Consider the following 42,691-nt stretch of genomic DNA (forward strand, 5'->3'; position numbering starts at 1 on the left):
TTGGCGACTCAGAAGGGGTTCGAACCCTCGACCTCCGGCGTGACAGGCCGGCACTCTAACCAGCTGAGCTACTGAGCCATATATAATTTAAATTTTATTTTGGTGGGCACAACAGGGTTCGAACCTGTGACCCCCTGCTTGTAAGGCAGGTGCTCTCCCAGCTGAGCTATGCGCCCATAAAATGGTGGTGGAAGAAGGATTCGAACCTTCGAAGTCGACTGACAACAGATTTACAGTCTGCCCCCTTTGGCCACTCGGGAACTCCACCTAATATTTATTTAAATTCTTGCCTGTAGACCGTTTCGGTCAACCGACAATAGTTAGTATATAGGGTAGACGTATATATTTCAAATGACAAATCAGCCCATTTATAGAGATTATATTTATTATTCTATGTTTTTCTCCTAAATACTTCTTTTTTTAGCAATAACCATTTTTGTTAAACTAAACTATACTCTCAAGAAAATCAATATTAATATAAGGCGATAAAATAGCTTTCACGTCCTTGTAATCTTCTGTTGTAAGCCTGCGCTTAATAACCTTTAAAGCTTCTACACTTCCTTCTTTTTCACCTTTGTTAATTAAACTTTCTTTTATTCTTTCAACATCAACAGCTGACATTTTATTAGCTACTGATAATAATTTAGTTTTCTCCTTAAAAGTTAATCTATCTATTATCTCTTCTTTTTTTACGTTAAATATAGTTACATTGTTTGAAACAACTTCTTTTTGCTCATCTTTATTTTCTTCCTCTGTTTCTGTTTCAACCTTTGGCTTTTCTTCAGCCTTACTATTATGTTCTTTATTATCTATATTATTTTCTTTAACTTCACTTTTACTTTCATTGCTCTTTTTATTTAAATCTGTTTTATTATCCGTATTATTATTACTATTATTTTCAACCTTATTTTCTTCTTTTTTATTTTTCTCTTCATTTAATACTATGCTTTTTTCTGATGTATTCGAATTATAGCTCTCAGGCTCCCAAAATACAATAAAGTAGAATGCAGTTGACATTGTTATAGCTAGAAAACTAGTTATAAATAATTTTTTCATTTAATTACACCTCCTATATAAGAATAATCTCCACCATTTAAGATTTTTATTCAACTAATTCTATTTATTCTTATATGGACATATATATATATTACTGGAGGTGCTTATATGGAAATCAAAATTCATCATACATCCCCGCTGGCTTATTACAGCATATCTCAAGCTATTAAAGATTGCTTTTCTAAAGAAACTATAATAATTTGTATTGGTACTGATAAATGTATTGGCGATTGTTTAGGTCCATTAGTTGGAAGTATATTAATCGACAGCTCTTTCCCACTACCTGTATACGGTTCAATTGACGCACCTATTCATGCATTGAATATAGATAAAAAATTATCTGAAATAACAAAGGCTCACCCAAGTGCATACATAATAGGCATAGATGCCTGCCTTGGTCAAGAATCATCTATAGGCGAAATTCATATTAGAAATTTTGCAATTCGTCCTGGAAAAGGTGTAGGAAAATCACTTCCAGATGTAGGTAGTAAATCGATTGTTGGTATAATAGATTCAAATGAAAATGCTGATTTATTTTATACTCGCTCTATAAGACTTTCATTAGTTTTAGCTATGGCTAAAGTTATATCCAAAGGTATAATACATGGTTATTATGAATGTTCTAACCCTATGGGGCCTTCTATAAAATCAAATTAAACCCAGAGTACTACCTATACTCTGGGTTTAATTATTATTCAACTAATATTATTTCTCTACTATTAATATCTTTATCTAACTTATCAATATATCCTAAAACAGAGCCTGTACCTTCTGCAACTGCTTCAACTGAGTTTTCTGCTACATTAACTCTTACACCTGTTTCAAATTCTATTAATTTATCTAATCCAGTAAGTAATGCTCCTCCTCCAGTCATCAGAATTCCTTTTTCTATAATGTCTGATGATAACTCTGGTGGTGTTTTCTCAAGTACAATCTTTACAGCTTCAACTATTAGGTTAACTGTCTCTTTAAGAGCTTCTCTTATTTCCTCAGCGCTTATAACAATTTCATCCGGCAATCCAGTAACTAAATTTCTTCCTTTAATGCGGCTTATTTTATTTTCACCATCATCAAATGCTGAACCTATATCTACTTTTATTTGCTCTGCTGTTTTCTCACCAATCATTATTTTATGTTTTAATCTTACATGCCTAATTATAGCCTCATCGAATTTATCTCCGGCAACTTTAATTGACTTTCTAGCAACTATACCACCTAGTGAAATTATTGCAATATCACATGTACCGCCACCAATATCAACAATCATACTTCCGTCAGGTTTTGTTATATCAAGTCCTGCTCCGATTGCTGCTGCTAATGGTTCTTCGATAAGATGTACAGTTTTTGCTCCTGAACTTCTAGCTGCATCTGTTACAGCCCTTTTTTCAACTTCAGTTGCTTGTGATGGTACACATATCATTATCTTTTTTGCTTTCATTCTTTTTTTATCAATTGCTTTACTTATAAATGCTTTAAGCATTTTTTCTGTTACGTTGTAATCTGATATTACTCCGTCTCTTAGCGGTCTTACTGCAATTATATGACCTGGTGTTCTACCTATCATTTTCCTTGCTTCTTCCCCTACAGCTAATACCTTTCCAGTGTTTGTATTAATTGCAACAACTGAAGGCTCCTTTAATACAATTCCCTTACCTTTAACGTATACAAGTACTGTAGCTGTTCCTAAATCTACCCCTAAATCAGATCCTGATTTCCAAAACCACATTCCAATTCCACTCCTAATTTAAAATATTCATCTTGAAATTTTTACAAATTTTTATATAACTATATGTTAAATTATATATGGATTATGGATTTTATTCAACTTTTTTCTAAATTTGCTAAAGTTTATGGATTATTCTGCTGATTTATATTTCATTTTTGTTGCTTTTCCGCCTCTTATATGACGTTCTGCTTTATTAAGTTCTAATATATTATGAGTTTGTTCAGCTATAACAGGGTTTATCTTTGGAAGTCTTTCTGTCATATCTTTATGAATCGTACTTTTGCTAACACCAAAAACTTTTGCAGTTTTTCTTATTGTAGCCTTTGAATCAATAATATATTGTGCTACTTCTAAAACTCTCTCTTCAATGTAGTCTTTCAAAATGCTACCTCCTTAATCAATAATATTTATTTATAATCACGATTTTTTATTTTTAGTTAACCAGCTAAAATAGCTGGTTAACTAACATACTTTATTTCTTATAATTGAAATACTTTACTGGATCTACTTCTGTGTTATCTTTTGAGTAAACTTTTATGTGTAAAAAATCATCTTTTACACACATTTTTAATGTGCTTGATGTATTTCCTGTCTTTCCTATTTCTTGTCCTTTAGTAACCTTGTCACCTTTTTTAACTTTTGTTTCATTAGCAAGGTTTGAGTAAGATGTTTTTATTCCATTTGAATGTTTAATAACAACTGTAACTCCATAAGTAACATCATTTTCAATAACATCATCTACAATTCCAACCTCTGCTGATTTTACTGATGTACCTATTGGACATCCTATTGATATACCACCGTATCCAAAACTTGAATCTCCCTTTTCACCATCTTTAACTTGCTTTCCATCTTTAAATACATAAGGTTCCTTATGTCCCTTTAGAAGTTTACCTTCTGCTGGTTTTGAAAAATTCATCTTGTTATCACTTGCAACAGGCTTAGTTGTAGTTTGATCTTTCTTGTTTTCAACTCTTTCTGAATTTTCCATAACATTCTCAACATTCTTATCTGTTTTATCCTCAACATTTAAAGTAATTTCCTTATCACCAGAAGTTTTAGCTTCATTACTTTGCTTACTTCCACTATTTTTAATTGCCATAGCCCCTACAACAGTGAATATGCATAAGCCTGCGAATAATGCTACATAAAACCCTTCCTTCTTTAAAAAGTTCTTTGTGCTAGTCATCATTTGTTTAGATTTTTGTTTAAATCCGTTTGTTTTTTTGTTCATAATTAACACCTCCTTTAGTTATTTTGTCCCTTTTATGAAAAATAATACATTTTTTAAAAATTTTTCTTATTATTCATCAAAAAAGGTGATATTTGATTATTTACCAAATATCACCTTTTTAAACTATATTTTTTTATTTATTTATAAATTATTTTTTTAACTTCTACACCACTATAATAATGCTTAAGTATATCATCACACTTCTTGCCTTCTTTTGCCATAACATTAGCTCCCCACTGGCTCATTCCAACACCATGACCATTTCCCTTACATATAATTTTCACTTTATCTTTTGAATATTCTATATTAAAATTTGCAGATCTTAAATCAAATAACTTTCTAAAATCAGTTCCTTTTATAGTTTCTTCTCCAATTTTAATTTCCTTAACCGCTCCGCCTTCAGTTCTTGATTTTATACTAATTTTTGATTTTATGTTTGATTCTTTTAAATCAGCTTTTTTATAAGATGCATTTATAGTATTAACAAAGTCTTTATTTTTAAATTCTTTTTCTGTTTCAAATACATTAGATATTTCTTCTCCAGGACTTTCAGTTGATTTTAAATAAGGCACAGAATTTGAAAAAACATCCTCAGAATTTTCTGTTTTTCCTGAACTTGTTGAAAAAAATTGTGGATATTTTATAATTTCTCCATTATAACAAATTGCTATTTGCTTAGTTTCCTCAACTGCCTTCTTTATTTTATTGTAATTATCATTTTTTTCATCCTTTGACCACTTTGACATTCTCTCATCTTTATTCATGTATGCCTGACAATGTACACTATCGCATATTTCAGCATCTTTTGATAAATCACAATTTTTCTCTCTTTTACTATAATAAAAAGTTCTTGCTGCAACAGCTTGTGCTTTTAAAGCCTCTTCTTCAAAATTTGCTGGCATTTCACTAGATACAACTCCTATTATATATTCTTCTACATTCATCTCTTCAACTTTTTTAGTAGCTGTCCTATATACTTTAACCTTGTCCCTACCTTTTACAATTACATCTTTATTGTTTCCTTCTTCTATAGTGCTTGGGGCTATAAAATCATTTATAGAAGCTCCCATAAGCATAAATGGTACTATTATCATGAATATAAGTATAACACCTGTAGTAAGGCCTATTCTCTTTATGTTCTCTCTTATTTCACGCTCTTTCAAAAAAACACCCCCAAACTTACATACAATTATTTATATGTTTAAACTATCTAAATATACTTACCGTTAAAATTTTATGTAAAGAAAATTTTTCTACAAAAAATAGAAGGTATAAATACCTTCTATTCACTAATTCTATATATATCTGCACCTAAGCTTCTAAATTTTTCTTCTATATTTAAATATCCTCTATCTATATGATAGATATCTCCAATTTCTGTTTCACCTTCAGCTACAAGTCCTGCTAATATCATTGCAGCTCCTGCTCTTAAGTCAGTTGCTTTAACATCACATCCTGTTAGCTTAGATGTTCCTTCAACCATAGCTGTCCTTCCATCTATCTTAATTTTAGCACCCATCCTTACAAGCTCTGCTACATGCATAAATCTATTTTCGAATACAGTTTCAGTTATTACACTAGCACCAGGTATCATAGATAGCAATGCCATCATTTGAGGTTGCATATCTGTTGGGAATCCTGGATAAGGCAATGTTTTTATATCAACTGGTCTTTTATCAAATCTACCATCTACTATTATTCCATTTTCCTCTTCTGTTAAAACAATTCCACATTCTTTTAATTTCTCTATTAATGGCCTTAAATGATCTTCATTTACTTCATTTATTTTTATCATGCTGTTTGTTATAGCTGCTGCAACCATAAAAGTACCAGCTTCTATTCTATCATAAATAGGTTTATATCTAATACCAGTTAAATGGTCAACACCTTCTATTGTGATTTTACCAAGTCCTGCACCTTGAATATTAGCTCCCATTTTATTTAAAAAGTTTGCTAAATCCCAAATTTCAGGTTCTTCTGCAGCATTTTCTATTATTGTTGTACCGCTAGCTAAAACGGCTGCCATCATTATATTCTCCGTTGCTCCAACTGAAGGGAAATCTAAGTATATTCTATTCCCTATTAGTTTTTTTGCTTTTGCTTCTACAAATCCATGTCCTTGTATTATTTCTGCACCTAATGCTTTAAGCCCTTTTAAATGCAAATCTATAGGTCTACTTCCTATATTACATCCTCCAGGCATTGATAGCTTACAATAACCAAATCTTGCAAGCATTGGTCCAATAATTAAAAATGATGCTCTCATTTTTCTAACAAGTTCACTTGTTGCGTCAAAACATTCCACATTTTTAGTATTTATTTTAAGCTCACTGCTTATTTTTGAATAATTAATATCAACCTTTAACTCCTCAAGCAAATTTAAAATTACTTGAACATCTTCTAACATAGGAGTATTTTCTATTATTATCTCATTTGGAGATAGTATTGTTGCCGCTATTATTGGTAATACCGAATTTTTTGCTGAACTTACAGTTACTTCTCCTTGCAGTTTCTTAACCCCTTTTACTACTATTTTTTCCATATTTTCCTCCATAATAAATTGTTAGTATGTTGTAAATATTATAGGAGTTCCAATAATAACATATACACCAGTATCATACTCCATAACCCCATAACTAATTTTACTTTTATCTTTCAATTTTGTATTTCCAACATATCCATTGTGTACTTTAGTAAATCCATCCTTAATTTCAATTTCATCTAAACTATGGACAGAATTTATTCTTCCCTTATAGTACTCAAAATATCTTATTGAATTCGTATTTTGGGTTTGCAATTTCTGCAAATTCTCTTTCATATAAACAGTATCAAAATTTTTATTATCATTTAAAGCTACTGCTTCGACAAATACCACTCCATCTTCACACCATAGATTTATTTCTATTTTAGTATCTCCAACTATGTAAAAATGGTTTTTATCTTCTGTCTCTTCGATTATATTATCCTTATTATAAAGTTTTTTTATTCTGTTTATTTCTTCATCTAAACTACTTTTTATATTATATTGAGCTTTTACACCATTTTCTCTAAACTCAGTTAATTTTATTATTTCACTTTCAATGCCTCTATAGCTATTATGATTAATTGAACCTACATCTACTACTGACGACAAATTAAGAGTGAAAGCAATAAAGTATAATACTACACTTTTAAACCCCATATTAACCACCTTGCCTTTCTCCTAAATTATTGTCCACTTTAATTAAATTTATACATATTACTTCTATACTTATAATATATAAATTTAATATTTTTTTGTGATAGATTGTCATAAATTCGCTTTAATGCACATAAAAAAATCCCATTAAGTATTAAAACTTAATGGGATTCTTACGTGGGTTATACGTAATCTATTTGTTTTTTAATTGTAATCTTGTTAATGCTCTAGCTAAAGCTGCTTCTGCTCTTTTAGAATCATAATTTTCATCTTTTAAGCGCTTTTCAGCTCTTTCTTTAGCAGCAGCTGCTCTTTCAATATCAATTTCATCTTGAAGTTCTGAAGAGTTACAACAAAAGTTTAATTTGTTTTCTTTAAAACCAATTATTCCTTTAGAAGTAAAGAATTTAACCTTTTCTCCATTAGCTTTAACTACTTCACTAACACATGGAACTGTATTTATAACTATCGCAGCGTGGTTTGCAAGTATTTCGATCTTTCCATCTTCAGTTTGTGTGATGATACTTATCGCATCTTCATCTATTTTAACGCTATCAGCTGTCATGATCTTTAATTTAAAGGTATTTGCCATATTGCATCATCCCCTTATGCTAAAGTTTTAGCTTTTTCTAAAGCGTCTTCTATAGTTCCTACAAACAAGAAAGCTGATTCTGGTACATCATCATGTTTACCTTCTATTATTTCACTGAAACCTTTTATAGTTTCTTCTATAGTAACATATCTACCCTTCATTCCTGTAAATTGCTCTGCAACAGTGAATGGTTGTGATAAGAAGTTTTGTACCTTTCTTGCTCTACCAACTGTTAATTTATCCTCATCAGATAATTCATCAACACCTAGTATTGATATAATATCTTGAAGTTCTTTATATCTTTCTAATATGAACTTAACTTTTGATGCAACCTTATAATGCTCTTCTCCAACTATTCTTGGATCAAGTATTCTTGAAGTTGAATCTAATGGGTCAACAGCAGGATATATTCCACGCTCAGATACTGCTCTTGATAGAACTGTTGTTGCATCTAAGTGAGAGAATGTTGTCGCTGGTGCTGGGTCAGTTAAGTCATCTGCTGGAACATATACAGCTTGAACAGATGTAATTGATCCGTGTGTTGTTGATGTGATTCTTTCTTGAAGAGCACCCATTTCAGTTGCTAGTGTTGGTTGGTAACCAACAGCTGAAGGTATTCTTCCTAAAAGAGCTGAAACTTCTGATCCAGCTTGAGAGAATCTAAATATGTTATCTATAAATAATAAAACATCTTGACCTTGATCTCTGAAATATTCTGCCATTGTAAGTCCAGTAAGTGCAACTCTCATTCTAGCACCAGGTGGCTCATTCATTTGACCGAATACTAAGGCAGTCTTATTAATAACTCCTGATTCTTTCATTTCATAGTAAAGATCATTACCTTCTCTTGATCTTTCACCAACACCTGTGAATACTGATAATCCACCATGTTCTTTTGCTATGTTGTTTATAAGTTCTTGGATAAGTACTGTCTTACCAACTCCAGCACCCCCAAATAGACCTATCTTACCACCCTTTTGATAAGGAGCGATAAGGTCAACAACCTTTATTCCAGTTTCAAACATTTCAGGTTCAACTGATTGTTCTGCAAAAGTTGGAGCAGCTCTATGTATTGGATAGAATTCCTTGCTATCAACTTCTCCAGCTATTTCTTTATCAACTGGTTTTCCTAAAACGTTAAATAATCTTCCTAGAACGCATTCTCCTACAGGTACTGATATTGGATGTCCTGTATCAACTGCATCTATTCCTCTTCTTAATCCTTCTGTCGCTTCCATAGCTATTGTTCTTACTATATCATCACCAACATGTTGTTCTACTTCAGTTATTAGTACTTCATCACCCATGTCTATTTCAATAGCATTATAAATATTTGGAAGTGACTCAGTATCAAACTTTATATCAACTACTGGTCCAACAACTTGAACTACTTTTCCTATATTGTTAGGCATTACTGATACCTCCTCGCTATTTTTGAGCTGCTGCTCCACCTACTATTTCTGCAATTTCTTGAGTAATAGCACTTTGTCTAATTCTGTTATATTTAGTCTTTAAAGCATCTAATAAATCATCTGCATTTTTTGTAGCACCGTTCATTGCAGACATTCTTGAAGATTCTTCACTAGTTTTAGCATTTAAAATGCAATTTACTAATTTTGATTGTAGATAAAAATCAAAAGTTGCCTCTACTGCGGACTCTCCTTCTGGCTCTATAATAAATCCACTCTCTTCTTTTACATCATCAAATTCTAATGGTAACATCCTGTCTATCTTTACAACTTGAGATACTGGAGAACTGAAGTAAGTATAAACAACGTTTATTTCCCCAACTTCATTTGAATTATATAATCTTAATGCGTGATTATATATTGTCATTACTTCTCTAACGTCAGCTGTTTCTTTTATATCAACATATTCAGCTACTGTATTAAATCCATATCTCTTCATATATGATGAGCATTTCTTACCTACACACATAACTAAACTATCTGATTTATCTAAACCAACGTGATTTTTTAATGATAATGCAACACTAACATTATATCCTCCACATAATCCAGAATCTGATGCTATAACTATATATAATTTCTTCTTTGAGTGACCACCTTTGAAGTATATTCCATCTTTGATGACATCCATTGATGAATATGCATCTTTAGCAATACCTTCTGTAGCTTCAAAGAACTTATTATTTTCATTCAGCTCCATTCTGACTCTTCTTAACTTAGAAGTGGCAACAAGTCCCATGGCTTTAGTAATTTTTTTAGTGTTTTGTACTGACTTAATTCTTCTTTTTATCTCTATAAGTCCAGCTCCTGCCATACCTCCACCTCCTAAAAGATTGCATAGCTTTTAAAAGCTATGCTTGATTTAAGAATATTTTCTTGAACTCTATAATAGCAGTTTCAAGTGATGATTTTATTTCATCATCTAAAACTTTCTTTTCAATAATTTTTCTTCCAACTTCTCTATATTGAGTATCCATGTATTCTAAGAATTCTTTTTCGAACTTTCTTATATCTTCAACCTTAATATCTGATAAATAATCATTAATAGCAACATATAATATTGTAACTTGATCCTCTACTGCCATTGGTGAGTATTGATCTTGCTTTAAGATTTCAATTAATCTCTTACCTTTTTCAAGTCTTCTAGCTGTATCTTGATCTAGGTCTGATCCGAATTGAGCGAATGAAGCTAGTTCTCTATATTGGGCAAGCTCTAATCTTAATGTACCTGAAACTTGTTTCATAGCTTTAATTTGAGCGTTACCCCCAACTCTTGATACTGATATACCTGGGTTAACCGCTGGTCTTTGTCCTGAGTAGAATAATTCTGCTTCTAAGAATATTTGACCATCTGTTATAGATATAACGTTTGTTGGAATGTATGCAGTTACGTCTCCTGCTAGTGTTTCTATAATTGGAAGTGCTGTTAAAGAACCTCCTCCATTTTTCTCTGAAAGCTTCGCAGCTCTTTCAAGAAGTCTTGAATGGATATAGAAAACATCTCCAGGATAAGCTTCTCTGCCTGGTGGTCTCTTAAGTAGTAATGACATTGTTCTGTAAGCAACCGCGTGCTTAGATAAGTCATCATATATAACTAATACATCTTTTCCTTGATGCATGAAATGTTCACCGATTGAACATCCTACATAAGGTGCTAAATATTGAAGTGGTGCTGATTCTGATGCTGTAGCAGCAACAACTATTGTATAGTCCATTGCACCGAATTCTGTTAATGTATTAACTATATGCGCTACTGTTGATTGTTTTTGACCGATTGCAACATATATACAAATTACATCTTTGTCTTTTTGATTGATTATTGTATCTATTGTAATGGCTGTTTTACCTATTTGTCTGTCACCAATGATAAGTTCTCTTTGTCCCTTACCTATTGGAATCATTGAGTCAATCGCTTTAATTCCTGTTTGTAATGGTTCATTAACTGAGCTTCTATCTAGGATACTAGGCGCTTGAACTTCTATTGGTCTATACGCTTCTGGTTTTATTGGTCCTTTTCCATCAATAGGATTTCCAAGTCCGTTAACAACTCTTCCTATTAATTCATTTCCAACTCCAACTTCAACGATTTTTCCAGTTCTCTTAACTATATCGCCTTCCTTGATTCCTTCTTCTGAACCAAGTAAAACACATCCTACATTATCTTGCTCAAGGTTTAATGCCATACCATAAACATCGTTTGGGAATTGTAGTAATTCACCTTCCATACAATCATCTAAACCATATACTCTAGCAATACCATCACCTATTTGTATGATTGTACCTGAATCGACAGTTTTGATTTGTTTATCATATTTTTCAATTTCACTCTTGATTATAGAAGTAATTTCTTCTGGTTTGATATTCATGGTTTCACCTCTATTCCCTCTTAAGCATTAAGGCTTTCATTTCGTCTAGCTTTGATTTTATTGATCCATCAATAACATCATTGCCAACTCTTACATAAAGTCCACCTATTATACTCTTATCTATTTCATGCTCTATAATTACAGTTTTATTATACATCTTCTCTAACTTATTCTTAAGCTCTGTACTTTGTTCATCTGTCATATCAATAACACTCTTTACATGTGCAATTACAACATTATTTCTTTCTAAATGAATTTGTTCGAACTGATTAAGTTTTTCTCTTAAGTATAAAATTCTTCTCTTCTCTATAAGTATTAATAAGAATGATAATAATTCTTCATCAATCTTACCTTTAAATACATCTATAAAGATTTTTTTCTTTTGTTTTGTGCTTATTTGTGGGTATTCAATAACAGCTTTAAGTTCTTCGTTATTGTCGATAATATCACAAATTTCTCTTAAGTCTTGAAGATACTCATCTACTTTGTTTTTTTCTTCAGCTACTTTGTATAAAGCCAGGGCATACCTACGATCTAAATATTCGTACATAATTACATACCTACCTTGCTTATATACTCATCGATAAGTTCCTTATGCTTCTTCATATCTATTGATTCTCCAAGAGCCTTTTCTGAAATAATCATTGCAAGATCAACAACTTGAGTCTTTATATCATCCTCAGCTTTGTTTCTTTCTCTGTCTATTTCGACCTTAGATTTTTCAACGATAATACTTGCTTCTTTTCTAGCATCTTCAACTATCTCTTTATAAATACCATCAGCCTTTACTTTGTATTGACTAACGATAGTCTTACCTTCTTCTCTAGCTGATTTTATTTCTCTTTGATTTTGAAGCTTTAAGACTCTTGCTTTTTCTAAATCTTCGTCAGCTTTATTTATTGTATCTTCTATAAGATTTTTTCTATCTTTTAAAATGTTATTTACCTTATCGAAAGCAAAATGTTTAACAACCCAAAATAATATTAGTAAGTTAACTAATGTAACTATCATTTGTGGGATGTCTATATTCATATTTATTTCCAAATTTAAAGCCTCCCTTCCAGGCTTACTAAAACCCTACTTTTTTTCATAGTAATTTTTATAATTAGCTTATTCCAACAAATAATAAAATGAATGAAATTAATAGTCCATATATTGCTGTTGTTTCTGCTAAGGCACAACCGATAAAGTATGTTGACATAAGTTTACTACTTGCTTCTGGTTGTCTTGCTATACTCTTTAATAGGCTTGATGTAGCGTTACCTATACCAACTCCTGCTCCTAATGCTGCGATAACCGCAAGTCCTGCTCCTACTGCACGCATTCCTACTATAAATTCTGCTCCAGTCATAAATAATTCCTCCTTAAACTCTTGTAAGTTTTTTCTGTTTTTTCTCTCTGACTAATTTTTTTTGATTACTCTTCTGCTGTCATCTTAATATAAATCATTGTTAAGATTGTAAAGATGAATGTTTGAAGTAATCCATCGAATAAATCGAAGTATGCCATAAATGGCACTGGGATAGCAAATTGAGCAAACCATGTAAAATTACCTAATGCTTTTAGAAGTAATTCTATAATTACAGTTGCAACTGTTATATTACCGAAAAGTCTGAAACTTAATGTTACTGGTAACATTATTCTTTCTAGTATGTTAATTGGTAATAAAGCAGCACTTGGGCTTGCATAACCCTTTAAGTATCCGATTCCGCCATTCTTTATAATTGAATTTATTTGTACCATAAAGAATGTTGTTAAGGATAGTACTAATGCAACACTGTAGTTTGCAGTTGGTGGTGTGAATCCTAAAAGGTCTGTTACGTTCATAAAGAATAAGAATAATGCTAATGAACCTATATATGCTGAGAATCCTGTATACTGATCTCCCATAGTAGTTCTTACCCAATTACTTATACCTTCAACGAAGATTTCAATAATTGATTGACTCTTTTTCTTAGGTACAACAGATAGGTTTTTAGTTAATAATAATATTACTATAGTAATTAGAATTATTATTCCCCATTGTTGCAAAGCAATAGAACCAACATCCTTAATTAATGCTTCCACTCAATCACTTCCTTTCTTCATATTTAATTGCCATAAAGAGAGAAATGAAGTTAGACATGTATCCTACGATATAAGATATTACGTTATATTGGTTTTGCAATAATAACAATCCCACTAATGCGATTAATATTATTCTCATTACAAAACTAACCATAATCAATATACCTTTCAATCCATTTTCACTTCTAACAACTTTTTCAGTAACTGCTCCACTTATTAAAAAATTTAAAATGCTAACTACTGATCCTAATACGAAAGGTAAACAATAATTTACATTTATAAAATATGAAATTATAAGTCCAGCAGTAAGGATAACTCCACTACTTTTAAAAGTCTGTTTTAGTATTCCGTTTAAATCTCCAACCATAATTTACCCCCTTGGCAATTATCTTAATTATAGTTTATAAGTTTTCCTCTCCAAAACTTCAAATTTAAGCAAATATACTCAATTAAGTTTTTTATGTATAAATATTAACTACATACATTGTTTTACTGCTAGTAGCTTTGTTTTTATGCTATTCTTACATTTAACGAATTAATTTGAGATTATTTATTCACTTGCAAGAATATTCTGAATATTATCTTTTTCAAATTGTATTTTTAAATTTCTCTGTATTTATGGCCTTTTTTATTGAGTTTATCGCTTTTTCTTAAATTTAATATTTTTTTTATTTATATGTAATGCTTTCAAAATTATGTTATTTTACTAAGTTTGAATTTGTAAAAATTCATTTATTCAAAGCATTATCATATTGTTAATATTGTTTACTTTTTATTCATTTTTATGTTGTGCTTTTTTTAAAAATTCTTATCATTTTTTAAATTTCGTAGTAATTCTCATATTTTTTTAAATGTTTACATAACTTTTCTAATGAATGCATCATTAAAATAATTTTATGATGCATATAAATTGTATGGATTTTTATTGATTATTATACATTAAAAATATTACAAAACTTATTTGATTATCAAAATACTCGTCTTTTATTTTTATTTATTAAATAATTACTATGTTTCCATTTTATTATATCAAAGTTATATATTTATTTTATAATAACATTTTGTAAAATATAGAATTGTATTGATTTTATCTTTAGACTTTTTATAAACTTAATTCATAAATATTATAGCGATATCCTAAACTTTAATATAAAAAAAAGATATACTTCATACGAAGTATATCTTTTTATATTTAAAATTATAATTTTTCTACTATAAGAGCAGTTCCCATTCCGCCACCTATGCAAAGTGTTGCTAAACCAGTTTTAGCATCATCTCTCTTTTGCATTTCGTGTAATAATGTAACTAATATTCTTCCGCCTGAAGCACCAACTGGGTGTCCTAAAGCGATAGCTCCACCATTTACATTAACTTTGCTCATATCGAACTTTAAGTCTTTAGCTACAGCTAAACTTTGAGCTGCGAAAGCTTCATTTGCTTCTATAAGGTCTAAGTTGTCAACTGTTAATCCAGTTCCTTCTAAAGCCTTTTTAGTTGCATGGAATGGTCCGTATCCCATTATTGCAGGATCTAGTCCTCTTGATCCGTATGAAAGAATCTTAGCCATTGGCTTTAATCCTAAGCTTTCTGCTTTTTCAGCACTCATTACTACGAATGCAGCTGCTCCGTCGTTAATACCTGAAGCATTACCAGCAGTTACTGTACCATCTTTAGTGAAAGCTGGTCTTAATTTTGCTAGTCCTTCAATTGTTGAACCTAATCTTGGGAATTCATCAGTATCAAATATTACTGGTTCTCCCTTTCTTTGAGGAATAACTACAGGAACTATTTCGTCCTTGAATCTTCCTTCTTTTATAGCTTTTTCAGCTTTTAATTGTGATTGTAGAGCGAACTCATCTTGCTCTTCTCTTGTTAAGTTCCATTCTTTAGCTATGTTTTCAGCTGTTACTCCCATGTGGTAGTTGTTAAAAGCATCCCAAAGTGAATCGTTGATCATTGAATCAACCATCTTTCCGTCTCCCATTCTTTGACCCCATCTAGCAGTCTTTAAAAGATATGGAGCTTGTGACATACTTTCCATTCCACCAGCTACTATAATATCAGCATCTCCTGCTTTTATCATTTGAGCAGCTAAACTAACTGTTCTTAATCCTGAACCACAAACTTTATTTATTGTCATAGCTGGTACTTCGTTTGGAAGTCCTGCCTTTAATGTTGCTTGTCTTGCTACGTTTTGTCCAAGTCCTGCTTGAATAACGTTACCCATTACAACTTCTTCTACCATTTCTGGTTTGATTCCAGCTCTTTTAACAGCTTCTTGTATAACTGTTGCTCCTAAATCTACTGCTGGAACATTTTTTAATGATCCTCCAAATGAACCTAGTGCTGTTCTTACTGCACTTACAATTACTACTTCTCTCATTAAATAAAACCTCCCGAATTTATAGTTAACAAATGTTTAATCTTTGTTAAAGTCTTAACATACTTTTATTATAACCATTACTTCCATAATAATCAATAGTTTTTTGTTAAAAATTAAACAATTATTTTTTCTATATTATATTTCCCAAAAATATTGAATTTATATTATAATAATGTAATAAGTAAATTAAAATTTTTTTAAAGGAGTTTTCATTATGAAAAGAACTGATTTTATATCCTGGGATGAATACTTTATGGGACTCGCTCTATTATCAGCAAGAAGAAGTAAAGATCCAAGCACTCAAGTAGGTGCATGCATAGTAAGCCCTACAAACAGAGTACTTTCTGTTGGTTATAATGGATTTGCCTTTGGTTGTTCTGATGACAGCTATTCATGGGAAAGAGAAGGAGAATTTTTAGAAACTAAGTATCCTTATGTAGTTCATGCTGAATTAAATGCAATACTTAATAATAGAGGTGTATCCCTAGAAAACGCAAAACTTTACGTAGCCTTATTTCCTTGCAATGAATGTGCAAAAGCTATCATTCAATGTGGAATAAAGGAAGTTATATATTTAAGTAACAAGTATGCTGATACTGATATAATTAAAGCTTCAAAGAAAATGTTTGAATCAGCAGGTGTTACGCTTACTCAGCTTAAACCTTCAATTGAAAAAATTGAATTATCTTTTAATGTAGATGATGTTTAAAAAACTACATTAAAAAGCTCCCTAAATTTTAGGGAGCCTTTTTTAATATAAATTAAAATTATTTTGTTCCGAATAATCTGTCTCCAGCATCTCCAAGACCTGGTACTATATATCCATGATCGTTTAATTTTTCATCAATTTGTGCTACGAATATATCAACATCTGGGTGTGCTTCTTTTACTGCTTTAATTCCTTCTGGTGATGAAATTAAACACATAAGTTTTAAGTATTTAGCTCCTCTATTCTTAAGCATACTTAATGCATCTACAGCTGAACCACCAGTTGCAAGCATTGGATCTACAACGATTATCTCTCTCTCTGCTATATCTTGAGGTAATTTACAGAAATACTCAACTGGTTGAAGTGTTTCTTCATCTCTGTATAATCCGATGTGTCCAACCTTAGCTGCTGGTATAAGCTTTAATACGCCATCAACCATTCCAAGACCTGCTCTTAGTATTGGTACAATCGCTAGTTTCTTACCAGCTAACATTTTACATTGTGTTTTACATACAGGTGTTTCTATCTCAACATTTTCAGTTGGTAGATTTCTTGTAACTTCATATGCCATTAACATTGAAACTTCTGATACTAGTTCTCTAAAGTCCTTTGAACCTGTTTCCTTACTTCTTATGAAAGCTAATTTGTGTAATATTAATGGGTGATTGATTTCTGTAACTTTACTCATTTTATATTCCTCCAATTTACTTATTATATTTTTTTTCTATTTCTGAGATTTTATTTATTCTATTTTGGTGTCTTCCACCTTCAAACTCAGAATTTAAGAATGTCTTAACTATGTCAAGTGCAAGACCTGGTCCAACAACTCTTTCTCCAAATGCAAGAATGTTTGCATCATTGTGTTGTCTTGTAGCATGAGCACTAAATGTGTCACTACATAATGCAGCTCTTATTCCTGGAACTTTGTTTGCTGATATACTTATTCCTATACCAGTACCACAAACTAATATTCCAAAATCAAACTCTTTACTTGCAACTGCTTCAGCTACCTTTTCAGCATATTCTGGGTAATCACAAGATTCTTCAGTATAAGTACCAAAGTCCTTTGTTTCATATCCATTTTCCTTTAAATATGCAATTACTTCATTCTTTAGGTTGAATCCACCATGGTCTGAACCTAATGCTATTTTCATAACGCCACCTCCAATTGTCATCTTATAGTTAATTTTAATTTATAAAAAAAGAAAGTGTAGCATGTAATAAAAATATTACACACTTCCATCTTTCTTTAATTTAGCTAATAATAAGGCAACTATACCTTCTAATTCTTTATAAATATTATTGTAAACAGAAATTGTGCTACCGTAAGGATCAGTCACTTCCCCCTTAACGCCAGCATATTCACATAATGAGAACACTTTACCCTTGTATTTAGGATAATTGTCCCTTATAAACTCTTTACCAAAGTCTGTCATTGTTAAAACAACATCTGCTCTATCAAGCAAACTTTCATTTAATTGGATTGCTTCTTTATATTTTACGTCTATATTTAATTCCTTCTTTAAAAGCTCTACTGAATTTTCTGTCACAAAACTACCAGGAACTATTGTAATTCCAGCAGATTTTGCTCTGAAACTCGAGTCTGTATTTAATTTATTAAATATTTCTTCTGCCATTGGGCTCCTACATGTATTTGCTGTACATACGAAAAGCACCTTCATAAAAAAACCTCCAAACAATTATACATTTATAATATCGTAACCTGCTGCTTTATTTAATCTATTCATTATTGCAACACCAATACCTTCTTCACTAAATGCTTCTGCAAGTATTATGTCTACTCCTAGATCGTTAAACTTTCTAAGTGCATTAAACAGGTTTGATGCAATTTCTTCTAAGTTATTTTCTTCTCCTAAAATAACAACTTCTCCTTTTGGATACTCCTTGCTATTTTCTTTTGTAGTAAGTATTCCTACACTTTTTTCTTCATCTATATAATTCTGTACCATTTCGTTAATTTTTTCAATAGTTTTTTTGTTATTTCCACTGATAATTTTTAATTTTGCATTAGGAGCATAGTGTCTATACTTCATTCCTGGTGCTTTTGGTTTAAATTCTTTAGAATTATTTAATAAACCTTTATCAATTTGTATGTTTTCATCAATCCTTTTAAGCATTTCAAGTGTTATTCCACCTGGTCTTAAAATCATTGGAGGATATACAGTACAATCTACTATTGTTGATTCTAATCCAACTTCACTAACTTCTCCGCCCAATATAAAATCAACTCTACCTGTTAAATCCTCGATACATCTTTCAATATTTGTAGGACTTGGTCTTCCGCTTATATTAGCTGATGGTGCTGCAATTGGAACTCCTGACTGTTTAATAAGTTCCATAGCAATTCTATTTGAAGGCATTCTAATTCCTATTGTATTTAAATTAGCGCTTGTTTCCATTGGTATTATATCTTTTTTTTCTAATATTAAAGTTAATGGTCCTGGCCAGAACTTATCCATTAATTTATTTGCAATCTCTGGTACATTTTTCACATATTCATCAATATTTTTTGATGCAACATGTATTATTAAAGGATTATCCTGTGGTCTTCCCTTTGCTATGAATATTTTTTTTACGCAGTCTTCTTTTAATGCGTTTGCTCCTAAACCATATACGGTTTCCGTTGGAAATGCAACTACGCCTCCATTTTTTATCATGTCTGCTGCTTCTTTTATACATTCTTTTATATTACTTTCATTTGTAATAGCAATTTTTGTTTCCAAGGTTATATCCTTCTTTCTTAGTTTAAAGTTTGCCCTCTGGCAATTTTTATATTTTCAACACAATTGTTTGTAATGTGTGCTTTAACGCAATATTTAAATAATTCGTCTAATAGTGGATATTTTTTAAGTCCACCTTTTTTTATAATTTGGAAATAATAAATATCTCCTTCATCTATTTTTCTAATTCTATCATATTCTTCACATATTTCGGGATACTTTTTTAAAAAACCTTTAGTTACTGGCTTCATTCGTCTATTTCTAATTCGTCCTTTACTTACTAATATTATTTTCATATCTTCTTCCATGCCATCTGCATGGACAATTGCAATCTTATCACAAATTATAGTATACCCTCTATTAAATAAACCACTAACAAATCTTAGTTTGTTATTTTTATATTTAAATTCAAGCTTTGTACTATCTCTCTTCTTTAAAACTGCAAGTAATATAAGAAGTTCTAAAATTAATAAATATAGTATTAAAAATTTAGTCATTATGCCAGTAAGCCATAGTGAAGTCGGTAAGAATATAGCTAGGGCTATCATCAATATGTAGAATCTTTTTGTTGATTTTTTTTCTTTTTTTAATGCTTTATAAATATCCATAATTACCCCTTCATATATTCTAAAAGCCTTACATTTTTAATGCAAGGCTTTTTTTAAAAATTAAATTACATTTCTGTATTTCCCATTTGTTTCATCTTTTCAGCTTGGTCTGCTGTTATAAGAGCATTAATAACTTCATCTATATCACCATCTAAGAATGACTCTAATTTATAAAGAGTTAATCCTATTCTGTGATCAGTCATTCTACCTTGTGGGTAGTTGTATGTTCTTATTCTTTCACTTCTATCTCCAGTACCAACTTGAGATTTTCTGTCTTCTGCTATACCAGCTGCTCTTTCAGCTTCTGCTAAATCAAATAATCTTGATCTTAATACTTTCATAGCTTTATCTTTGTTCTTAAGCTGTGATTTTTCATCTTGACATGAAATAACTATTCCAGTAGGAAGGTGAGTAAGTCTTACCGCTGAATCTGTAGTATTAACGCATTGTCCTCCATTACCTGAAGCTCTAAATACATCAAACTTAATATCTTTGTCGTTTATTTCTACTTCTACATCATCAACTTCTGGTAAAACCGCAACTGTTGCAGTTGATGTATGAATTCTACCACTTGATTCTGTATCTGGAACTCTTTGAACTCTGTGAACTCCACTCTCATACTTAAGTTTTGAGTAAGCACCGCTTCCCTTTATCATAAATACAACTTCTTTGAATCCTCCGATTCCAGTTTCGTTTGTACTCATAAGTTCAACTTTCCATCTGTTGTTTTCAGCATATCTTGTATACATTCTGAAAAGATTTGCTGCAAATAGTGCTGCTTCATCTCCACCAGCACCAGCTCTAATTTCTACAAATACATTCTTATCATCATTTGGATCTTTTGGTAATAATAATATTTGTATCTCTTTTTCTAACTCGTCTTCTCTATCTTTTAGAGCATTTATATCTTCATGAAGCATTTCCTTCATTTCTCTATCTGATTCGATTTCAAGCATTTCTTTATTATCTTGTAATTCTTCTATAACTTTTTTGTATTCCTTATAAGCTGCTACGATAATCTCTAAATCAGCATGTTCCTTACATAGCTTTCTCCATTCATTTTGGTTCGCCATGATTGATGGATCACTGATCTTTACTGATAATTCGTCATACTTATTTTCTATGAATGCTAATTTATCTAATAACATTTTATCACTCCGTACTATCTATTTTCATATTTAAGTATTATATCACATATTACAATTCTTTTTCAACAATCCTGTAATTTCCTATAACAACTCTATCAAGACCTGCTAAATCTTTTATTACTCTTACATTAATAAATCCGTTACTTTCCATAATATTTTTAACCTCTTCACCTTGATCATATCCAATTTCAAAGGCTAATATACCTTTTCCTGTAAGAACATCTTTACTTTCAGAAATAATTCTTCTGTAGAATATAAGACCATCATTTCCACCACTTAAAGCTGTATGTGGCTCATAATCTTTAACATCATCCATTAATTTCTTAATTTCTTCTTCCTTTATATATGGAGGATTTGATACAACTATATCATACTTCTTATCCTTATTTATTACTTCCTTTAATAAATCACTTTTAATGAAAGTCATTCTGTCATTTAGTCCATGTTTATCAATATTCTTTAAAGTAACTTTTTCCGGAATATCAAAATAATCAATTGAGTCTACTTTTATATTTTTTCTAAACTCAGCAAGTGATACTCCAATAGCTCCACTCCCTGAACATAAATCACATACATTTATATCCTCATCTTCATTAATATCTTTAAGAACTTCTTCAACTAAAACTTCTGTATCTCCTCTTGGGATTAATACACCTTCTTCAACATAAAGTTCTATCCCCATAAATTCTGCTGACTTTGTAATATATTTTATAGGCATTTTATTCTTTCTTTTCTCAATTAATAATAAATACTCTTTCTTATGCTCATTACTTACTTTTTCATCACCATGTGTTAGTAAATATAATCTATCTCTTCCTATTATATATCCAAGTAAAATTGTAGCATCTAATCTTGTTGTATCTATATTAACCTCTGTTAAAACTTTTGTTCCTATTTCTAAAAGTTTATTTACTGTCATTTCATCCTCCGGCAATCCTTCTGCTGCTCTTAATGCTGCAATTGCAACTTCTATTTGTGAGTCATCTGGTTCTTTTGTTGTTAATTCTTGAAGCTTAAGCCCTGGTGCTGCAATAATTTTTGATATTTTACTATCTGATTTCCCAATCCACTTTATAAGCTCATATGTTATACCTGATATAACAGGAACTAAAATTATTCTAAGTGCAAATCTTTCAAAGAAACTTCCCCATCCAGTAAATGCAAATATTATTATACTTACAAACATTATTAAAAATAAAAAGTTAGTTCCGCATCTTGGATGGAATCTACCATATTTTTTAACATTTTCTACTGTTAAATCTTCTTCATTTTCATAACAAAAAATAGTCTTATGCTCTGCACCATGATATTGGAATAGTCTGTACATATCATCAAACTTACTTATTCCTATAATATACAATGCAAATATACATATTCTAATAAACGCTTCTATCGCATTTAGCGCTATACTTGATAAACCTAGCCCTTTAAATAAAGAAGCAATACCAGTTGGCACTGCAATAAACAATACTGCTGATATTATAAATGAAAGAACCATAGTAAATCCAATTATTACATCATTGCTTTTATCCCCGAATTTATTTCTAAGCCAATCTTCAAAAGCAGAAGGTTCAGTATCATCAAAAAATGAAGCTGAGTAATTTAGTGATTTTATTCCTTGTACTAAAGAATCTATAAGTACAAATACTCCTCTTATTAAAGGTATATTAAATATACTTTTCTTCTTTGTAATAGGTACAGTATGCTTAATATCTATAGCAATATCCCCATTCTCTTTTCTTACTGCCGTTGCTATTCCTTTAGCGCCTCTCATCATTACTCCTTCAATGACAGCTTGACCACCAACATCACGTTTCTTCAATATATCCCCCACCTTTATTACTTCTTTTTATATTTGAAGTAGCATTCTCCACATAATGATTCATAAGTTACATTACCAATGTTATCTATAGCTACTTGCTCTCCTTCAAATACAAATTTATCATTTATCTTTCTTGCATTTAACATCGCTTTATTTCCACACTTACATATAGTTTTCATTTCTTCTATACTATGTGCTATTAATAGAAGTCTTTCACTTCCTTCGAAACCTTCCATCATGAAATCTGTTCTTAATCCGTAGCATATTATAGGTACATCTAATGTAACTGCCACTTCAAATAATTGATCTATTTGTTCCTTTTTTAAGAACTGAACTTCATCTACTAATATACAATCTAATTTCCCATACTCTTTAATATTTTCATCAACTGTTTTGTGGATATTTTGGTCTTTTTCAACCAATATATCAACTTCTCTACTAACTCCAAGTCTTGAAACAAGTTTATTTCCACCCTTCTGATCTGTGGATGGTTTTAGTAATAAAACTCTCATTCCTCTTTCCTCATAATTATAAGCCACTTGCATTAAATGTGTTGATTTTCCTGAGTTCATAGCCCCATATCTAAAGTATAATTTACTCAACTTGTCCCTCTCCTTTTTTCATTTCGGTTATTACGATTATAGCATTTATGAGACTTTATAAAAAGTTTTTTTTAAATTTGTCACTTGTTGACTGTGAATATTTCATATGATATACTTTAGTAGTTATTTATTGTAGAGATACAGTAAAATTTACATTAAAAGAGGTGAAAAACATGAGACAAGGCATACATCCAGAATACCACCACGACGCAGTGGTTAAGTGTGCATGTGGAAATACTTTTACAACTGGTTCAGTTAAAGATGAACTTAAAGTAGAAATATGCTCTAAATGCCACCCATTCTTCACTGGTAAGCAAAAAATCGTTGATGTTGGTGGAAGAGTTGACAAGTTCAACAAGAAATTCAACCTTAAGAAGTAAGAAATTTAGGGAAAGACCATTAAGTCTTTCCCATTTTCTTTTTTCTTATTTAAATTAATTACAATTAATGTTACTATATTTATATAAATCAAAAAATTTATGGAGCGAGTGAATTTAATGAAAAAGGTTCTTATAATAACCACTTCAACAGGTCAAGGTCACAATCAAGCAGCTAACTCACTTATTAATGTATTTGAAAAAGATGGTTATTCATGTATCAAATATGATTTTTTAGATAACAGCAGCAAGTTTCTGACTGATGCTATTGTTGGTGGGTATGAAGTTTCAGCTATGAAATTTCCAGGCATATACGGATTTTTCTATCGTTTAACTAATGTACGATGCATAAACGCTTTGTCTATGACTATTTTTCAACTTGTAAAAAAGAGACTTAAAAACTTAATAGATAGAGAAAAGCCAGACTTAATAATTAGTACTCATCCTATTAGCGTAAGTATAATGAACAGTTTAAAGAAGCATGGATTGAAAATTCCATATATGGTAGTTACTACTGACTTTAAAGCACATTATACATACATAGGCAAATATGTAGATGCTTATATTACTGGAAGCGAATACACTAAGCAATCATTAATAAAAAAAGGTATTAAGGAAGACATTATCTTCCCATATGGTATACCTATAAAGGAATCATTCTTTGAACGTGATGAAAATATTCCTCACATAAAAACAAATGAATACTTCAACATACTACTTATGAGTGGAAGTATGGGACTTGAAGATATATCTTATGTTTTAGATGAATTACTACAAAATAAAAATAAACTTAGAATTACTGTTGTATGCGGAAATAATAAAAGCTTAAAAACGGATCTTACAAACCGTTGTTCAAAAGAGTTTAAAAATAAGAAATTACATATTCTAGGTTTCTCAAATGACATAGCTTCATTTATGGAGTATTCTGATATTATAATTTCAAAGCCTGGCGGACTTACTGTTACAGAATCAATTGCTAAAAATTTACCTTTAATAATTCCATTTGCAATTCCAGGTCAAGAACAAGAAAATACAGAATTTTTATCTAAAGAAGGTTATGCAATCTGTATTAATAATATATCAGATATAAATCAAACTATTAATTCATTAATAGAAAATCCAGATAAACTTAACGTTATGAGAAATAAGCTTAAGACTTTAGCTTCAACTTATTCAATATCATCAATAGTTAAGTTAGCTGATAAACTTGTAAAAAAAGACTGATATTAAGTGAAAACTCACTTTATATCAGTCTTTTTTTATATATTATTCTTTTCGAATATTCTTATAAATTCTTCATTATTCTTTGTTTTACCTAACATTTTAATTAGATTTTCAGTTACTTTATCTGCATTACCATCTGTGTACATAACTCTTCTTATAGAATATGCAACATCCTTTTCCGCTGGGCTTAGAAGTAAATCTTCTTTTCTTGTTCCTGATTTATAAATATCTATAGCTGGGAAAATTCTTCTTTCTTGAAGTTTTCTATCTAAGTGAACTTCCATATTACCTGTTCCCTTAAACTCTTCAAAAATCATATCATCCATTCTTGAACCAGTATCAACTAAAGCTGTAGCAAGTATTGTTAAACTTCCACCTTCTTCAATATTTCTAGCTGCTCCGAAGAATTTCTTTGGCATTATTAAAGCACCTGGGTCTAATCCACCTGATAATGTTCTTCCAGTTGGAGTTATTGTTAAGTTGTAGGCTCTTGATAATCTTGTTAAACTATCTAAAAGTATTACTACATCCTGCCCCTGCTCAACTCTTCTCTTACCATGCTCTAATATCATTTGAGCTACTCTCTCATGGTTTTGAGGTTCTTCATCAAAAGTAGAATATACAACTTCTCCATTTACTGATCTTTGCATATCTGTTACTTCTTCTGGTCTTTCATCAATTAATAACATAATCAATTTAACTTCAGGACAGTTTTTTGATATGTTTTGAGCTAATTGTTTTAAAAGAGTTGTCTTACCAGCCTTTGGTGGTGCAACTATCATTCCTCTTTGACCTTTTCCGATTGGGCACATTATATCCATAAGTCTTGTTGAAAGATCATTAGGTCCGTTGCCTTCTAATTTAATTCTTTCCTTTGGATATATTGGAGTTAACTTCTCAAAAGGAGTTCTTCTTACAGCGTTTTCAGGATTTTCATCGTTTACTTTCTCTAAATAAATTAAAGCTTTAAACTTTTCGCCTTCTTTTGGTTGTCTTACCTTACCTTCAAGTTTGTCTCCTGTTGCTAAATTAAATCTTCTTATTTGAGCTGGAGAAACATATACATCATCACTGCTACTTAAACAGTTTTTTCCTCTTAAGAAACCAAAACTATTATTTTCTTGAATTTGTAATATTCCTGAAGTAGTCTCAGCTGAAGATAAATCTCTTTCTCCATTATTATTTCTATTTTGATAGTTATTTTGGTTGTTATAACTATTATTCTGGTTATTATGGTAACCACCATTTGAATTATTACTATAATTACTGCTATGGTTATTACTATAATTGTTGTTTGAATTATTACTTGCAGTATTAGTAGTTGTACTTGCTGTCGTCGTATTAGTTGTAGTGCTACTACTTTGGTTATTGCTGTAAGTGTTTTCTCTAGGTTTTGGTGCTATTTTCTCTTTTAAAATAACTCCATCCTTTTCTATAGCATTAACATTTTTATTTATTATCTCGTTTATTAATTCACTCTTCTTGTATTTTGATATATTTTTTATATCTAATTCTTTAGCAATCTCTTTGAGTTTTGCTAAAGTCATACTTTCGTAAACTTCTTTTGTCAAAATGACACCTCCGTATTAATCAAGATTTATATAAACTAAAATTTTCAAATTTAATTGGAAACTATTAAGGTAAGATTTTTAGACATTTAACTTTATTTTTATTATCCTTCAATATTAATACTTTTGCAAGTTATATAAAATATTTATTTGAAAAAATTAGAAATAAAAGGTATCTTAAACAAATTAAGATACCTTTTTACATAATTTTTATTTTGTTTTTTCTGCTACTGCAGCTTCTATAAATCCAGTGAATAATGGATGTGGTCTATTTGGTCTTGATTTTAATTCTGGATGGAATTGTGATGCAACAAACCATGGATGATCTTCTATTTCAACTATTTCAACTAATCTTCCATCAGGACTTGTTCCTGCAATTGTCATTCCACTTTCAGTTATTTCTGTTCTATATTCATTGTTGAATTCATATCTATGTCTATGTCTTTCATAAATAACTTCATCTTTATAGCAGTCATATGCCTTAGTTTCATCATCTAACTTACATGGATAAACTCCAAGTCTCATTGTTCCACCTAAGTCTTCTATATCTTTTTGTTCTGGCATAATATCTATTACTGGGTATTTTGTTTCAGCATTTAATTCTGAACTATGCGCACCTTCAAGTCCTAGGACATTTCTAGCAAACTCTATTACTGCACATTGCATTCCAAGACAAATTCCAAGGAAAGGTACTTTGTTTTCTCTTGCCCATCTTATAGCATCGATTTTACCTTCTACTCCTCTATCTCCGAATCCCCCTGGAACTAATACACCTTGAACGCCTTTTAATACTTCATTTACGTCTTGGCTTTCTAATTCTTCTGAATTAACCCATTTAATTTTTACTTTTGTGTTGTTTGCAAGTCCACCGTGGCTTAATGCTTCAACAACTGAAATATAAGCATCGTGTAATTCTACATACTTACCAACTAAAGCAATAGTTACTTCATCTTCTAAGTTCTTCATTCTTTGAACCATGTCGATCCATTCACTATTATCTATATCTTTACATCCTAAATGTAATTTTTCACAAACTAAGTTGTCTAATCCTTCTTCGTGTAACATTAAAGGAACTTCATATAAGTGATCCGCATCTAAGTTTTGTATAACTGATCTTCCTTCTATATTACAGAATAGACCTATCTTGTTCTTTATATCATCTGATAATTCTTTTTCTGATCTACATACTATTACATCTGGTTGAATTCCTATTGTTCTTAACTCCTTAACTGAGTGTTGAGTTGGCTTAGTTTTAAGCTCTCCAGCTTTTCCAAGGTAAGGAACTAATGTTACATGAATGAAGCATACATTATCTGCACCAGCTTCACTTCTTACTTGTCTTATAGCTTCTAAGAATGGTTGTGATTCTATATCTCCAACTGTTCCACCGATTTCAGTTATAACAACATCTACATCTCTTTCTTTAGCTGCTCTATAAACTTTATCTTTTATAGCATTTGTTATGTGAGGTATTACTTGAACTGTTCCACCTAAGTATTCTCCTCTTCTTTCCTTTGAAATAACTGACCAGTATATTCTACCAGTTGTTATATTACTATTTTGTGTTAAGTTTTCATCTATGAATCTTTCATAATGACCTAAGTCTAAATCTGTTTCTGCTCCATCATCTGTTACGAAAACTTCACCATGTTGATATGGACTCATTGTTCCTGGATCAACATTAAGGTATGGATCAAATTTTTGAATTGATACTTTAAGTCCTCTGTTTTTTAATAGTCTTCCTAATGATGCTGCTGTTATTCCTTTTCCTAAGGCTGATACTACTCCACCTGTTACGAAAATATACTTTGTCTTTTTGTTCATTCTTAGTTCCTCCCGTGAGAAAATTTATTTTGATTTTTCGATTTTTTAGTTGACACTTCTTTATATGTAAAGTATAATTGATATTACCCCATAAATTTGATTTATGGGGTAGTGGTGTTTCAATTAATTTCTTTTAATAACATAGATATTATAGTACCACATATTTTTTTTAATATCTAGTCATTTTTTATTTATATTTTGTTCATAACTATATAATTCTATCAATTTTCTTTTCTATTTGAATATATTTATTTCTAAATTCTCTATTTACCAAAAATTTCTCTTCTGCTTTTTCATAATTATAATTTATACTTCTTCTAGTTTTAACTTTTAGCAGTTCTTTAATTTCATCTTCAGTACAACAGTTATACTTCTTTAAAAACAGTATTAATAAGTATTTTTGTTCTTTCTTCTTAAGTATTTCAACAAGTTTTTCCCTTGATATATCATTATCCTCACAAACCTCACTTAATATTTGAAAATACTTTTCTTCATCATACATACTAAAAATACCCTCCTTATACCATAAGTATTTCCATTTAAAAAACTTTTAGACACCTTTATCAAAAAAATGGAGCAACATCATTTCATTTTCGTTATAGATATAAATCTTAAACTAAATAAACCAACATCACTCCACTAATCTTTTATATGATTAAGCTTTTATTTCTAATTTCAGTTCTGTCTTTATAGGTGGTTGACCTGCAACTTGCATATCATATTTGATATGTACTTTTCCACCATCTTCATTCATATCAATTTCTAAATCCTTTGTATTGATACTTAATTCTAACATTCCATAAGGAGTATTATATAGTGATACTGAAGGCTTATCCTTTTGGAAATGCATCTTTGTTGTAGTGCTTCCTTCTCTTTCAAGAACAATATATTCTTTTCCTATTCTAAGCTTAGTATCTGTTCCTTGCATACCTGATATTTCAGTTTCTTTATAAATTGCAACTAGTTCATCATTTTCTGATTTATAACTTCCAGGAGTAACAACTTCTATAAGTTCACCATTTTCCATAGTCGCATTACTTATTATTTTTATAACCGCTTTCTTTTCCATAATTCTACCTCTTATTTCCCTTGTATTATGTATTTATTTATTTCCTCTTCACTAGCTGGCTTAACTTTAATACTTCCGCTAAATTTGCATCCAAAGTTTCCATATGATATTTCAACTTCGTCTAAATCTTTACCTTTGCAGTATCTTCCTGTTATTTTTGCTGCTAGTTCCTTATCTTCTTCATTACATTTTCCACTAATTATGGCCATAGCTCCATTGTGGCTTGTTGGATATAATACAATATCTTCTCTAGTTAATAAAGTCTTTGCTATATCCCCTTCTTCTTTAGTTCTAGTAACTATTATTTTACATCCGTTATCACTAACAAAATGTCTACCATATCTTAATAATTCTATTTCTTTTGGTGATGCATCACCATTTCTAACTAAAGATTCTTTTAATCTAATTGAATAGTTTGGTTCTGTTAGTCTACATCCTCCTGCTGGTGATGGGTAATCTTTAATACCCCAAGCATCTGCAAGTTCCATTTGAATTTTTCTACTTCTACCTGCAATATCAAGTAATTTTTCTCTATCTACTAATCCATCCTTCTCCATTTGAGTCTCATCTAAATTCTTAGCACATAAAGGTCTTAATATTCTTTCCCTAAACCCTGATTCCTTTGTTACTTTATTTAAGGCTTGTCTATTTTGAGACATTGGTCTTTGATTTAATACTTCTCCAGTTATTATAAAGTCTGCATTAAATCTTTCTAATAATTCTCCTGAGTATCTCATCATCATAGCATGACAATCTATACAAGGATTCATATTTTTTCCCCATCCGTTTTTAGGGTCTTTTACCATTTCAAAATGTTCAACTGAAAAATCAACAACTTCTAATGGTATATCTATTTGCTTAGTCATCTTTATAGCATTTTCTTCATTAAAGAAATATGATCTAAAACATATCCCTATTACTTCTATTCCTTGATCCTTTATTAATTTTGCTGATAATATACTATCTAATCCACCTGAGATCATAGCTAGTGCTCTTGTCATTAAAATTTCCTCCTAAAATTAATTTATTTAAACTATATTTTTATAAGTCCATATTTCGTTACAAATTATAGTTTAAAAGTCTTCTTTAGTTTTATCAAGCTAAATTTTATACTATTTATTGAAATATCTCTTTAATTACATCAAAAATCTTAAATTTGAGTACATATTCCTCTTCTTCCACCTCATCATAGCTTTGCTTTTCAGTTGCTATTTCATCCATTCTACTTTCAGTTTCATTATACGCAACAGCACCTTTTGTTACATCAACAAAACATAAAGGTGGGAACATAACACACCACCAATTTTGTCCTGATGCATCACCAATTAAAATTCTATACGCTTCATACTCACCCTGTGGCAATACAATGTTTCCATATATTTTCTCAGGGAAATTCTCTCTTGATAATTCTGTCTGAACATTATAACTATATCCGTTATCTTTTACAACCTTTTTAGCTATACTGATTACTTTATTATTATTTGATTTAATAATTTTTCTTGATTCATTAACACTTTTAGAGTTCTTTAATAATGGCTCTAAATATTTAATTACTTCATCTCTTACTTTAAGCTTTAAATCTTGATCCTTTTTATCATCACTATTTGCAATTACATGAAATCTAATTAATTCATCTTTAACACTTTCATAATCATAAGTTACTTCCTTATTACCTTCTTCTGGATTGCTTGTACACCCTCCAAGTAAAATTGATGTTAATACTATAATAATTACATAAATAAATTTTTTCATATTAAAAACCCCCTTAATAGTAATCATTATTACCAATTAAGAGAGTTCTATACATATTTTAAACAGTTCTTGTTATAAATACATCTTTATATTTCTTTTTCATTACCTCATAGCATTTTTGCGCTTTAACCATATCTTCAAAGAAAGCAAATACAGTCGGTCCACTACCGCTCATCATACTTCCTAATGCACCGTATTCCATCATTGCCTGCTTTATTCCTATTATCTCCTTATATTTTAAAAGAGTAACATTTTCAAGGAGATTTTTCATATTCTTTGATACGTAGCCTATATTATCATTAGCCATATTTTTCATCAAACCTTCAACATTTGGATGGAATACAACTTTTGATAAATCAAACTCTTGATAAACTCCTTTAGTTGATACACCAAAAGGTGGTTTAACAAGAACTAATATCTTATCTTTAAATGGTTTTAATTGAGTTATAACTTCTCCTACACCTTCACACAGTGCTGTTCCACCATTTATGCAATACGGCACATCTGCTCCTAATTTCACTCCAAGTTCCATAAGCTCTTTATCACTTAAATTTTTGTTAAACATTTTATTCATAAGCTTTAACACAGCTGCACAGTCTGTACTTCCACCTGCAAGTCCAGCTGATACAGGGATATTTTTATTAATATCTATACTGACACCTGATTTTATATTAAATTTATCCATAAAAAGCTTTGCTGCTTTATATGCTAAGTTTCTTTCATCCTTCGGAACATATGGTTTATTACATGAAATAGTTATACCTTTTTCTATCTTCTCTATTGTTATTTCATCATATAAATCTATACCTTGCATAATCATTCTTAATAAATGATATCCATCTTCTCTTTTTCCAATAACATCTAATGCTATATTTATTTTGGCATATGCTTTTATCTTCATCATATTTCCCTTCCCTTAACTAAAGTCATTACAATATTTTATCATAGCACAATAAATTCTGTCTAATTTTATTGTAATACAAAAGAGTAGACTATTGATAGATATATATAATTAAAATCTTTACTAACTTTGAAATTTTTTGGATACGATTAAGAAGCCAGCTTACTTCAAACTGGCTTCTTAATTTACATATTTACGATATCTTCTTGAATTTCTCCTTTATTAACATCATCTAGAACTTTAAGTAATGGTGCTAATTCCTCGAAGAATATAACAACTATATCCCCTTTATTGCTTATCTTTAAAGCTTCTCTAAAAGCTTCACTTTCATCTAAAATTATTTTACATTTTGCACTATTATCTATACCCGTTTTTATAATATTGCAAATCTCCCCCCGTTCTCTACCTCTTCTATCTTTATCTTCTTTTATTATAATAGAATCTAAGTTTTCTGAACTAAGCTTCCCTATTTCTATAGCCATTTCATCACTTCTATCACCAGGTATACCTATTACCCCAATTAATTTATTATGTTCCATACCTTTTAATGCATCAAAAATAGCTCTATATCCATCTGTATTATGGCCATAATCTAGTATAACTTTTTTATCATCAACTTCATAAATATTAAACCTTCCAGAATTATGGTTAGCATCTAGCATAAATTTTGAAAATCCTCTTGCAATCATACAATAGTCTACTCCAATTCCAACTAATGCTGAACAAGCTGCTAGAACATTTTCTATATTAAATTTCAACTTCCCATTTAAAGTTATAGGAATATCATCTAATTTAATAACATTATATTTTTTATTATTGTTAATAACACATATCATGTCATTTTCAGTAAATACAGCTATTTTTCCTTCTTCTATATTTTTCTGTATTAATTTATTATCTCTACTTTTTGAGAAATAAATTGGTTCACCCTTTATTCTGTCAATTATTTTAGTGCTCCAATAATCATCTGCATTTATTACAGAATGACCATCTGGCTTTATAGCTTCAACAACTAATGATTTTACAAAACTTAATTCTTCTAAGTCATTTATTTCATTTAATCCTAAGTGATCTCCTGTTATGTTTGTTATTACACCAACATCTGCTAAATCATAAGCTAGACCTTTTTTAATTATGCCACCTCTAGCGGTCTCAAGTACAGCTACATCTACATCTTTATTTAAAAGGACAGCTTTAGCACTATCATAACCAGTATCATCACCAATATCAATGCATTCATCTCCTATGTAAATTCCATCTGTTGATGTCATTCCTACAGTGTTCCCCATAAGTTTTAATACATATGCTATTAACCTTGTTGTCGTTGTTTTTCCGTTTGTTCCTGTTATAGATACTAACGGTATATTTTTCATGTTGTTTTCGTATAAATATTTTACTATTTCTTCACCAACATCATGTGATTTCCCTTCAGCTGGATAATGATGCATCCTTATCCCTGGTGCTGCATTTATTTCCATAATTACACCTTGATCTACAAGTGGTTCAGTTAGATTTTTAGCAGTTATATCTACCCCACATATATCTAGACCAATTATTTTTGCTGCTCTTATGCAAATATTTTTGTTTTCTTCACTTATTTCATCAGTACAATCTATAGCAATACCTCCTGTTGATAAGTTGGCATTTCTTCTAAGTACTACTTCTTCACCTTTTAAAGGTATGCTTTCTAAAGTGTATCCTAATTCTTTAATCATACTTTTCATTTCATTATCAATTTTAACTTTAGTTAATGGCTTCTCGTGATCTTCACCTCTTAATGGATTTCCATTTAAAACATCCACCAATTCCTTTACTGTGCTTTTACCATCACCATATACTTTTGGTGGTATTCTAAGTGAAGCTGCAACAAACTTATTATTTATAATACAAACTCTATAATCATTTCCAACTATATATTTTTCAATAATTATATCTTTATACTCTTTTGATAATTTATTGTAAACTTCAACAAGTTCCTTATCATTTTTTATATTTAAGAAAACTCCCTTACCTTGATTTCCACATTGAGGTTTTAAAACAACTGGATACCCAATGCACTCCGCTTCTCTTAATACTTCTATTATGTTACATACTTTCTCTCCACATGCAACAGGTATACTTTGACTATCTAGAAGCTTTTTAGTAAGTATTTTATCACAAGCAATATCAGCCCCTATACAGGTAGTATTACACCCTATAGTTGCTTCAATAATTTTACCTTTTTTCCCATATCCGATTTGATAATATCCTGAATCTTCAATTTCAAAAACAGGTAATCCATATCTTTCTGCTGCTGTTTTTATAGCTAACGTACTTGGTCCTATGGATTCTTTATTTAGAATTTCTTTTATTAGTTTTATTCTTTCATCAAGATTAAATCTATTTTTAGATATTAATGAATTAATTAATTCAACTGCTAATTTACCTATTTCAACTGCTGTTTTTTCATAAATATACTCGTATACTATATAATAATCTTCGCCTTCACACTCTCTAGCTTTTCCATATGCTATATCTACTCCTAGCATATTTTGGATACCAATTACTATATGCTCGCATATATGTGATAAATATGTTCCTTCTCTAAGTCTTATTGCAAAACCTCCTGGAACATCAATTCCACATCTATGTTCTTTTAAAATAGGTACTAATTCTAATAATTTATCATTGAAACCTTCTATTTCATTGCTTGGTATTTCAGAATATCCTTCAAGATTGACATCCATTCTGATACATCTCTTATGAGAATATATGTTACGACCTTTAAATATTCTCATGCCTTTTATCTTCATCTCTAAATACTTCCTCCTCAAAAGGTATCTTCTTATTTAAATCAAATTTATTTCCTTCTATAAGAACATGTAATTTAACATTGAATATACTTAATGTTTTGTCTCTATGCTGCTCTGAAACGTTAGTATGTGTTATGGAGCTTCCATCTAAAATATAAACAGCTCCACTGCCTATTACCCGAACTAATTTTCTCTCATCTACAATTATTGCAGTATCTTCATCTATCCCTATTCCTAAATAATCCGGATTTTCTGCAACTCCTGTCAATAGCCTTCCTATCCTTCCTCTTTGTATAAAGTGTTGATCTATTATTGCATTCTTTATAAATCCGAGTCCTGGAGACATATTAATGCTATGTTTCTTCGGTGACTCTTCATCTTCACCTTGAAGTATCATAGTTCCACTCATAACAGAAGCCCCTGCTGATGTTCCAACTATTACCTTCCCTTCATACATTCCTTCTACAATTAATTTATTAAGTGGAGTACCTCCTATTAAGCTAGCTATTTTAAGTTGATCTCCACCTGTGAAAAATATTAATTTAGATTCTTTTATTAACTGTAAATTATTTTCTAAATACGCTTCTTCTCTCTCTTCTATGTTTAAAAATTTCAAGTTTTTAACTCCAATATTTTTAAAAACTTTATCATATACTTCTTTCATTTCGTTTTGTACTTCAGAAGCTATTGTCGCAACTAAAAGAACGTCCTTATCTTTATCTATTAAATTGCATACTTCATTTAGTATTTCTTTTCTTCCTTCTTTGTCTTCCGCTCCTCCTATTACGACTAAATTATAGTTTAACTTAGATTTCATAATATTCACCTCTAATCATGCGTTTATTATTATTTCCCCGACTGTTACTATTTATTCAAAAATAGTAAAAGTCCCACCAAATTGCTTCGGTAGGACTTTTTATCATATTTATATTACATAGCTCTTCCTGGTATTAATAACTTTTCACCTGGTACTAAATAATCTGGATCTTCTAAATCATTTATTTTTATTATATCGTCCATAGTTGTCTTATATTTTTTAGCTAAATGCCACAAACTATCACCTTTTCCAATAACATATATTGTAACGCTTGCTTTCTTCTTAATATCTTCGCCTTCACCTAAAATAATATCACTTACAAAATCTTTTTCTACTTCATATAAAACTTTTGCTGTCATTGTTAATGTGGCTTTCATTGCTATCGTATTAGCTTCTATTGAAACATCTAAATTTTCTATACAAGCTTTAACTAAAGCCTGCATTTTATTATTAGCACCATGCGCATCAATACTTATATTAAACGGAATATCTCCTGATGCCTTATCTAAATATTTTGAATCATCGTTAGTTTTATATATAACATTAACTCTTATATATCCACCAACAATTATTTTATTATCTTCTACTGCTTTTTCAGTAACTACTGCTTCTCCTGAAGAGGTTATTATTTTTTCTGGCATCATATCCCCTTCATTCATATATATATTATCTTTAACTACAGCTTCACTATTATAAATTCCTTCAAGCATGCCTAACTTACAAGTATCTTTAGCTATATCTAAATTTACTTTAGGTGAATATGCATCTGCTATAACATCAATACTCTTCTTTGAGAAAGCTTTAACTTTACAAGTTATTATTATCTCAGTATTAACTAGTCTAGCTTCACCTAGATCATCCTCTTCTATAGTTACATCTTTATTCTTAATATCATACTCTCCAGTAACCATCATATCTGATGTTGCATTTGGCATTTCAACCTCTTTAGTTATATATATATTATCATCTAAAGAGTGAATTTCCTTTCCTTCATTGCTTAAATAAAGCATCATTAACTTACAGTAGCAACCACAATAAATTTTTTCTTCTAAAACTTTAATTTCTTTCTTTTGAAGCTCTAGCTTGCATTTTAAAATTTTTGATATTTGTGGTTTATCCATGCTAACTCTTATTACTGATTTACCCATAAGCTCAACAGTTTCATTAACATCTGTACTATTTATAACTTCATTTTTCTTAAGGATCTCTATTCCATCAGTTCCTTCTACATCTTTTATAAGTTCTATTTCCCTGCCTTTGTACATTTCCCAATTGAAATCAAGAACTCCATCAATAGATACTTTTCTTTCATTGATTATCTTTGATTCAATATGTTCTACTCTGCAGCAAACTTCGCAAGCTATTTTATGTTCAGCTTCCTCTAAGTCCAAACTATTCGCAAATTTTTGTGAATAATTCACTGAAGAAACTACTAATTCTTCCTCTTTAGCTAAGTAAAGCACGTTATACTCTACCATCCCTTCTACCATTACTTTATCTCCAACAGTTTCCTTTGAAGTTATACTAGGTTTTGCATCAACCATAAGTATTTCTTGCACATCTGGATGAGTATCTGGTATAAGATATTCTTCATTTAACATAGTTGTAGTATTACTTTCTCTTAAAAGTTGCTCGAATTGAATATTTTCTTTTATCACATCTATATTTGACATTTTAACCCCTCCCATAAAGTACCTACTACTATGTATATAAAAAGATTCCTTTTTTATTACTATTATTTGGATATTTTTATTTTTATTTTTTTAATAACTTCGAGTTATGTTTTCAATTTATCCATATACTTCTAATAATATGGACTTTTTAAATTTTTTCTAATTTTTTTGTTGACAAAAGTAGTTTCATGTCGTAATATAGTAATTGGTTATTGACCATATAACCTCTCATAAATTCTCAATACCCTTTTATACCATAGTTGAAAGATGGAAACCCACCATCTTTCTTTTTTTTGCTTAATTTTAAAAAAGATATATATAAATAAAAAAACTTCGATCTAATCGAAGTTTTTTTATTCTATCCTGGAAAATGTAATTGCACTGTTTGAGTTAATACATCTGAATAACTATATGTCACGGTTCTTTGGGTGTCGTTGTCTAATCTAATTACGAAAATGCTAGGATATGCACTTTCTAAAACTCCATCGTTAACCAGAATCTTTTTTCTTCCTCCGTTAGCTTTTAAAGTTACTTTTTCTCCAAGGTGCCCTTCAATGCTTTTTTTTATTGAAGAGATAGTCTTAATAGTTTCCATAAAAACACCCTCTTTCCTAAATAAATTATACCATTTTTTTGAAGTGAAGTCAAACAAAATTTTAATTTTATCACTTACAAATTATAATGTCAATATTTTTTTCACAATTTCTTTACCTTTTTTTATTATTTGTAAACTTTCGTCTATTTATGCACGATATTTAACAATTCATAATTAATACTTATATTATATAAGATGATTTGGGGTACCCCTCCCTATACTTTCCCCTAGTTTGGAGCCCTCCAATTCCTTTTATACCTGTTATTGTATTATCTATAACGTCTTTTATCGATACAACTTCGTTTATTTTTGTGTATGCTATCTTTTCACATACAAATACCGGATCTAAACAATGTATTAAAACTCTATTTGGTGAAGATGCAAAATTTGCTCCTGCATCTAGCATACATTCATAACAACTTTGACATGCTCCTGCAAATATAACTAATTCATCATAGCTTGAGTTATAGTCTCTAAGTGCTCTAACTGCATCTCTATAAAATTTTGAATTTCTATAATTATCTAAATCAAGAAAATTTCTTGTATCCTTAACAACACTATCATGGCCTGTTAATACAACAATATCTGGTTTTATCTCCTTAACTAAGTCAACTATCCTTTGAGGTTGATCTTCTTCTGCTATAGAAACTCCTACAGCATCTAGAGATAACTGTTTGTAAACTTTAAGACAAGTATCCATATATTCCTTATCTCCATCTACATGAAGTATCTTTCCCGGCCTTCCAAAAAATAATTCTTCAATTTTGGAATCTTTTTGACTTTTCATATTTTTAATTTCTTTTGTGCTACCTTTTCTTGCATTTATATCTCTCATAGATATAGCAGTCTTTATTGCCTTGTTGACTCTACTGTTTAATATCTTATCTTTTTCTCCACAGTAGTCTCCTCTTACTTCTTCTAAATCTTCACCATCTGAGTCAGCTATAATTCTTATATTTATTCCCTTTAATATATATATCTTCTTGCCTTGTTCTTCTTTTATATCTATTACTTTAAATGTAATATCTTTATCATATGATTTTCTTACAACCATATCACCTATTTTCATTGTTACCACCTAATATTTTTTACTCTATTTTATAATATGTAATAAACTATCAAGTGCTAATCTAAAGAAAATAAAACTCCATTAAAATAGAGTTTTATTTTAACTGGAGTTTTATTTTTAGTTAATATTATATTCTTTCTTAAAATCATCTAAGAATTTCAAATAATTATCTCTTTCATCAATAATACTTTGTAGTTTACCTGCAAAAGTATTTTGACCCCAATTAACTTCATTGTAATAATATCTATTTGCAAGTCTCCAATATCTTTGTGGGAATTGTAAATATGATAATAATACTTTAAATTCGTCTTCTTCAATTTTAGAAACTTTATTATAAGATTCAACTATCTCTTTTGCATACTCAAAGTCCCAGTCAACTCTTTTTAAAACTTTAGTCATAAAGTTTGATATATCAAAAGCTCTTATTTCTCTCTTACAATAGTCAAAGTCTATAATATTCACATCTTCATTTTTATCAATTATAATGTTGTGATAAGTAAAATCATGGTGGCAGAATCCTTTTTCCTCTTCTGCAACTTCACATAATCTACTGTAATTTGATTGCACCATTGTCTCATAGGCTTTCTTGCCCATCTCTTTATAAAATTCCATTGATTTAATATAAATCAAATCAAATTCACTTTTGTTGTGTCTTTTTCTAACCATATCCCTCATCTTGTCTAATGACTTAATTCTTTTAGCCATTAAATTTGGCCATCTTCCTAAATCACTTTTAAGTTTTGAGTTTTCTGGTGGGTCATATCCTTTAGATGCCTCATGTAATCTTGCAAGTGCTTCCGCTGCCAATTTGACTTCTGATATTTTATGGAAATCGCACTCCCTTCCTTCAAGCCAAGTTGAAAGAGTATATAAATCCTCATTAACTAATGCATAAGGCTCGCCTTCTATGTTTAAAAAATATCTATCCACTTTATTAAATCCATTATTTATCAAATGCTCTTTAGCACCATAAACAAATAGTAACTTCTGTGGTCCATAGTTTATTTTCTTTAAACACCTTTCACCTTTATTAGTCTTCAAATAATATATTCCCTTATTTGCCTTTAAAGTTTCAATCTCAATGTCAAATTGTCTTTCTATTTCAAACTCTCTCATCATTGTAACCACCCCCTTAATATTTATATGTACATATTACTTATTTTATTAACATTTTTTAACACTATTAAATATAATGGTATTAATAGTACTTCGAAAGGATTAAATCATGAAGATTGGCATTGATGGCAGAGCCGCAAAATGGTACAGAGGAACAGGGATTGGCACATATACGCACCAACTAATAATGAGTTTAAATGATATTGATTCAACTAATGATTATTTAATTTTTACACCTGAGAATAAAGCTCTTAACAATTTAAATGATAATTTTAAAATTCAAAAAGTAGATACAATAGTTAAGGAGAGTTTTTGGGATAATGTTAATGTTCCAAACATTCTTTCAGATAGTAATATGGAGTTATATCACGTTCCTCAAAACGGTGTAGGACTTTCTGACAATATAGATTGTAAGAAAGTAATTACACTACATGATATAATCCCTCTTAGAATGCCTGAAACAGTTAGTGATCGTTACCTTAGAATATTTAATGATGTAATGCCAAATATTCTTAAAGGATGCGATGGAATAATTACAGTTTCAGAATTCTCAAAGAAAGATATAGCAACTGAATTTAACTTCCCTTTAGATAAAATTTTTGTAACTCCATTAGCTGCTGAACCAATTTATAAACCTATGAGTAAATGTAGTTGCAAAGAAAAAATTAGAAATAAATATGGTATAACTTCTGATTTCGTTCTTTACGTTGGAGGATTTAGTCCAAGAAAAAATATACTTGGCTTAATAGAGGCCTTTTCTCAAATTCCAAAACTTGAAAGAAAAGGTGTAAAGCTCGTAATTATAGGAAAGCAAGGTCCATCTTATAATGTTTATTTAAATAGAGCAATAGAACTTAGTATTGAAAATGATATTATATTTACTGGATTTATAGAACTAGAAGACTTACCTATTTTTTATAATGCATCTGAGATGCTAGTTTATCCATCCTTCTATGAAGGCTTTGGACTTCCACCTATTGAAGCTATGGCATGTGGAACACCAGTAATAACCTCTAATGTTACTTCACTTCCTGAAGTATGTTTTGATTCTGCAATACTTGTAGATCCAAATGATACAGCTGAACTTGCATATGCTATAAAGCGCGTTTTAAACGATAGCTTACTAGTACTTACAATGGTGAAGAAAGCTCTTACAAGAAGTAGATCCTTCTCTTGGGAAAATACTGCTATAGATACAATTAATGCTTATGAAAATATTTTAAAATAAATGATATTCATGCCTTTAAGCTGTACTTCTTCGCTCTGTTGAAGTACAGCTTTTAATATACAAAAACAAAAAAGCTATGAATACTTAAATTCATAGCAATATATTATCTTTTATAAAAATATATACAATATTACAATTAACGCAACAGCTATAATTGCACCTATAGCATAGGCTACTATTGCTTTATTATCACTTTTAACTTCTATATTTTTATTTTTTTCTATAATATTAACCCCTGGTATTTTTTTAATTATATCTAAATTATTATCTGATGTAGGCTTATATTGAACCTCCGGATACTTTCTGAGTTTCAAGCTAATTAAAGTATCATCATCGTATACTTCTACATTCATACTTTCTAAATCATCTAAAGTCACAGTATTTAAAGAAATTTTCTCAAAATTTTCTCTTGTATTAATTAAATATAACTTTTTATTAGTTAAAATAAATATAGTATTCCATATCCATTCATCTACAAACAAATAACCAAAAATATTTTCTCCTCTAATTGGACTTTTTCTCTCCTTGGCAGCAGTAATATTTTCAGCAACAAAATATCCTTCCATTTCTTCCTCACCCCTTAAGGTGCTTTCAAATTCTACTAAGTTTCTTTTTAAGTTCAAATCTACTAATTTATCCATCTATATATCTCATCCCCTTCTCCCTAATAAATTTTCTTATATTCTTCTATAAATCTTCTTCTAAATACATCATTTTCTAGTTTCATTTTAAATCTATGAAGGAATATATCATAATCCCATTCCTTTGCCTTATGATAATATGAATGAATAGTTCCATATACATCTCTTGGGAAAGTTATAATTGTATATATTAATTTGTATTCTTCTTCTTTTAATTTAAATATTTTATTATAGCTATTTAAAAATATCATTCCTTTATTAATATCAAAGACACTATTTTTTATCCATTTAAGTAAAAAGTCTGCTACATCTAATGTTCTAAGTCCTATAGTTGCATAATCAAA

The 42,691-nt window shown here is 30.1% G+C and carries 44 protein-coding genes, 3 tRNA genes and 1 pseudogene; 5 read left to right on the forward strand and 43 right to left on the reverse strand.

Annotated elements, in window-relative coordinates; genetic code table 11:
- Position 1: 1 nt before the first annotated feature.
- The 4 genes from RSF37_RS09260 to RSF37_RS09275 form a co-directional block, all read right to left on the reverse strand.
- Positions 2-78: transfer RNA gene (locus tag RSF37_RS09260), tRNA-Asp, on the reverse strand.
- Positions 79-100: 22 nt separating this feature from the next.
- Positions 101-176, reverse strand: a tRNA-Val gene (locus tag RSF37_RS09265).
- Positions 177-182: 6 nt separating this feature from the next.
- Positions 183-268: transfer RNA gene (locus RSF37_RS09270), tRNA-Tyr, on the reverse strand.
- A gap of 176 nt (positions 269-444) precedes the next feature.
- A complete protein-coding gene (locus tag RSF37_RS09275) occupies positions 445-1,056 on the reverse strand; it encodes a hypothetical protein (RefSeq protein WP_332564128.1) in 612 nt (203 codons plus the stop codon).
- A gap of 108 nt (positions 1,057-1,164) precedes the next feature.
- Between RSF37_RS09275 and yyaC the strand changes: the two genes are divergently transcribed.
- Positions 1,165-1,713, forward strand: coding sequence for a spore protease YyaC (gene yyaC / locus RSF37_RS09280; RefSeq protein WP_332564129.1), 549 nt, complete (start codon positions 1,165-1,167; stop codon positions 1,711-1,713).
- A 34-nt stretch (positions 1,714-1,747) separates the two neighbouring features.
- Here the strand turns inward: yyaC and mreB are convergent, their stop codons facing one another.
- From mreB to RSF37_RS09360, 16 genes are all read right to left on the reverse strand, one after another.
- Entirely contained in the window at positions 1,748-2,782 is a 1,035-nt protein-coding gene (mreB, locus tag RSF37_RS09285) for a rod shape-determining protein MreB (protein ID WP_332564130.1), read from the reverse strand.
- 129 nt (positions 2,783-2,911) lie between these two features.
- Positions 2,912-3,163, reverse strand: a complete 252-nt coding sequence (spoIIID, locus tag RSF37_RS09290) for a sporulation transcriptional regulator SpoIIID (protein ID WP_332564131.1) — start codon at positions 3,161-3,163, stop codon at positions 2,912-2,914.
- 91 nt (positions 3,164-3,254) lie between these two features.
- Positions 3,255-4,016 carry a M23 family metallopeptidase gene (locus tag RSF37_RS09295; protein ID WP_332564132.1) on the reverse strand — a complete coding sequence of 254 codons (762 nt, stop codon included), beginning with the start codon at positions 4,014-4,016 and terminating at the stop codon, positions 3,255-3,257.
- A gap of 137 nt (positions 4,017-4,153) precedes the next feature.
- Positions 4,154-5,179, reverse strand: a complete 1,026-nt coding sequence (gene spoIID / locus RSF37_RS09300) for a stage II sporulation protein D (protein ID WP_332564133.1) — start codon at positions 5,177-5,179, stop codon at positions 4,154-4,156.
- Between the two features lie 119 nt (positions 5,180-5,298).
- Positions 5,299-6,558: a UDP-N-acetylglucosamine 1-carboxyvinyltransferase gene (gene murA / locus RSF37_RS09305; protein ID WP_332564134.1), complete on the reverse strand. Its 1,260-nt coding sequence runs from the start codon at positions 6,556-6,558 to the stop codon at positions 5,299-5,301.
- A 21-nt stretch (positions 6,559-6,579) separates the two neighbouring features.
- On the reverse strand, positions 6,580-7,197 hold the full coding sequence (locus tag RSF37_RS09310) for a hypothetical protein (RefSeq protein WP_332564135.1): 618 nt from the start codon (positions 7,195-7,197) through the stop codon (positions 6,580-6,582).
- A gap of 190 nt (positions 7,198-7,387) precedes the next feature.
- A complete protein-coding gene (locus tag RSF37_RS09315) occupies positions 7,388-7,786 on the reverse strand; it encodes an ATP synthase delta/epsilon chain alpha-helix domain-containing protein (RefSeq protein WP_332564136.1) in 399 nt (132 codons plus the stop codon).
- 14 nt (positions 7,787-7,800) lie between these two features.
- Entirely contained in the window at positions 7,801-9,198 is a 1,398-nt protein-coding gene (gene atpD, locus RSF37_RS09320) for a F0F1 ATP synthase subunit beta (protein ID WP_332564137.1), read from the reverse strand.
- A gap of 16 nt (positions 9,199-9,214) precedes the next feature.
- The gene (atpG, locus tag RSF37_RS09325) at positions 9,215-10,069 is read right to left on the reverse strand and encodes an ATP synthase F1 subunit gamma (protein ID WP_332564138.1); all 855 of its coding nucleotides are present in this window, start codon (positions 10,067-10,069) and stop codon (positions 9,215-9,217) included.
- Positions 10,070-10,106: 37 nt separating this feature from the next.
- Positions 10,107-11,621: a F0F1 ATP synthase subunit alpha gene (atpA, locus tag RSF37_RS09330; RefSeq protein ID WP_332564139.1), complete on the reverse strand. Its 1,515-nt coding sequence runs from the start codon at positions 11,619-11,621 to the stop codon at positions 10,107-10,109.
- A gap of 10 nt (positions 11,622-11,631) precedes the next feature.
- The gene (locus RSF37_RS09335) at positions 11,632-12,171 is read right to left on the reverse strand and encodes a F0F1 ATP synthase subunit delta (RefSeq protein WP_332564140.1); all 540 of its coding nucleotides are present in this window, start codon (positions 12,169-12,171) and stop codon (positions 11,632-11,634) included.
- Positions 12,172-12,173: 2 nt separating this feature from the next.
- Positions 12,174-12,665 (reverse strand): F0F1 ATP synthase subunit B, encoded by a 492-nt coding sequence (locus RSF37_RS09340; protein ID WP_332564141.1) that lies wholly within the window; start codon positions 12,663-12,665, stop codon positions 12,174-12,176.
- Positions 12,666-12,726: 61 nt separating this feature from the next.
- Positions 12,727-12,972, reverse strand: coding sequence for an ATP synthase F0 subunit C (gene atpE / locus RSF37_RS09345; protein WP_332564142.1), 246 nt, complete (start codon positions 12,970-12,972; stop codon positions 12,727-12,729).
- A 65-nt stretch (positions 12,973-13,037) separates the two neighbouring features.
- Positions 13,038-13,688: a F0F1 ATP synthase subunit A gene (locus RSF37_RS09350; RefSeq protein ID WP_332564143.1), complete on the reverse strand. Its 651-nt coding sequence runs from the start codon at positions 13,686-13,688 to the stop codon at positions 13,038-13,040.
- Positions 13,689-13,692: 4 nt separating this feature from the next.
- Positions 13,693-14,055 carry an ATP synthase subunit I gene (locus tag RSF37_RS09355; protein WP_332564144.1) on the reverse strand — a complete coding sequence of 121 codons (363 nt, stop codon included), beginning with the start codon at positions 14,053-14,055 and terminating at the stop codon, positions 13,693-13,695.
- An 831-nt stretch (positions 14,056-14,886) separates the two neighbouring features.
- On the reverse strand, positions 14,887-16,071 hold the full coding sequence (locus RSF37_RS09360; protein WP_332564145.1) for an acetyl-CoA C-acetyltransferase: 1,185 nt from the start codon (positions 16,069-16,071) through the stop codon (positions 14,887-14,889).
- A 214-nt stretch (positions 16,072-16,285) separates the two neighbouring features.
- On the opposite strand from RSF37_RS09360, the gene RSF37_RS09365 reads away from it, so the two are divergent.
- Positions 16,286-16,780: a deoxycytidylate deaminase gene (locus RSF37_RS09365; protein ID WP_332564146.1), complete on the forward strand. Its 495-nt coding sequence runs from the start codon at positions 16,286-16,288 to the stop codon at positions 16,778-16,780.
- A 58-nt stretch (positions 16,781-16,838) separates the two neighbouring features.
- Here RSF37_RS09365 and upp read toward each other — a convergent pair whose 3' ends face one another.
- From upp to RSF37_RS09405, 8 genes are all read right to left on the reverse strand, one after another.
- Positions 16,839-17,468 carry a uracil phosphoribosyltransferase gene (gene upp / locus RSF37_RS09370; RefSeq protein ID WP_332564147.1) on the reverse strand — a complete coding sequence of 210 codons (630 nt, stop codon included), beginning with the start codon at positions 17,466-17,468 and terminating at the stop codon, positions 16,839-16,841.
- Between the two features lie 16 nt (positions 17,469-17,484).
- Positions 17,485-17,934, reverse strand: coding sequence for a ribose 5-phosphate isomerase B (gene rpiB / locus RSF37_RS09375; protein WP_332564148.1), 450 nt, complete (start codon positions 17,932-17,934; stop codon positions 17,485-17,487).
- A gap of 75 nt (positions 17,935-18,009) precedes the next feature.
- Positions 18,010-18,462, reverse strand: coding sequence for a low molecular weight protein arginine phosphatase (locus RSF37_RS09380; RefSeq protein ID WP_332564149.1), 453 nt, complete (start codon positions 18,460-18,462; stop codon positions 18,010-18,012).
- Between the two features lie 18 nt (positions 18,463-18,480).
- Complete coding sequence (locus RSF37_RS09385) at positions 18,481-19,524, reverse strand: L-threonylcarbamoyladenylate synthase (RefSeq protein ID WP_332564150.1); 1,044 nt, start codon at positions 19,522-19,524, stop codon at positions 18,481-18,483.
- A 17-nt stretch (positions 19,525-19,541) separates the two neighbouring features.
- Complete coding sequence (locus RSF37_RS09390; protein ID WP_332564151.1) at positions 19,542-20,129, reverse strand: hypothetical protein; 588 nt, start codon at positions 20,127-20,129, stop codon at positions 19,542-19,544.
- Between the two features lie 65 nt (positions 20,130-20,194).
- Positions 20,195-21,277 (reverse strand): peptide chain release factor 1, encoded by a 1,083-nt coding sequence (gene prfA, locus RSF37_RS09395; protein WP_332564152.1) that lies wholly within the window; start codon positions 21,275-21,277, stop codon positions 20,195-20,197.
- Positions 21,278-21,326: 49 nt separating this feature from the next.
- Positions 21,327-23,099: a peptide chain release factor N(5)-glutamine methyltransferase gene (gene prmC, locus RSF37_RS09400; RefSeq protein WP_332564153.1), complete on the reverse strand. Its 1,773-nt coding sequence runs from the start codon at positions 23,097-23,099 to the stop codon at positions 21,327-21,329.
- Positions 23,100-23,116: 17 nt separating this feature from the next.
- Positions 23,117-23,701 carry a thymidine kinase gene (locus tag RSF37_RS09405; RefSeq protein ID WP_332564154.1) on the reverse strand — a complete coding sequence of 195 codons (585 nt, stop codon included), beginning with the start codon at positions 23,699-23,701 and terminating at the stop codon, positions 23,117-23,119.
- Between the two features lie 173 nt (positions 23,702-23,874).
- Between RSF37_RS09405 and rpmE the strand changes: the two genes are divergently transcribed.
- A complete protein-coding gene (rpmE, locus tag RSF37_RS09410; RefSeq protein ID WP_332564155.1) occupies positions 23,875-24,081 on the forward strand; it encodes a 50S ribosomal protein L31 in 207 nt (68 codons plus the stop codon).
- Between the two features lie 117 nt (positions 24,082-24,198).
- A complete protein-coding gene (locus tag RSF37_RS09415; RefSeq protein ID WP_332564156.1) occupies positions 24,199-25,302 on the forward strand; it encodes an MGDG synthase family glycosyltransferase in 1,104 nt (367 codons plus the stop codon).
- Positions 25,303-25,337: 35 nt separating this feature from the next.
- Here the strand turns inward: RSF37_RS09415 and rho are convergent, their stop codons facing one another.
- The 13 genes from rho to RSF37_RS09480 form a co-directional block, all read right to left on the reverse strand.
- A complete protein-coding gene (gene rho / locus RSF37_RS09420; protein ID WP_332564157.1) occupies positions 25,338-26,873 on the reverse strand; it encodes a transcription termination factor Rho in 1,536 nt (511 codons plus the stop codon).
- A 207-nt stretch (positions 26,874-27,080) separates the two neighbouring features.
- Positions 27,081-28,694: a CTP synthase gene (locus tag RSF37_RS09425; RefSeq protein WP_332564158.1), complete on the reverse strand. Its 1,614-nt coding sequence runs from the start codon at positions 28,692-28,694 to the stop codon at positions 27,081-27,083.
- A gap of 208 nt (positions 28,695-28,902) precedes the next feature.
- Positions 28,903-29,196, reverse strand: a complete 294-nt coding sequence (locus RSF37_RS09430) for a hypothetical protein (protein ID WP_332564159.1) — start codon at positions 29,194-29,196, stop codon at positions 28,903-28,905.
- A 153-nt stretch (positions 29,197-29,349) separates the two neighbouring features.
- The gene (locus RSF37_RS09435) at positions 29,350-29,763 is read right to left on the reverse strand and encodes a DUF1934 domain-containing protein (protein ID WP_332564160.1); all 414 of its coding nucleotides are present in this window, start codon (positions 29,761-29,763) and stop codon (positions 29,350-29,352) included.
- 11 nt (positions 29,764-29,774) lie between these two features.
- Positions 29,775-30,764: a tRNA 4-thiouridine(8) synthase ThiI gene (locus tag RSF37_RS09440; protein WP_332564161.1), complete on the reverse strand. Its 990-nt coding sequence runs from the start codon at positions 30,762-30,764 to the stop codon at positions 29,775-29,777.
- A 115-nt stretch (positions 30,765-30,879) separates the two neighbouring features.
- Positions 30,880-31,515, reverse strand: a complete 636-nt coding sequence (spoIIR, locus tag RSF37_RS09445; RefSeq protein WP_332564162.1) for a stage II sporulation protein R — start codon at positions 31,513-31,515, stop codon at positions 30,880-30,882.
- A 58-nt stretch (positions 31,516-31,573) separates the two neighbouring features.
- The gene (gene ispE / locus RSF37_RS09450; protein ID WP_332564171.1) at positions 31,574-32,416 is read right to left on the reverse strand and encodes a 4-(cytidine 5'-diphospho)-2-C-methyl-D-erythritol kinase; all 843 of its coding nucleotides are present in this window, start codon (positions 32,414-32,416) and stop codon (positions 31,574-31,576) included.
- A 185-nt stretch (positions 32,417-32,601) separates the two neighbouring features.
- Positions 32,602-35,208, reverse strand: coding sequence for a cyanophycin synthetase (cphA, locus tag RSF37_RS09455; RefSeq protein WP_332564163.1), 2,607 nt, complete (start codon positions 35,206-35,208; stop codon positions 32,602-32,604).
- Positions 35,180-36,025 carry a cyanophycinase gene (locus RSF37_RS09460; RefSeq protein WP_332564164.1) on the reverse strand — a complete coding sequence of 282 codons (846 nt, stop codon included), beginning with the start codon at positions 36,023-36,025 and terminating at the stop codon, positions 35,180-35,182. The genes cphA and RSF37_RS09460 overlap by 29 nt, the downstream gene beginning before the upstream one ends.
- A gap of 113 nt (positions 36,026-36,138) precedes the next feature.
- Positions 36,139-37,698, reverse strand: a complete 1,560-nt coding sequence (locus RSF37_RS09465) for a DUF3794 and LysM peptidoglycan-binding domain-containing protein (RefSeq protein WP_332564165.1) — start codon at positions 37,696-37,698, stop codon at positions 36,139-36,141.
- Positions 37,699-38,056: 358 nt separating this feature from the next.
- Positions 38,057-38,293 (reverse strand): Veg family protein, encoded by a 237-nt coding sequence (locus RSF37_RS09470; protein ID WP_332564166.1) that lies wholly within the window; start codon positions 38,291-38,293, stop codon positions 38,057-38,059.
- 181 nt (positions 38,294-38,474) lie between these two features.
- The gene (gene yabG, locus RSF37_RS09475) at positions 38,475-39,362 is read right to left on the reverse strand and encodes a sporulation peptidase YabG (protein ID WP_332564167.1); all 888 of its coding nucleotides are present in this window, start codon (positions 39,360-39,362) and stop codon (positions 38,475-38,477) included.
- A 117-nt stretch (positions 39,363-39,479) separates the two neighbouring features.
- Complete coding sequence (locus tag RSF37_RS09480) at positions 39,480-40,481, reverse strand: CotS family spore coat protein (RefSeq protein WP_332564168.1); 1,002 nt, start codon at positions 40,479-40,481, stop codon at positions 39,480-39,482.
- A gap of 106 nt (positions 40,482-40,587) precedes the next feature.
- Here RSF37_RS09480 and RSF37_RS09485 point away from each other — a divergent pair, with 106 nt between their 5' ends.
- Positions 40,588-41,706: a glycosyltransferase family 4 protein gene (locus tag RSF37_RS09485; protein WP_332564169.1), complete on the forward strand. Its 1,119-nt coding sequence runs from the start codon at positions 40,588-40,590 to the stop codon at positions 41,704-41,706.
- Between the two features lie 110 nt (positions 41,707-41,816).
- On the opposite strand, the gene RSF37_RS09490 is transcribed toward RSF37_RS09485, so the two are convergent.
- Together RSF37_RS09490 and RSF37_RS09495 are read right to left on the reverse strand one after the other, a co-directional pair.
- Positions 41,817-42,347, reverse strand: coding sequence for a hypothetical protein (locus RSF37_RS09490; RefSeq protein WP_332564170.1), 531 nt, complete (start codon positions 42,345-42,347; stop codon positions 41,817-41,819).
- Positions 42,348-42,370: 23 nt separating this feature from the next.
- Positions 42,371-42,691, reverse strand: a pseudogene (locus RSF37_RS09495) (CotS family spore coat protein); the annotation flags it as partial.

Origin of the sequence: Clostridium sp., assembly GCF_036643715.1 — a bacterium.
Lineage (GTDB): Bacteria > Bacillota > Clostridia > Clostridiales > Clostridiaceae > Clostridium.

Excerpts from the sequence above, each read along its gene's own strand:
- RSF37_RS09295 (WP_332564132.1), bottom strand. The coding sequence starts at position 4,016 with ATGAACAAAAAAACAAACGGATTTAAACAAAAATCTAAACAAATGATG.
- atpG (WP_332564138.1), bottom strand. The coding sequence starts at position 10,069 with ATGGCAGGAGCTGGACTTATAGAGATAAAAAGAAGAATTAAGTCAGTA.
- RSF37_RS09480 (WP_332564168.1), bottom strand. The coding sequence starts at position 40,481 with ATGATGAGAGAGTTTGAAATAGAAAGACAATTTGACATTGAGATTGAA.
- RSF37_RS09390 (WP_332564151.1), bottom strand. The coding sequence starts at position 20,129 with ATGGATATTTATAAAGCATTAAAAAAAGAAAAAAAATCAACAAAAAGA.
- RSF37_RS09460 (WP_332564164.1), bottom strand. The coding sequence starts at position 36,025 with ATGAAATCTAAGTTAAACTATAATTTAGTCGTAATAGGAGGAGCGGAA.
- RSF37_RS09365 (WP_332564146.1), top strand. The coding sequence starts at position 16,286 with ATGAAAAGAACTGATTTTATATCCTGGGATGAATACTTTATGGGACTC.
- RSF37_RS09440 (WP_332564161.1), bottom strand. The coding sequence starts at position 30,764 with ATGACAAGAGCACTAGCTATGATCTCAGGTGGATTAGATAGTATATTA.
- RSF37_RS09360 (WP_332564145.1), bottom strand. The coding sequence starts at position 16,071 with ATGAGAGAAGTAGTAATTGTAAGTGCAGTAAGAACAGCACTAGGTTCA.
- rpmE (WP_332564155.1), top strand. The coding sequence starts at position 23,875 with ATGAGACAAGGCATACATCCAGAATACCACCACGACGCAGTGGTTAAG.
- RSF37_RS09380 (WP_332564149.1), bottom strand. The coding sequence starts at position 18,462 with ATGAAGGTGCTTTTCGTATGTACAGCAAATACATGTAGGAGCCCAATG.
- RSF37_RS09275 (WP_332564128.1), bottom strand. The coding sequence starts at position 1,056 with ATGAAAAAATTATTTATAACTAGTTTTCTAGCTATAACAATGTCAACT.
- atpE (WP_332564142.1), bottom strand. The coding sequence starts at position 12,972 with ATGACTGGAGCAGAATTTATAGTAGGAATGCGTGCAGTAGGAGCAGGA.
- RSF37_RS09355 (WP_332564144.1), bottom strand. The coding sequence starts at position 14,055 with ATGGTTGGAGATTTAAACGGAATACTAAAACAGACTTTTAAAAGTAGT.
- ispE (WP_332564171.1), bottom strand. The coding sequence starts at position 32,416 with ATGAAGATAAAAGCATATGCCAAAATAAATATAGCATTAGATGTTATT.
- RSF37_RS09335 (WP_332564140.1), bottom strand. The coding sequence starts at position 12,171 with ATGTACGAATATTTAGATCGTAGGTATGCCCTGGCTTTATACAAAGTA.
- yyaC (WP_332564129.1), top strand. The coding sequence starts at position 1,165 with ATGGAAATCAAAATTCATCATACATCCCCGCTGGCTTATTACAGCATA.
- RSF37_RS09470 (WP_332564166.1), bottom strand. The coding sequence starts at position 38,293 with ATGGAAACTATTAAGACTATCTCTTCAATAAAAAAAAGCATTGAAGGG.
- RSF37_RS09435 (WP_332564160.1), bottom strand. The coding sequence starts at position 29,763 with ATGGAAAAGAAAGCGGTTATAAAAATAATAAGTAATGCGACTATGGAA.
- atpA (WP_332564139.1), bottom strand. The coding sequence starts at position 11,621 with ATGAATATCAAACCAGAAGAAATTACTTCTATAATCAAGAGTGAAATT.
- RSF37_RS09485 (WP_332564169.1), top strand. The coding sequence starts at position 40,588 with ATGAAGATTGGCATTGATGGCAGAGCCGCAAAATGGTACAGAGGAACA.
- RSF37_RS09310 (WP_332564135.1), bottom strand. The coding sequence starts at position 7,197 with ATGGGGTTTAAAAGTGTAGTATTATACTTTATTGCTTTCACTCTTAAT.
- murA (WP_332564134.1), bottom strand. The coding sequence starts at position 6,558 with ATGGAAAAAATAGTAGTAAAAGGGGTTAAGAAACTGCAAGGAGAAGTA.
- RSF37_RS09415 (WP_332564156.1), top strand. The coding sequence starts at position 24,199 with ATGAAAAAGGTTCTTATAATAACCACTTCAACAGGTCAAGGTCACAAT.
- atpD (WP_332564137.1), bottom strand. The coding sequence starts at position 9,198 with ATGCCTAACAATATAGGAAAAGTAGTTCAAGTTGTTGGACCAGTAGTT.
- spoIIR (WP_332564162.1), bottom strand. The coding sequence starts at position 31,515 with ATGAAAAAATTTATTTATGTAATTATTATAGTATTAACATCAATTTTA.
- upp (WP_332564147.1), bottom strand. The coding sequence starts at position 17,468 with ATGAGTAAAGTTACAGAAATCAATCACCCATTAATATTACACAAATTA.
- RSF37_RS09315 (WP_332564136.1), bottom strand. The coding sequence starts at position 7,786 with ATGGCAAATACCTTTAAATTAAAGATCATGACAGCTGATAGCGTTAAA.
- RSF37_RS09425 (WP_332564158.1), bottom strand. The coding sequence starts at position 28,694 with ATGAACAAAAAGACAAAGTATATTTTCGTAACAGGTGGAGTAGTATCA.
- cphA (WP_332564163.1), bottom strand. The coding sequence starts at position 35,208 with ATGAAGATAAAAGGCATGAGAATATTTAAAGGTCGTAACATATATTCT.
- RSF37_RS09430 (WP_332564159.1), bottom strand. The coding sequence starts at position 29,196 with ATGTATGATGAAGAAAAGTATTTTCAAATATTAAGTGAGGTTTGTGAG.
- prfA (WP_332564152.1), bottom strand. The coding sequence starts at position 21,277 with ATGTTATTAGATAAATTAGCATTCATAGAAAATAAGTATGACGAATTA.
- mreB (WP_332564130.1), bottom strand. The coding sequence starts at position 2,782 with ATGTGGTTTTGGAAATCAGGATCTGATTTAGGGGTAGATTTAGGAACA.
- RSF37_RS09465 (WP_332564165.1), bottom strand. The coding sequence starts at position 37,698 with ATGTCAAATATAGATGTGATAAAAGAAAATATTCAATTCGAGCAACTT.
- yabG (WP_332564167.1), bottom strand. The coding sequence starts at position 39,362 with ATGAAAATAGGTGATATGGTTGTAAGAAAATCATATGATAAAGATATT.
- rpiB (WP_332564148.1), bottom strand. The coding sequence starts at position 17,934 with ATGAAAATAGCATTAGGTTCAGACCATGGTGGATTCAACCTAAAGAAT.
- RSF37_RS09490 (WP_332564170.1), bottom strand. The coding sequence starts at position 42,347 with ATGGATAAATTAGTAGATTTGAACTTAAAAAGAAACTTAGTAGAATTT.